This window comes from Bacteroides sp. BFG-606, from assembly GCF_024788145.1.
GTDB classification, from domain to species: domain Bacteria; phylum Bacteroidota; class Bacteroidia; order Bacteroidales; family Bacteroidaceae; genus Bacteroides; species Bacteroides vicugnae.
The window spans coordinates 6,056,459-6,114,129 of the sequence record NZ_JANUIL010000001.1 but is presented as its reverse complement, the minus strand read 5'-3'; the positions used below and the strand labels follow the sequence as shown (position 1 = coordinate 6,114,129).

General features: G+C 42.7%; 47 protein-coding genes, 2 tRNA genes, 3 rRNA genes, 2 pseudogenes and 1 riboswitch (2 of these 55 running past the window's edge). Of the genes and pseudogenes, 33 read left to right on the top strand and 21 right to left on the bottom strand.

The window, feature by feature from the left end:
• Positions 1 to 433, top strand: the end of a protein-coding gene (locus NXV01_RS23560) for a hypothetical protein (RefSeq protein ID WP_195650053.1). The gene continues 488 nt to the left of window position 1, outside the view; only the last 433 of its 921 coding nucleotides appear in the window; its start codon lies beyond the left edge, outside the window; the stop codon is at positions 431 to 433.
• 110 nt (positions 434 to 543) lie between these two features.
• Here the strand turns inward: NXV01_RS23560 and NXV01_RS23555 are convergent, their stop codons facing one another.
• The gene (locus tag NXV01_RS23555) at positions 544 to 1,824 is read right to left on the bottom strand and encodes an O-acetylhomoserine aminocarboxypropyltransferase/cysteine synthase family protein (RefSeq protein WP_004306892.1); all 1,281 of its coding nucleotides are present in this window, start codon (positions 1,822 to 1,824) and stop codon (positions 544 to 546) included.
• A gap of 129 nt (positions 1,825 to 1,953) precedes the next feature.
• Here NXV01_RS23555 and NXV01_RS23550 point away from each other — a divergent pair, with 129 nt between their 5' ends.
• The gene (locus NXV01_RS23550; protein WP_148365034.1) at positions 1,954 to 2,994 is read left to right on the top strand and encodes an N-acetylmuramoyl-L-alanine amidase; all 1,041 of its coding nucleotides are present in this window, start codon (positions 1,954 to 1,956) and stop codon (positions 2,992 to 2,994) included.
• A 611-nt stretch (positions 2,995 to 3,605) separates the two neighbouring features.
• Here the strand turns inward: NXV01_RS23550 and NXV01_RS23545 are convergent.
• From NXV01_RS23545 to accC, 3 genes are read right to left on the bottom strand one after another with little or no spacing between them, the layout of a single operon-like run.
• The gene (locus NXV01_RS23545) at positions 3,606 to 5,141 is read right to left on the bottom strand and encodes an acyl-CoA carboxylase subunit beta (protein ID WP_195650055.1); all 1,536 of its coding nucleotides are present in this window, start codon (positions 5,139 to 5,141) and stop codon (positions 3,606 to 3,608) included.
• A gap of 19 nt (positions 5,142 to 5,160) precedes the next feature.
• The gene (locus tag NXV01_RS23540; protein ID WP_008650400.1) at positions 5,161 to 5,670 is read right to left on the bottom strand and encodes an acetyl-CoA carboxylase biotin carboxyl carrier protein subunit; all 510 of its coding nucleotides are present in this window, start codon (positions 5,668 to 5,670) and stop codon (positions 5,161 to 5,163) included.
• A gap of 22 nt (positions 5,671 to 5,692) precedes the next feature.
• Positions 5,693 to 7,207 (bottom strand): acetyl-CoA carboxylase biotin carboxylase subunit, encoded by a 1,515-nt coding sequence (gene accC, locus NXV01_RS23535; protein ID WP_148365031.1) that lies wholly within the window; start codon positions 7,205 to 7,207, stop codon positions 5,693 to 5,695.
• A gap of 131 nt (positions 7,208 to 7,338) precedes the next feature.
• A riboswitch (cobalamin riboswitch) is annotated at positions 7,339 to 7,543 on the bottom strand.
• 169 nt (positions 7,544 to 7,712) lie between these two features.
• Between accC and NXV01_RS23530 the strand changes: the two genes are divergently transcribed.
• The 3 genes from NXV01_RS23530 to NXV01_RS23520 all read left to right on the top strand — a co-directional run bounded on the left by NXV01_RS23530 (position 7,713) and on the right by NXV01_RS23520 (position 8,926).
• Complete coding sequence (locus tag NXV01_RS23530; RefSeq protein ID WP_148365030.1) at positions 7,713 to 8,036, top strand: co-chaperone YbbN; 324 nt, start codon at positions 7,713 to 7,715, stop codon at positions 8,034 to 8,036.
• 250 nt (positions 8,037 to 8,286) lie between these two features.
• Positions 8,287 to 8,604 (top strand): type II toxin-antitoxin system RelE/ParE family toxin, encoded by a 318-nt coding sequence (locus NXV01_RS23525; RefSeq protein ID WP_007766544.1) that lies wholly within the window; start codon positions 8,287 to 8,289, stop codon positions 8,602 to 8,604.
• A gap of 7 nt (positions 8,605 to 8,611) precedes the next feature.
• Entirely contained in the window at positions 8,612 to 8,926 is a 315-nt protein-coding gene (locus NXV01_RS23520) for a HigA family addiction module antitoxin (protein ID WP_148365029.1), read from the top strand.
• A gap of 1 nt (position 8,927) precedes the next feature.
• Here the strand turns inward: NXV01_RS23520 and pncB are convergent, their stop codons facing one another.
• The 7 genes from pncB to NXV01_RS23485 form a co-directional block, all read right to left on the bottom strand.
• The gene (gene pncB, locus NXV01_RS23515; RefSeq protein WP_259023306.1) at positions 8,928 to 10,094 is read right to left on the bottom strand and encodes a nicotinate phosphoribosyltransferase; all 1,167 of its coding nucleotides are present in this window, start codon (positions 10,092 to 10,094) and stop codon (positions 8,928 to 8,930) included.
• Positions 10,095 to 10,261: 167 nt separating this feature from the next.
• A complete protein-coding gene (locus NXV01_RS23510; protein ID WP_259023305.1) occupies positions 10,262 to 10,792 on the bottom strand; it encodes a hypothetical protein in 531 nt (176 codons plus the stop codon).
• A 44-nt stretch (positions 10,793 to 10,836) separates the two neighbouring features.
• Positions 10,837 to 11,562, bottom strand: a complete 726-nt coding sequence (locus NXV01_RS23505) for a DUF2271 domain-containing protein (RefSeq protein WP_259023304.1) — start codon at positions 11,560 to 11,562, stop codon at positions 10,837 to 10,839.
• Positions 11,563 to 11,566: 4 nt separating this feature from the next.
• A complete protein-coding gene (locus NXV01_RS23500; RefSeq protein ID WP_148365027.1) occupies positions 11,567 to 12,172 on the bottom strand; it encodes a TetR/AcrR family transcriptional regulator in 606 nt (201 codons plus the stop codon).
• Between the two features lie 136 nt (positions 12,173 to 12,308).
• Positions 12,309 to 13,088 carry an SDR family NAD(P)-dependent oxidoreductase gene (locus tag NXV01_RS23495; protein WP_148365026.1) on the bottom strand — a complete coding sequence of 260 codons (780 nt, stop codon included), beginning with the start codon at positions 13,086 to 13,088 and terminating at the stop codon, positions 12,309 to 12,311.
• Positions 13,089 to 13,460: 372 nt separating this feature from the next.
• Positions 13,461 to 14,399 (bottom strand): DUF1848 domain-containing protein, encoded by a 939-nt coding sequence (locus NXV01_RS23490; protein ID WP_074559087.1) that lies wholly within the window; start codon positions 14,397 to 14,399, stop codon positions 13,461 to 13,463.
• A gap of 312 nt (positions 14,400 to 14,711) precedes the next feature.
• Positions 14,712 to 15,038, bottom strand: a complete 327-nt coding sequence (locus NXV01_RS23485) for a cupin domain-containing protein (protein WP_195650060.1) — start codon at positions 15,036 to 15,038, stop codon at positions 14,712 to 14,714.
• A 122-nt stretch (positions 15,039 to 15,160) separates the two neighbouring features.
• Here NXV01_RS23485 and NXV01_RS23480 point away from each other — a divergent pair, with 122 nt between their 5' ends.
• The 3 genes and pseudogenes from NXV01_RS23480 (at position 15,161) to NXV01_RS23470 (ending at position 17,454) form a co-directional block, all read left to right on the top strand.
• Entirely contained in the window at positions 15,161 to 16,030 is an 870-nt protein-coding gene (locus NXV01_RS23480; RefSeq protein ID WP_148365024.1) for a DUF6845 domain-containing protein, read from the top strand.
• Positions 16,031 to 16,183: 153 nt separating this feature from the next.
• Entirely contained in the window at positions 16,184 to 16,987 is an 804-nt protein-coding gene (locus NXV01_RS23475; RefSeq protein ID WP_234133036.1) for a helix-turn-helix domain-containing protein, read from the top strand.
• A 94-nt stretch (positions 16,988 to 17,081) separates the two neighbouring features.
• Positions 17,082 to 17,454: pseudogene (locus NXV01_RS23470) on the top strand (VOC family protein).
• A gap of 64 nt (positions 17,455 to 17,518) precedes the next feature.
• On the opposite strand, the gene NXV01_RS23465 reads toward NXV01_RS23470, so the two are convergent.
• Positions 17,519 to 18,376 carry a GyrI-like domain-containing protein gene (locus NXV01_RS23465; RefSeq protein ID WP_217721636.1) on the bottom strand — a complete coding sequence of 286 codons (858 nt, stop codon included), beginning with the start codon at positions 18,374 to 18,376 and terminating at the stop codon, positions 17,519 to 17,521.
• 300 nt (positions 18,377 to 18,676) lie between these two features.
• Here NXV01_RS23465 and NXV01_RS23460 point away from each other — a divergent pair, with 300 nt between their 5' ends.
• Positions 18,677 to 18,901: a winged helix-turn-helix domain-containing protein gene (locus NXV01_RS23460; RefSeq protein WP_004296847.1), complete on the top strand. Its 225-nt coding sequence runs from the start codon at positions 18,677 to 18,679 to the stop codon at positions 18,899 to 18,901.
• A gap of 261 nt (positions 18,902 to 19,162) precedes the next feature.
• Here the strand turns inward: NXV01_RS23460 and NXV01_RS23455 are convergent, their stop codons facing one another.
• Entirely contained in the window at positions 19,163 to 20,269 is a 1,107-nt protein-coding gene (locus tag NXV01_RS23455; protein ID WP_148365021.1) for an AAA family ATPase, read from the bottom strand.
• Positions 20,270 to 22,048: 1,779 nt separating this feature from the next.
• Here NXV01_RS23455 and NXV01_RS23450 point away from each other — a divergent pair.
• The 11 genes from NXV01_RS23450 (at position 22,049) to leuB (ending at position 34,416) form a co-directional block, all read left to right on the top strand.
• Positions 22,049 to 23,577 (top strand): 16S ribosomal RNA (locus NXV01_RS23450).
• A gap of 279 nt (positions 23,578 to 23,856) precedes the next feature.
• Positions 23,857 to 23,933: transfer RNA gene (locus NXV01_RS23445), tRNA-Ile, on the top strand.
• A 58-nt stretch (positions 23,934 to 23,991) separates the two neighbouring features.
• Positions 23,992 to 24,068 (top strand) — tRNA-Ala (locus NXV01_RS23440).
• Between the two features lie 157 nt (positions 24,069 to 24,225).
• Positions 24,226 to 27,115: ribosomal RNA gene (locus tag NXV01_RS23435) — 23S ribosomal RNA — on the top strand.
• Between the two features lie 77 nt (positions 27,116 to 27,192).
• Positions 27,193 to 27,303, top strand: a 5S ribosomal RNA gene (gene rrf / locus NXV01_RS23430).
• Together the 16S, 23S and 5S rRNA genes with 2 tRNA genes alongside form the textbook arrangement of a ribosomal RNA operon.
• A gap of 121 nt (positions 27,304 to 27,424) precedes the next feature.
• Complete coding sequence (locus NXV01_RS23425; RefSeq protein ID WP_148364591.1) at positions 27,425 to 27,658, top strand: hypothetical protein; 234 nt, start codon at positions 27,425 to 27,427, stop codon at positions 27,656 to 27,658.
• A gap of 402 nt (positions 27,659 to 28,060) precedes the next feature.
• Complete coding sequence (locus NXV01_RS23420) at positions 28,061 to 29,557, top strand: 2-isopropylmalate synthase (protein ID WP_004301125.1); 1,497 nt, start codon at positions 28,061 to 28,063, stop codon at positions 29,555 to 29,557.
• Positions 29,558 to 29,638: 81 nt separating this feature from the next.
• A complete protein-coding gene (gene leuC, locus NXV01_RS23415) occupies positions 29,639 to 31,033 on the top strand; it encodes a 3-isopropylmalate dehydratase large subunit (RefSeq protein ID WP_148364592.1) in 1,395 nt (464 codons plus the stop codon).
• Positions 31,034 to 31,168: 135 nt separating this feature from the next.
• Positions 31,169 to 31,765, top strand: coding sequence for a 3-isopropylmalate dehydratase small subunit (gene leuD / locus NXV01_RS23410; RefSeq protein ID WP_148364593.1), 597 nt, complete (start codon positions 31,169 to 31,171; stop codon positions 31,763 to 31,765).
• Positions 31,747 to 33,294 (top strand): alpha-isopropylmalate synthase regulatory domain-containing protein, encoded by a 1,548-nt coding sequence (locus tag NXV01_RS23405; protein WP_167511741.1) that lies wholly within the window; start codon positions 31,747 to 31,749, stop codon positions 33,292 to 33,294. Before leuD ends, NXV01_RS23405 begins: the two co-directional genes overlap by 19 nt.
• 60 nt (positions 33,295 to 33,354) lie before the next feature.
• On the top strand, positions 33,355 to 34,416 hold the full coding sequence (leuB, locus tag NXV01_RS23400) for a 3-isopropylmalate dehydrogenase (protein ID WP_148364594.1): 1,062 nt from the start codon (positions 33,355 to 33,357) through the stop codon (positions 34,414 to 34,416).
• 85 nt (positions 34,417 to 34,501) lie between these two features.
• Here the strand turns inward: leuB and NXV01_RS23395 are convergent, their stop codons facing one another.
• Positions 34,502 to 35,191 (bottom strand): phosphatase PAP2 family protein, encoded by a 690-nt coding sequence (locus NXV01_RS23395; protein WP_148364595.1) that lies wholly within the window; start codon positions 35,189 to 35,191, stop codon positions 34,502 to 34,504.
• Between the two features lie 51 nt (positions 35,192 to 35,242).
• On the bottom strand, positions 35,243 to 37,078 hold the full coding sequence (locus tag NXV01_RS23390) for an LTA synthase family protein (RefSeq protein WP_234132667.1): 1,836 nt from the start codon (positions 37,076 to 37,078) through the stop codon (positions 35,243 to 35,245).
• A gap of 131 nt (positions 37,079 to 37,209) precedes the next feature.
• Here NXV01_RS23390 and cysK point away from each other — a divergent pair, with 131 nt between their 5' ends.
• Together cysK and NXV01_RS23380 are read left to right on the top strand one after the other, a co-directional pair.
• Positions 37,210 to 38,160, top strand: a complete 951-nt coding sequence (cysK, locus tag NXV01_RS23385; RefSeq protein WP_195650256.1) for a cysteine synthase A — start codon at positions 37,210 to 37,212, stop codon at positions 38,158 to 38,160.
• Positions 38,161 to 38,186: 26 nt separating this feature from the next.
• Positions 38,187 to 39,005, top strand: coding sequence for a lipopolysaccharide assembly protein LapB (locus tag NXV01_RS23380; protein ID WP_148364597.1), 819 nt, complete (start codon positions 38,187 to 38,189; stop codon positions 39,003 to 39,005).
• 206 nt (positions 39,006 to 39,211) lie between these two features.
• Here NXV01_RS23380 and recQ read toward each other — a convergent pair whose 3' ends face one another.
• Positions 39,212 to 41,038 carry a DNA helicase RecQ gene (gene recQ, locus NXV01_RS23375; RefSeq protein ID WP_259023303.1) on the bottom strand — a complete coding sequence of 609 codons (1,827 nt, stop codon included), beginning with the start codon at positions 41,036 to 41,038 and terminating at the stop codon, positions 39,212 to 39,214.
• Between the two features lie 251 nt (positions 41,039 to 41,289).
• Between recQ and NXV01_RS23370 the strand changes: the two genes are divergently transcribed.
• The 8 genes from NXV01_RS23370 to hisS all read left to right on the top strand — a co-directional run bounded on the left by NXV01_RS23370 (position 41,290) and on the right by hisS (position 50,190).
• The gene (locus NXV01_RS23370) at positions 41,290 to 41,754 is read left to right on the top strand and encodes an AraC family transcriptional regulator (RefSeq protein ID WP_004301101.1); all 465 of its coding nucleotides are present in this window, start codon (positions 41,290 to 41,292) and stop codon (positions 41,752 to 41,754) included.
• Between the two features lie 95 nt (positions 41,755 to 41,849).
• A complete protein-coding gene (locus NXV01_RS23365) occupies positions 41,850 to 43,898 on the top strand; it encodes a dipeptidyl-peptidase 3 family protein (protein ID WP_167511743.1) in 2,049 nt (682 codons plus the stop codon).
• 6 nt (positions 43,899 to 43,904) lie between these two features.
• Positions 43,905 to 44,567, top strand: a complete 663-nt coding sequence (locus tag NXV01_RS23360) for a DNA alkylation repair protein (protein WP_004307185.1) — start codon at positions 43,905 to 43,907, stop codon at positions 44,565 to 44,567.
• A gap of 82 nt (positions 44,568 to 44,649) precedes the next feature.
• Positions 44,650 to 45,138, top strand: coding sequence for a Fur family transcriptional regulator (locus NXV01_RS23355; RefSeq protein WP_148364981.1), 489 nt, complete (start codon positions 44,650 to 44,652; stop codon positions 45,136 to 45,138).
• Positions 45,135 to 46,406, top strand: coding sequence for an adenylosuccinate synthase (locus NXV01_RS23350; RefSeq protein ID WP_004301093.1), 1,272 nt, complete (start codon positions 45,135 to 45,137; stop codon positions 46,404 to 46,406). Before NXV01_RS23355 ends, NXV01_RS23350 begins: the two co-directional genes overlap by 4 nt.
• Before the next feature lie 149 nt (positions 46,407 to 46,555).
• Positions 46,556 to 47,860, top strand: coding sequence for an alpha-L-fucosidase (locus tag NXV01_RS23345; RefSeq protein ID WP_148364607.1), 1,305 nt, complete (start codon positions 46,556 to 46,558; stop codon positions 47,858 to 47,860).
• A 119-nt stretch (positions 47,861 to 47,979) separates the two neighbouring features.
• Positions 47,980 to 48,660, top strand: coding sequence for a zinc metallopeptidase (locus NXV01_RS23340; protein ID WP_148364608.1), 681 nt, complete (start codon positions 47,980 to 47,982; stop codon positions 48,658 to 48,660).
• A gap of 165 nt (positions 48,661 to 48,825) precedes the next feature.
• The gene (hisS, locus tag NXV01_RS23335; protein WP_148364982.1) at positions 48,826 to 50,190 is read left to right on the top strand and encodes a histidine--tRNA ligase; all 1,365 of its coding nucleotides are present in this window, start codon (positions 48,826 to 48,828) and stop codon (positions 50,188 to 50,190) included.
• Positions 50,191 to 50,257: 67 nt separating this feature from the next.
• Here hisS and hydF read toward each other — a convergent pair whose 3' ends face one another.
• The 4 genes from hydF to NXV01_RS23315 form a co-directional block, all read right to left on the bottom strand.
• Positions 50,258 to 51,448 (bottom strand): [FeFe] hydrogenase H-cluster maturation GTPase HydF, encoded by a 1,191-nt coding sequence (hydF, locus tag NXV01_RS23330; RefSeq protein WP_259023302.1) that lies wholly within the window; start codon positions 51,446 to 51,448, stop codon positions 50,258 to 50,260.
• 92 nt (positions 51,449 to 51,540) lie between these two features.
• Entirely contained in the window at positions 51,541 to 52,962 is a 1,422-nt protein-coding gene (hydG, locus tag NXV01_RS23325) for a [FeFe] hydrogenase H-cluster radical SAM maturase HydG (RefSeq protein WP_195650261.1), read from the bottom strand.
• Between the two features lie 50 nt (positions 52,963 to 53,012).
• Positions 53,013 to 54,089 (bottom strand): [FeFe] hydrogenase H-cluster radical SAM maturase HydE, encoded by a 1,077-nt coding sequence (hydE, locus tag NXV01_RS23320; RefSeq protein ID WP_259023301.1) that lies wholly within the window; start codon positions 54,087 to 54,089, stop codon positions 53,013 to 53,015.
• Positions 54,070 to 55,539 carry a 4Fe-4S dicluster domain-containing protein gene (locus NXV01_RS23315; RefSeq protein ID WP_148364611.1) on the bottom strand — a complete coding sequence of 490 codons (1,470 nt, stop codon included), beginning with the start codon at positions 55,537 to 55,539 and terminating at the stop codon, positions 54,070 to 54,072. Before NXV01_RS23315 ends, hydE begins: the two co-directional genes overlap by 20 nt.
• Positions 55,540 to 55,679: 140 nt before the next feature.
• On the opposite strand from NXV01_RS23315, the gene NXV01_RS23310 reads away from it, so the two are divergent.
• The 3 genes and pseudogenes from NXV01_RS23310 to NXV01_RS25950 all read left to right on the top strand — a co-directional run bounded on the left by NXV01_RS23310 (position 55,680) and on the right by NXV01_RS25950 (position 57,241).
• Positions 55,680 to 55,853 carry a hypothetical protein gene (locus NXV01_RS23310; RefSeq protein WP_004301069.1) on the top strand — a complete coding sequence of 58 codons (174 nt, stop codon included), beginning with the start codon at positions 55,680 to 55,682 and terminating at the stop codon, positions 55,851 to 55,853.
• Between the two features lie 71 nt (positions 55,854 to 55,924).
• The gene (locus tag NXV01_RS23305; protein WP_148364612.1) at positions 55,925 to 56,473 is read left to right on the top strand and encodes an NUDIX hydrolase; all 549 of its coding nucleotides are present in this window, start codon (positions 55,925 to 55,927) and stop codon (positions 56,471 to 56,473) included.
• Positions 56,474 to 56,532: 59 nt separating this feature from the next.
• Positions 56,533 to 57,241: pseudogene (locus NXV01_RS25950) on the top strand (DUF5039 family protein).
• 400 nt (positions 57,242 to 57,641) lie between these two features.
• Here the strand turns inward: NXV01_RS25950 and NXV01_RS23290 are convergent.
• Positions 57,642 to 57,671: the 3' end of a L,D-transpeptidase gene (locus NXV01_RS23290; protein ID WP_148364614.1), read on the bottom strand. Its footprint extends 1,017 nt past the window's final position; the window shows 30 of its 1,047 coding nt (coding positions 1,018–1,047); its start codon lies beyond the right edge, outside the window — the gene reads right to left on this strand; the stop codon is at positions 57,642 to 57,644.

The window sequence follows — 57,671 nt, the reverse complement described above, 5'->3', positions numbered from 1 at the left end:
GGAGAAGGTGAATGCGGCAATGGTCTTTTATTCTTTTATTAATAAAGGAGATATCTGTGTGTTACGACCGGATGATGTGTATTGTTTGTCTGAAGAAGGAGAAGGAGGGAAATTCACCTATAAAACAAAGGATGAACAGGTGCTTGTTGAAGGGACATATCGGATAGAATGGGCTTCGCTGGCCGGAAAAAAGAAAAAAGCTTTTGTCTTTACATATACAGGTGAAAATGATGTAGAGAAACAACACACCTTCTTTAATTTTAGTCCGTATTTAGGAACTCAAAGTCTTACAAGAGAAAGAGGTCCGATTACTACGGCATGGTTGGAAGATGTATCTGATTCGCCTTATCTCGAAGGTATTTTACCTGCGGATAGAACAGTTGTATACTGGGTGGATACAATGATCTCCAGTTTATCTGCGGAGGAAGTGTAATCCGTATCTCCTAATGATGAGGGTACAAGATTTTCTTTGTGTAAAATAAAAAGGCACAGGAACTTTTCATTCCCGTGCCTTCTTTTATGGGCTATACCTTTACAGCATCCTTATGCGTTCAATGCTTGTTCGATATCAGCAATAATATCATCTGCATTTTCGATACCTACCGATAGACGGATCAGGTCCGGGCGTACACCTGCTTCCATCAGTTGTTCATCCGTCAACTGACGGTGAGTATGGCTTGCCGGATGGAGTACACAGCTACGTGCATCGGCCACGTGAGTAACAATAGCGATGAATTCCAGTGAATCCATAAACTTGATAGATACGTCACGTCCGCCTTTCAGTCCGAAGGAGATGACTCCGCAGGAACCGTTCGGCATATATTTCTGTGCAAGGCTGTAATATTTATTGTCCGGCAGTCCGCAATAGTTTACCCAGGCAACTTTCTCGTTTTTAGAAAGATATTCGGCTACTTTCTGCGCATTACGGCAGTGTTGAGGCATACGCAGGTGCAACGTTTCAAGTCCCAGATTCAATAAGAAAGAATTTTGCGGGCTTTGGATGCTGCCGAGGTCACGCATCAGTTGGGCAGTTGCTTTGGTGATATAAGCACCTTTGCCGAATGCTTTAGTATAAGTCAGTCCGTGGTATGACTCGTCCGGAGTACAAAGTCCCGGGAATTTTTCAGCATGAGCATCCCAGTCAAAATTACCGCTGTCTACGATACAGCCACCTACGCTTGTAGCGTGTCCGTCCATGTATTTGGTAGTAGAATGAACCACGATGTCAGCTCCCCATTCAAATGGGCGGCAGTTGATCGGAGTCGGGAAAGTATTGTCAACAATCAATGGAACCCCGTGACTGTGTGCGATACGTGCGAACTTTTCAATATCCAGTACTTCAAGAGAAGGGTTGGAAATCGTTTCACCGAATAAAGCTTTTGTATTCGGTTTGAAAGCTGCAGAAATTTCTTCTTCGCTGGCATCCGGATTAACGAAAGTCACATCGATGCCTAGCTTCTTCATGGTCACGCCAAACAGGTTGAACGTACCTCCGTAAATAGCGGAGGAGCAAACAAAGTGATCTCCTGCCTGACAGATATTAAAAATGGCATAGAAGTTGGCGGCCTGACCGCTGGAAGTCAGCATAGCGGCTACACCACCTTCAAGAGCGGCAATTTTGGCGGCAACAGCGTCATTCGTTGGATTTTGCAGACGGGTATAAAAGTAGCCACTGTCTTCCAGGTCGAACAGGCGGGCCATCTGCTCGCTGGTATCGTATTTGAAAGTTGTACTTTGATAGATGGGCAATACGCGTGGTTCGCCTTTTTTAGGCGTCCATCCTGCCTGTACACACAGGGTTTCCGGTTTGAATTGTTTTGCCATAATGTTATCGGGTTTTAATGTTTTATTTCAAAAAATGTTTTAATGCTGCAAAAGTAGGGAAAATAATTGTATTTTTGCCCTGTTTATGAGTGAAATGATACTCTTGCGAAGGAGATAGTTAATGTAGTTATGAAAAATAAACTCTATATTCTTTTATTCTTAGCTTTTCTTTTTTCGGGCACAACTCTTTGGGCACAGCAGAAGGCAACTCCGAAAGCGGGTGAAGGCATCTCTTCTTTTCTGTTGAGGCACAACCGCTCTCCGAAGAAGTATTACGACGACTTTATTGAGCTCAATAAACAGAAACTGGGAAAGAACAATGTGCTTAAAGTGGGCGTAACGTATGTTATTCCTCCCATCAAGAAATCAGCTTCCGAAAGTTCCGGAACAAAGCAACAATCTCCGAAAGCTAAATCAACAAAAATAGGAACCACCCTCAATGAGCCTCTGTTTGGAAAGCAACTGGCTGATGTGAAAGTCACTTCCAACCGTCTTGCCGGTGCTTGCTTCTATGTGGTCAGCGGACATGGAGGTCCTGATCCGGGTGCTATCGGAAAAGTTGGTAAATACGAATTGCACGAAGATGAATACGCTTATGATATTGCCCTCCGTCTGGCACGTAACCTGATGCAGGAAGGAGCCGAAGTCCGTATCATCATTCAAGATGCTAAAGATGGTATCCGTGATGATTCGTACCTGTCAAACAGTAAACGGGAGACTTGTATGGGCGATCCAATTCCTTTGAATCAGGTGCAACGCTTACAGCAACGCTGCGATAAAATAAACGCCCTTTACCGGAAAGACCGTAAGAACTATTCTTATTGCAGGGCAATTTTTATTCATATTGATAGCCGTAGTAAGGGAAAACAAACGGATGTCTTTTTCTATTATTCGAATAAAAAGGGAGAAAGCAAACGATTGGCGAATAATATGAAAGATACGTTTGAGTCAAAATATGATAAGCATCAACCCAACCGGGGCTTTTCCGGCACAGTGAGCGGGCGTAACTTATACGTGCTTTCCCATACCACTCCCGCTTCCGTCTTTGTAGAGTTGGGTAATATCCAGAATACGTTCGATCAGCGTCGGCTGGTGATGAATTCCAATCGTCAGGCACTCGCCAAATGGCTGATGGAAGGTTTCCTGAAAGACTACAAGGAGAAAAAATAACATTTTTACTTCTCCTTTCGTGAACAAAATAAAAATCTGAATGTTTTATATATGCAAATCGCCTGATGGCTACTTGTAGGTATGCGAATATATATAGGCTAGTGAATATGCCTCCCCGGCATAACAGGAAGATTGCATAGTAGTTTTGTCGTGTTTTATTTTGTGTTTGTGTTGTGACGGTGCTGCGATGTGAATCGGGGTGCCGTTTTTTTCGTTTCTCTTGAATTCGTTAAAGAGCGCGTTATTTCATTTTCTTATCATATTATTGAATAAAATCTTATCAATCCTGTGAACAAAATCCGGAAATGTATGTTATTTATTGTGCAAATCGCCTGATAAAGCTTCTTATGCGTATGCGAATATAGATAAGTCAAGCAAGATATGCCTCCCCGGCATGACAGGAAGATTGCATAGTAGTTTTGTCGTGTTTTATTTTGTGTTTGTGTTGTGACGGTGCTGCGATGTGAATCGAGGTGCCGTTTTTTTTGTTACATATAAAAGAAACGGCAGGCTTACAAATAAGAAACGAGCTTACAAATCTTCTAAAGCATATCATAGAATCTCTGCAAGCTCGTTTTATGAGTGGTGCTTTTGCGCACCTTATCTAGTTGTTATAAAGGCATATTACCATGCTTCTTGGGCGGGTTTGTCTGCATCTTGTTTTCCGTCATTTCCAGTGCCTGAATCAGACGTTTGCGAGTCTGTCTCGGATAAATGATTTCGTCAATATATCCCAGTTCGGCAGCCTGATACGGAGTAGCAAACTTTTCTTTGTAAGCTTCCAGTTCCTTGGTCTTTGTTGCTTCGTCAGCTTTGCGGAACAGGATATTGATGGCGCCGTCCGCACCCATTACTGCAATTTCTGCACTTGGGTAAGCGAAGTTCACGTCAGCTCCGGTCTGCTTGGAGTTCATTACGATATAAGCACCACCGTAAGCTTTGCGGGTAATCACTGTCAGTTTGGGAACAGTAGCTTCTGCAAACGCATAAACTATTTTTGCACCGTGACGGATGATACCATTGTTTTCCTGTGTATATCCCGGAAGGAATCCCGGAACATCTTCAAAGGTAATCAATGGGATATTGAAACAATCGCAGAAACGGATAAAACGGCTTGCTTTGTCACTGGCATCAATATCGAGAACACCGGCAAGATAAGCCGGCTGGTTCGCTACGATACCTACCGAACGACCTGCCATACGGGCAAAGCCGATAATGATATTCTTTGCAAAGTTCGGCATCACTTCGAAGAAATAACCATTGTCTATAACGCGTTCGATAATGTCTTTCATGTCATACGGTACGTTCGGATCTACCGGAACGATCGTATCCAGAGAAGCATCTTCGCGGTTTGTTTCGTCGGTGCAAGGCTGTTTCTTGGCTTCATCCATATTATTCTGCGGTAAGAAAGAAAGCAGTTCACGGATGCTCATCAGCAATTCTTCTTCGGAATTGCACATAAAATGAGTCACACCACTCTTGCTGCTATGTGTCATTGCGCCACCCAGCTCTTCTTTACTTACTTCCTCATGAATCACCGCTTTTACTACATCCGGACCAGTCACAAACATATGACTCTTATCTTTCACCATAAAGATGAAATCGGTCAGGGCAGGAGAGTAGCAGGCACCTCCGGCGCAAGGACCGAGGATGGCTGAAATCTGTGGAATCACACCGCTGGCCATTGTATTCTGATAAAAAATATCAGCATAACCGGAAAGGCTCTCGATTCCCTCCTGAATACGTGCACCGCCCGAATCATTCAAAGCGATAATCGGGGCACCGTTCTTCAATGCAAGTTGTTGTACTTTCACAATCTTTTTAGCATTGGAAGCTGACAGTGAGCCGCCATATACCGTAAAGTCATAAGCGTAAACAAACACCTGGCGACCGTCTACCTTTCCGTAACCGGACACGATACCATCTCCCGGAATTTTGTTCTTATCCATACCGTAGTTCGTACAACGGTGAACCATCAACTTATCCAGTTCAACGAAAGTACCCTTATCGAGTAACATCTCGATACGTTCGCGGGCAGTCATTTTACCGCTTTCGTGTTGCTTCTCTATTTTATCAACGCCTCCGCCAAGAGAAGCGATGCGGTCACGTTCCTCGAACGTGGCGTATGCTTTATTTATTTCTTCCATAATGCAATCCGTTCTTATATTATGCAATCGGTTCTAATGTTATTAATGTCTGTTCGCCGGTTATGCTATCACCTTCTTGAACCAGAATTTCTTTAATGCGGCAATCCGAAGTCACTTTGTAGTTGCTCTGCATCTTCATTGCTTCGATAACGATGGCAGTATCTCCCGCTTTCATTTCCTGACCGGCTACAACAGGTATTTTCACTACCTTGCCCGGCATCGGAGAAATGATGCAGTCGTTCTGTTCCTCTTCCCCTTTCTTGCGCATCCGCAGATATTTCGCCTGGCTGTCCACAATTTCTACATTGAAACTGCTATAATGCGTATTCACTTTATAGCTTTTCCCGTTATCACGGCGAATCAGTTGTGCGTTCGAACTGCGTCCGTCCATCAAGATGTTGCAAGTGCCGTTTTCCGCCATCACTACATCTGCTTCAAACGGTTTTCCGTCAATGGTGAGTACTACCTTGTTGTCTTCCTTGCTGACCAACTCTACTTCGGCCACACGGTTTCCTATATGAATTTCCATAATTGAATTCTCTTTGTTAAAATTAGATTCTCAACACTCCTTTGTGCAGTCCGAACTCTTTCCATTTGCTGATAGGACGATTGTCGGTAGCCATGCCGCTGTTGTTCTCTTCGAGGTTCATCAGGTAGTCCATATAAGCGGCAATCAGGGCAATATTTTCGGAATGTTCGCTGGTGTGCGTGATGCGTTGTTGCAGATATTCACCGTTCTTGGCGATGAATCCTGTGTCATAGTGACCTTCCACGAAATCGGGAGTGTCCATGATGGCACGCAGATAGCTGATGTTGTTTTTCACACCGGTCAACTTATATTCGTGGAGCACACGGCGCATCCGCTCGATAGCGTATTCGCGGTTGGTAGCCCACACAATCAGTTTACCGATCATCGGGTCGTAGTAGATCGGAATTTCATATCCCTCGTACACATAACTGTCGATACGTACCCCGATACTGTTCGGCTCTGTAATCTGTTTGATGATACCGGGGCTCGGCATAAAATTCATTTCTGTATCTTCGGCACAAATACGGCATTCAATGGCATGTCCGCGTTGCTGGATATTTTCCTGCTTGAGTTGAAGCACTTGTCCGTCGGCAACTTTAATCTGCTCTTTCACCAAATCTACCCCAATCACTTCTTCCGTAATCGGATGCTCCACCTGTAAACGGGTGTTCATCTCAAGGAAATAATAGTTGCGGTGTTTGTCAACAAGAAATTCGATAGTACCCGCACCGATGTAGTTCACCGCTTTAGCCGCAGCTACCGCCTTTTCACCCATATCTTTCCGCAGTTCGGGAGTGACGAAAACCGAAGGAGTCTCCTCTACGATTTTCTGGTTACGGCGTTGCACGGAACATTCGCGTTCGCACAGGTGAATGACGTTTCCATGCTTGTCACCAAGAATCTGGAACTCGATGTGATGAGGCTCTTCAACGAACTTCTCCAGATAAACCGTGTCGTCGCCAAAGGAAGACAACGATTCGCTCTTGGCAGTGGTATAAGCTTCTTCCACTTCTTCGGCACTGTGGATGAGGCGCATACCCTTTCCACCGCCGCCCATAGAAGCTTTCAGCATCACCGGATATCCGATCTTATTGCAAAGCTCTATGGCTTCTTCCACACTTTTCAAATTGTCTTGTGTGCCGGGAACAACGGGTACTCCCGCCTCGATCATTTTGATACGGGCAGCAATTTTATCCCCCATGGCTTCCATTGTTTCCGGATTAGGTCCGATAAAGATGATTCCTTCTTCCTGACATCGACGGGCGAAGGTAGCATTCTCGGACAAGAAGCCGTAACCCGGATGGATGGCGTCCGCATGAGCTGCTTTCGCCACTTCGATGATTTTTTCTATATTCAGATAACTCTCTTTGGATGCTGCCGGCCCTACGCAATAAGCTTCGTCTGCGTAAAGCACGTGCTTCGCGGTCCGGTCTGCTTCGGAAAAGATAGCGATACTCGTTATCTCCATCTCCCGGCAGGAGCGCATCACCCTTACGGCAATTTCACCGCGATTGGCTACTAAGATTTTTTTTATCATACTTTTCTCAATTAAGTACATACTTATTAATGTCTTCCCGTCTAATGGACATACTCCACCCGACGAAAAACAGTATTTTTTTGATTTGGGGCTTAACAAGTGATACTCTTTCTCCTAACCCACGAGGAGGGGAGCGTCTTACACAAAATGGCAGGTCTTCTGACTGACTCTTGTCTTATTTGCCTTCCCGATTAACATCAGTGGCGTTAAATTAGTTCAATTATAAGACATTGAACAGAGCTTCACAGCAGCGGGACTGTCCGGGATTTGCACCCGATTCCCTATTAATCGTCGTCCGTTGGATACGGATTCTGAACCATTTCGGGGGGCAAAGATAAATAAATATTGAATAGGATGTTTCTTTTTTGCACGAAAGTTGCAATTTTGTGCAATGCTTATCTTTAAAACGGATTCTTTAATTAGTGTGTAACCTTGCTATTTTTCTAAACTATATTTCTCCTGATATTGTTAGGGTGATAGTAATTAATTAAAAGGAGATATTCATATGAAAGAAAAGAAAATAGCTCGTGAAGAAAGAAATCAGGAGAAACTGGCTAACGGTGATTGGGTAATGGCAGAGTTTTATGCAACGTGGTGTCCTCATTGCCAACGTATGAAACCGGTTGTTGACGAATTTAAGAAACTGATGGAAGGAACATTGGAAGTGGTATTAGTAGACATCGATCAGGAACCTGCCCTTACAGATTTCTATACAGTTGAGTCGACTCCTACCTTTATTCTTTTTAGAAAAGGAGAACAGCTCTGGAGACAATCCGGTGAATTACCTCTGGAAAGACTGGAAAGAGCAGTGAAAGGATTCAAATCCTAAAAGGTTTTGGGCTGATTGCTATAGCTTTTATTACTATAGTCACAGATAGTATAGAATAAGAACATACCTGCAGCGTTTTTTTTATTAATACTGCTATGAATAGAGTTGTGTTGATTAAGGTGATAGCAAGTTTTATCTACTAGCTTTCGGACTTTGGCCAAGTTTGATAGAATTGCTATCATTATATCCACTTTTTTAGTGTATTCTGAAAAAAAACTGCTATCTTTGTACTGTCGTAATAAGTAGAGAAATGGTTATTGAGTTTGAAAAGGAATATCTTTCAGAACTTTATTATGAAGGTAAATGTAGCGATAAGAAGCATCGTTTTCAACCTCAAGTAATAAGGAATTATGTGAAGCGAATTGTCATTTTGGCTGAAGCGTTGAATGTAGAAGCACTTTATCCTTTGAATTCGTTGAATTATGAAGTCTTGACGGGAGTTAAAAAAGGTATTTCATCTATTCGGATCGATAAACAATATCGACTGGAATTTAAAATATCGACTACGGATTCCGAACCCATCATAACTATTTGTTCTATAATCGACATAACGAATCATTATAAATAAGAATAGTATGTCTAATTTAGGGTATTCTTTTGTTTCAGTACATCCGGGAGAGATTATAAAAGAAGAATTACAATCTCGTGGAATATCGCAGAAACGATTTGCAGAGGTGGTAGGAGTGTCGTATACGATGCTGAATGATATATTGAATGGGCGTCGTCCTGTATCTACTGATTTTGCTTTGTTGATTGAAGCTGCTACCAATATAAATGCGGAGTTGTTGGTGAATATGCAGACAAGATATAATATGCAAATTGCCCGAAAGGATAAGAATGTTATGGCGCATTTGGAGAACTTACGGAAAATATGTGCAACATTGTTATAATTTAGTTGAGTCTCAACTCATACAGGCAAGCCTGTACCTCTTCAAGGCTGCCGGTATGTTTTCCTTCATCATCAGATAGTTTGATACATTCTCTCCATTCCTGATTGACATTCATCTTACATTGTGTCAGTTTCATCACGATGTTCGAAGGCTCGAATCCGGTATCATTGGTAAGGTTGGTACCGATTCCGAAAGAGCAGCGTATTTTGTTCTGGCAGTATTCCTGAATATCCAATGCCTTAGTAAAGTCGAGGGCATTGCTGAAAACGATGGTTTTGGTTGTCGCATCAATTCCCAACTCTTTGTAACGGGCAACCAGTTTGTCGATAAATTCAAACTCATTACCGGAATCGCAACGCACTCCGTCAAAAAGTTTGGCCTGTTTGCGGCTAAGGTTACTAAGGAAGATACCGGAAGTATATGTATCGGAAAGTGCGATACCCAAATCCCCGTCATAAACATTCACCCAGTTTTCGAGTGCCATATAGTTGGCATGTTTATATCCGAACTGCGCTCCATGAAACATAAACCATTCATGTGGATGAGTCCCCATCATTTTCATTCCATATTTCATTGCAAAGTTACAGTTGGAAGTTCCGGTGCAATAATGTGCCGTCTCGTTCAGCTTCTTGATAACCGTTTCCTGCACATCAATGGAGAATCTTCTCCGTGTGCCGAATTCGGAAAAACAGAGCTGATGTTGATTCGACAATTCTATTTTCTCCGATAGCTTGCAAAGAATCTCGTTCATGTCTGCTACATTGCCAAAGAAACGGTTTTTGATTTCGGAGACAATCGCGAGCAAAGGCACTTCATACAACGTCACTTTATAGAGCAAGTCAGTCACCTCCATGTGAAGATGACAGGCTTCATCCAGATGAATATCAATCTTATTAGGGTCGAAACGAAAAGAAGATAACCACTCCCAGTAGACCCTCGGAAGGAATCTGCAGTTTTTTGTCATATATTCCAGCTCCTTTTCCGTAAACCTCAACTGACTAAGATTCTTAATCTCTGTCTTGAGTGCTTTCAGGAAATCTTCGGTATATTGGGTTTCATTCCGGTCGTTGAAACTAAACGTGCCCATTGCATAGGGAAACAGTTTGATATAAGCATACGATGTGGTAAACTTATAAAGATCGGTATCTAGTAATGTCTTAACAATCATTTCGTTCGCTCTTTATATCTTATAACGTCGTAAAGTTAGTATTTGTTGAATGATATAACGACTTAATCATTAATAATTATACCTTTTTTATTCGAGGGGAATAAAGCAGGATCTGAATATATATTCTGTTCGCAATGGCAAATTCCTTATCTCTTATTATAGTTGTATTAATACGTCAAGCCGATTTTCAGCGTAATGGAATGGTGCGACAATTCTTCCTTAAACGTCGTATGGAAATACGGATCTTCCTGTTTCTTTATACGTTCCAGTTTCTGAAGTTCATAACCTGCCATCAAATTCAGTTTTAATTTCCGGTTGACTTTAAATTGTGCACCGATGGAAGGAGAGAGGTAAAAGCCTCCGTTTGCTTCTCTGTCTGTGGCAAAAGACCCACCGATATGACATTCCAGATAAGGAGTCAGTCTCCTGGGCTTCGTTATATAAAATTGCGCACTGGCATAAAGCGGAATAAGCAACTTCTCATAAACAGAAAGTCCGCTACCCGCACCGATGGCAAACCGTTGACTGATGTGGTAATGACTGACGATTTGCCAGTTGAAAGGCGTGTAAGAAGGCTGATTCATAGAAAAACCTGTCCCGATATATGTAGTGTAAGAGAGACGTCTGCTGTCTGTTTGTCCGTCGGCACATACAGTGATGAAAGATAGCAGTGCAAAGATGAATATAAATTTCTTCATAATGATGCAAGGATAGAGTCTGATAATACGATGGTTAGCTGCTGCTATTGCACATACACGGTTATGCTTTTAACGATATGCAATGCAGTTGTGAGTGAAGAAGTATCTCTGGTAAGATCTCCATTACTTCCATCCGGGCTGCTGTGTCCGATCAGTTTGGCTGTAAATTCTTTCTTGCCGGAAGTCAAATCCACTTCTGCTGCGTAGACAAGGGCAGGCTGTCCGCTCCCTTCTTTTCCACCGGAGTAATTGGCGTCTCCTTCTTTGGCCGATTTCGGATATGCATCATTGAAATCTGTAGAATGATTGATCTCAATTTTGACTATAAACTTCTTCTCTTTTCCGGTTGGCGACATCTTTACATTAAAACTACCTTTCGGAGTAGCTCCGCTGATACCGTCCGTCAACGGTTCTTTTTTAGTCGGGAGATATACCCCGTCTTCATATTGGATTCCCCGCTGATAACACCAATGCGGCAGCGCTTCCTTTCGGCGGTTACCACGGGAGGCTTGCCAGGATTGAGTGGCTATTTTGTGTGTCACATACACGGTGGACAGATAATTTCCTTCCATGTCTTCAGTCCAGATCGCAATCTGGGGCGGATTTTTGATGTTGATGCCTAGAAACAAAGGAAAATTATGCAACCACTCTTCCCCTTTTTCAATAGATATTTTAAGATCGTTACTGTCGTATTCTACTAACCCCCGGTTGCATCCACTATTTATCAATAGAGAAAGAACCCATATTCCCATTATTGTCATTTTATTCATTTGATTAGAGTTGTTTTTGTAACCAGAGGTCTACTAATAGATTGATGCCTTCTTCCAATTCCTCCCAGCCGCTTTCCTGCTGAATTTTGAGGCCGTTGTAGACCGGGCAGTTTTCTTCGAGCAATGCCAGATAACTGATGGCTGCGGTGATGATGGAAGCCATAGCGGCAATCTCTTTTTTCGGATGTTTTGAAAGTTTGCTGACTGCCTCTACCAGCCAGATACCTTTCTCTTCCCGTTTGTTGCGCAACTCTTTCACAAACTTATTGTCCGTTGTCAGTTCCCAGCGATACAGGCGTTTCAATGTATAATTCTCCCGTAACCACATGATTTGTCTTTTGAATATCTGCTTGATAAATGCGGCTAAATGAGTCTGATCCGGTAACTTTTCATCGAAATTAATCCAATAGTCGTTCTGTTGAATGTAGGCTGCTATCAGTCCATCCAGCGAATTGAAATAACGGTAGATAAGCATTTTTGAAACTTTGGCCTTGGCTGCTACCGCATTGATCCCCAACCCTTCGAAACCGCTTTCTTCGATGATATCGTTGACGGCTTTAATCAGGGTCATTTCCGTAGCCTGTCTGTTTTTAGTAATCTCTTTTTCCATACTTTGATACTTTTGTTACTGACTGGTCACAAAGATATGTTTCCTATCGGTAACATCAAGGAAAAAGAGATTATTTTTGTAATGGTTGCCGGTTAATAACGTATCATCTTTACCGATAATACGTTATCCGGTCGTTTTATGATAACGCTACTGTCGGATTATGAACGGTCAGTCCGCCATCCACCACAATTGTTTGTCCGGTGATGTATCTGGCATCGTTCGAAGCCAGAAAAGCGATGGTAGCTGCAACATCCTCCGGTTCTCCCAGATAAGGAGTGGCACATTGACCGAGGAAGATATTACGTACATCCTCATTCAGGTTGTCCAATGCAGCGGGAGTAAGTACCAGTCCCGGAGCTACGGCGTTGCAACGGATGTTTTTCTTTCCCATTTGAGTAGCGATATATTTCGTCAGGTTGATGACACCCGCTTTGCTGGCGCCGTATAAAGTGCCGTTGGCATCAGCCGTAAGTCCGCTTATGGAAGCTACGTTGACAATGTTTCCGCCGCCATTGGCAGTCATGATAGGAATGACCTGTTGGGAAAGGTACATCGTGCAGCAGAGATTCAGATGGAATGCTTCATCAAAGTAGTTGATGTCCAGCTTTTCGATGCTAAGGTCACGTTTGGGATCAGTTCCTCCTACATTATTAATCAGTACATCTATTCTTTGATATTCATTCATGGAAAAATCAATCAACTCTTTGCAACTCTGGAGTTCGGTGGCGGAGAAATAGACATGGCGCACGTCAGCCCCTGCGTGCATGAGTTCGTTGGCAAGCTGTTCCGCTCTTTTCTCGGAATGGTCAGCGATGACTACTTTGCCTCCTTCGGAGACAATGCGGCGTGTGGTTGCTTCGCCTATGCCACTGGCAGCACCGGTGATGACAACTACTTTATTTTCGAATCTGTTCATATAATGGGAATTTGATGGTTACCTTCTATTAGAAACAGCTGGCAGAGGAATTTGTTAGCCCGCATAAACTCTCTTTAATAAGATAAGGTATTCGATTCGAAAACTTTTGCATCTCTTCCAGTTTTACGCCTTGATTCTTTAAGAAAACTGTTAAATGTTAATGGCCGGCCACTCATTTGTTAATGCGGTTCTGATTCTATTAAACCATGTTATAAGATACGTTGCTTTGACCTCAAAATTTGGAGATAACCGAAAAGTCCGTATCTTTGTACTGTGTTTTTCATAGTATTAGATTTAAGGTTAACAAAAGATTGGCTGTCTGGGATAGATAGCCTTTTTTTATGCCTGTAAGCCAACTGTAGACCGAAGAGATTAAAACAACGAATATTGGTTATCCCGCAGGCTTTTCATCTCCCGTTCCTTTACGATATCCTCTTCGGATAAATGACCGATAAGTAGCGGTGAGTTTTTATCATGTTTCCTCCTATTATATACTGCCGTGTTATAATTGCCTTTGATGGCATAACAATAAATACATCCGTTCAGACAACTTTCATAAGTTCCGATATCAATGCTTTCAATGCAGTTGCAGATGTTACGCTGGTTTTTATCCTTTTGGGCGAGGATGGAATAACCGATGATCTTTTCTATCAGATTCTTATCGATACACAGGCCGCTCGGAATACCCAAATGTCTTAAATCCACCTTCACAGTACAAGTATCCAACTGTATGTCGGGATAAGCGTCTATTGTTTTTTTAAAAGAGACAGCCATTTCTTCTATTTCCTCTTGAGTCAGCGGATAGATGTTGAATGACCGTACAGAGTTCCGGATATGCTGGTAATGATCTATGAATCCTAGCATACATTTGGCAGTGTGGTCTTTGAGTCCGTCGGCAATCCGGGCAAATGCTTCCTGATGGAAAGAAACATTGTATTCCTCGTTCGTCAGTATCGGATCGTATCTCCAGATCACCCTTTCCCTGCCGATTTTATCAGCCAGCTTTTTAAAGGTATCCATTCGTTTATCGATGGAGGGCAAATGATTTTCCAGCTTTTCTCCGTAAGGGTTAAGTGTAAATTGGAAGTAATAGTTGTAATCCTGCAATTTCTCCAGTTGGTTGAGCATAGGTGCCGGGTTCTTGGTCCAGAAAACAAAACAATCTACTACAGCAGGAGATAAAGAGATCTTGCTAATCATTTTCGGATGATATGGATTGGGCACTAATACATATCTTTCTTTAATCCGGTTAAAAAACCACTGGGAATAGAATGCCGGAATATCTGTCCGGCGGCTGGCACTGATTATCATAGTTCAAAGTTACAAAAAAAAAAGCCGATGTTGTTTCAATGATGTCCCTTTTTTGTATTCTTACTTACCCAAGAAGTAACTTGTGTGAATGAATATGTTAAATGTTAACGTGTAAAGTCTGAAATGTTAATACGCTTCCCAGAGTATTAAACCCTGTTATAATATGGGCTGTTTAGGCTCTAAAATTTGCTATTTACCTGAAATATGGTACCTTTGTACAGTGTTTTTTTCATAAGTATTAGATTTAAGGTTAACAAAAGATTGGTTGCTCGTGATGAGTAGCCATTTTTTGTTTTTATACACTATGGTTGTTTATTCCTTAATCATAGTCAACAGCATCTTAAATCTCTCCACTGCTGTAAGGGCATGCGGCGCATTCGCCGGAAATACGATACTTTCTCCTGCTTTTACGGTGAACAGATTTCCGTTTACAGTAATATTCGCTACCCCTTCCAATACCTGCACGAGCGCATCAAACGGAGCACGATGTTCGCTTAACCCTTCTCCTTTGTCGAAAGAAAATAAAGTGATATTTCCTGCCGGACTTTTGATTAACTGTTTGCTGATGACGCCTCCTTCAGTATATTCAATGAGGGAAGCCAAATGGAGCACAACTCCTTTTTGAAATGATTGTTCCATATTTGTTTTATTTTTAAGTTAATATCATGTATAGAACACTTATCAAATATGCATTGTTTGTCTATAACAAAAAACGATTTTTATTGTTATAGTACGAAAGTCTCAATAAACTAACCATTATTATGAAGAAGAATATCTTATTGTTTGGAGCACTGATAGGTGCTTTCTTATTGGTTTCCTGTTCGGGAGGAAACAAGAAACAGGCTGCGTCCTCCGTCACTCCGGAGGAATTGGATAATGCCAGTAAAGTGATAAACTATTATCATACATCGCTCATCGTGTTGAGGCATGTAGCTAATGCAAAAGACGTAAATGCGGTCTTGGGATATATGGAACAGACAGGAAAAGTTCCTGAAGTATCTCCGATAGCACCGCCTGAAGTATCTGCCAGAGACACTGCGGAATTGATGGATCCGGGAGATTACTTTAATATAGAAGTCCGTCAGAATCTGAAGCAGAGTTATAGAGGACTTTTTAGTGCACGGACGCAATTCTATGATAATTTTAATAAGTTTCTCTCTTACAAGCAGGCCAAAGAGACAGCCAAGGCTGGCAAGCTCTTGGATGAAAACTACCGGCTAAGTGTAGAAATGTCCGAATATAAACAAGTGATTTTTGATATTCTAAGCCCGCTCACGGAACAGGCTGAAAAAGAACTTCTTGCCGACGAACCGTTGAAAGATCAGATCATGGCTATGCGTAAGATGTCCGGCACTGTGCAAAGCATCATGAATCTTTATTCCCGCAAACATGCGCTGGACGGTATGCGTATTGACATGAAGATGGCGGAACTGAAGAAGGAACTCGAAGCTGCAAAGAAGCTTCCTGCTGTGACAGGCTATGATGAAGAACAGAAAAACTATTCTAGTTTCCTGTCTTCTGTAGAATCGTTTATGAAAGATATGCAGAAAGCAAGGGATAAAGGCGCATATTCCGACGCAGATTACAATGCGATGTCGGAAGCCTACGAATATGGACTTTCCGTTATCTAAAGAATTCTTCCTCTGTTTGGATGTGAGCTGTAATCATGCTTCTTCAAGCAGAGGATGCTTTTTTAATTAAGTAAAGAAGTCCTTTTTTTACTATCCCCTTTTAAACAGGAGTTTTACTTTTGCATTTGGATTAAGAAATAATATCTTTGTTATATGCAATCATTTCAATTGATAAAACCCTGTTTTGCACTGGCTCCCTACATACGGCATTACTGGATATTGCAAGACGACTCAATAGCCCCTGTTTCCGAACGGACTCTGCCTATTGGCTGCATGCAACTGGTATTCCATAAAGGGAAACAACTTCTTTTGTCGGGCGAGTCGGAGCTGCAACCCCAATCCTTTATTTCCGGACAATCGGTCGGTTTCTCGGATGTGATGTCTACAGGCAGGATAGAGATGATTACTGTTGTTTTCCAACCTTATGCGGTAAAAGCATTGTTTCACATACCCAGTCATTTGTTCCGCGGACAGAATGTAGACACCGGTGCGATGGAAGATGCAGAACTGTCGGACTTAGTAAAACAGGTCACGGATACTTCTCGTAATGCAGTTTGTATTCGGTTGATAGAGCAGTTTTTTCTTCGTCGTTTATACACTCTTCCCGAGTATAATCTCAAGCGCATGTCTGCTGTTTTCCATGAAATAAATCTCCGGCCGCAAATCAACATTTCTCATTTGTCGGAGACAGCCTGTTTGAGCAGCAAGCAATTCGGGCGTATCTTCACCGATTATGTCGGTACTACTCCCAAAGAATTTATTCGTATTATCCGTATGCAACGGGCGTTATTCATGCTGCAACAGGATGCTACTGTTCCTTTTGTACAAGTGGCTTATGAATGTGGCTTTTCCGATCAGTCTCACATGATAAAGGAATTCAAACTCTTTTCCGGTTATACCCCTGCGGAGTATCTTTCTGTATGTGCCCCTTATTCCGATTATTTCTCTGAACTCTAAAGATGTCTCTTTTTTCCTATTGGGCTTCCTCGGGTTACCCTACTTTTGCAATGTCTTTGCAAAGGCTTAGTAGTAACCATAAAAAAGAAACGAAATGAAAAAATTAATTGCATTTTTTGAGATTCCTGCTACCGATTTCCGTCGGGCTGTCGATTTTTACGAAACGGTGTTGGGTGTGCAACTTCCGACTTTTGAATGTGAAACAGAGAAAATGGCTTGTTTCACGGAAGAAGGTGAAACCGTCGGTGCAATATCTTATGCTTCAAACTTCGACTTTCTTCCTTCAACGCATGGCGTACTTATCCATTTCAACTGTGAGGATATCGAACAGACGTTGGAAAAAAGTGCTTCTGAAAGGAGGGAAAGTGGTCATTCCCAAAACAAAGATTGAGGCAGACGATAAAGGATGGTTTGCCGTATTCACGGATAGTGAAGGAAACAGGATTGGCGTCTATGCTGAAAAATAGGAGGTAGGGAAGAGGGAACAGCCTGTCTGGAAGTGACTGCTGTTCCTTCGTCCTCTTATCCGGATTATTCTACCGGAATATAGATCTCCGTCAACAACTCTTCGGGAGGAGTGTCACATGGATTGTTCAGATAGCGTTCGGCACTAGCTTCATCACGTATCGTACATTCCATTTCGGGCAGATACTTTCCGTAAATCGTATCGTACACAGCTTGCAGATTGTCATACGGTCCTTTGTAAAGGAAGATGGCATAACGTCCGGCTGGGATAACCTTGAATCCCACATCACTTTTGGGAGCAACTTTTACAGGCATCACCATGCATACGTCTGTACGCAGTTTCTCGGCTGGCGTCACTTTCGGATCATCGTGGTAAATGCAAAGCGGACTGAAATCTCCCATCGGCAGTTTTTGTTCTTTGATGAATTGGAATAAACGTCCCCAAGTGCCGCCGTAATCATTCAGTTTGTAGTCTCCTGTAAGGCGGATATAAATCACATTCCGTTCGGAGACATTTCTGATCTCTTTTTTTAGTTCCAGGTCTGGCCTGATAATCGCTGGTTTCATAATTACAAAGTTTTTATTGTTTCTATATTCTAAAGGTGAAATGCCATAAAATTGCTTGAACACTTTCGACAACGAAGAAGGAGATGAGTAGCCAATCCGGTAGGCGATGTCGGCAATCGGAATATCCGAGTAGCGGAGTAGGCGTGCGGCAGCTTCTGTCCGCGTCCGGACAATAAACGTACCAATCGGTTCACCGAGAAAAGCTTTCATGATCCGGTGAAAGTAAAAAGGAGAAAAGTTTGAAATTCTGGCCAGAGATTTTAAATCAATATCTTCTCCTAAATGTTGGATGATGTATTCCACTACCACATTTACGCACTTTTGATATTCTTCTTTCGTTGTTTTTTTCTGTTGCATAACTAATTTTGGTATTTCACTTCGCAAAGGTATTGGTAAAAAAGCGAAATGACTTGTCCGATATTGCGGAAATGTCAACTTTCTATGGTTTCCCTATACCTGTTTTGAGAATTTATTTTGATATATAATGTGCCTTCCAGTAGTGTTATGGTATGAACTATGACCGAGTTTTTAACCGTTAATTGCGAAATTGATTTTCTTGTTTTAAATAATGTCAAAAACTAAAATAAAAAATCTGGTTTTGTTGTAAACTATTGTTGAAATGACTATATTGTAACCGAATTATTAATAAAAATAGCCATGGATAAAACGATTGTAGGGAACAATGCCGGAAAGGTCTGGTATGCCCTGAAAGAAATTGGTGAAATTTCAATACCTGAATTGGCGAGAAGATTAAACCTAAGCGTAGAAAGTACAGCATTGGCCGCCGGTTGGTTGGCACGGGAGAACAAAATTTGTATCCAACGGAAAAATGGATTAATTGCTTTATCTGATGAAAGCGCTTTTCCCTTCAGTTTTGGATAATAGCAGGTTTTGTGAGTGAATATCTTAGAAGTTCCGTTAACTTATAAGTAAGAATATGTCCGTATAAGGTATCACAAGTTTAGTTTGAACTTAAGAAGTTTTATATTTAAAAGAGTTGCCCTATTATTGGGCAACTCTTTTAAATATAATAAACGTATAAAAATGTCGAATCGTGTCCGGCTGCAGATAAAATTTATATACTTATATTTCATAATAATAATTGCCTGTTTTTTCTCTGGCAATTCTATTCCGGAGAATATTTTAGAATCCTACCCGTTTTCTTCCCAAGGAGAAATCCATTCCTTCGTAATTATAGATTTCAGCCAGTGTCATGGGATGTGTTTGTTCGGGAATATCCAGACTTTCTTCCTTAATCAGTTGGTTAACCTTATCAGTGGTCAGGTCTTTAAATTCATATCGGGCAGCCAAGCGTCCCTTTCTAAGCAATGCTTCGTCGATATCTTTTAGTGGAGCATTAAAGGTGCAGATAAATTTGATACACAATTCATCGCTCAACAGTCCGTCGCTGATATTCAGTATGTTGACTAATCCGGCATTCATACGGTTGCCTCCGTTGCGGCTTGATAATAGTTCTTCGCAATCTTCTACGATGAAGATAGAGTTCTTTTGTTGGCGGATAAAAGTGATAAAGCTCGGATCCGAAAGTTTATCTACCAGATCCCCACTCATATAAATCATTCTTTTTTTACCAAGATTAATGAGATGGCGGATATAAGTAGTTTTTCCAGTACCTTGTTTCCCATGCAAAATGATTAATCCGCTTTTGTTGTCCTCTAGCAGGAAGTGTTCGATTTCGGCAGCTACGGGAACAAAATCATCGTTATAGTGACGATCAATCTGAATAGCAGGTTCATTGACTTGCGATTGTTTCAGGCTGAAGTAGTTATGAGAGTATGTTACTATAAATAGATTGTTAAGTTTCTCATTTTCCTTCTTGTGATTTTCGCAAATCTGATTGAGATGATTGATTTCCTCTTCGTCGATATTGGAATAGACAATCTTTACGCAATTATCAAAATAGCCGATCATTAAATTCTTTTTGCAGATAACGATACAGTCGTATAACTCTTTTGTACCTGTATTGTCTTCTTCTTCCTCCTCTTCTTCTTTTTCATTTTCAAAATGATTGCAGTACACATGCTCGAATATATCGAACGCGTCATCTTGCTGATAAAGTTCCTTGATTTCTTTCAGAAAATCCTGGTTTACTTTATATTTCACCATTTTCATGGAAGGGAATCGTTTGAATATCTGATAGAATAGACTACAAATGCTACTGTCGCTGAACCATCCTGTGGAGTAATCAAAAATATCTGTGAAATCTGCGAGTGTGTATTCTTTACTCATTTTTTCTTTTTATATAAATCGAGTGGCAAAGGTACGAAATAAATCCATGATATGAACTGATCCGATTTATCATTTTCTCGAAAAACATAGGTGTGGATAGTTTCCTGTATTTATATCAAAGAGAAATCCAGCCTTCTGCAAATGATTTTTCATATTCATTTCTCATGTTCTCATAGGTGATATGATAACGGCTTGTAAATCAATAATATAATGCTATGAGAAATAAAAGATAAAGTGGTATTTCTCATAGTATTTCCCTCATTTCTCCTTAAAAATGATGCATTTCTCATAGGTTTCCAATCATTTCTCCTCTTATTCTCATACTGCTTTTATCTGTTTAGCTCATTTCTCATGCATGATGGCTGTGGCTTTTTCCGGACTCTCTCCGGATTTATGATTATTCCTTTCCTTATGCCGTTTATTAATCAACTTCCTATTGTTTACTGCTTTTCTGTGTATCATTCACCTTGTATCTTCATGTTTTTCCTTAATCATAGCCGTTTTTTCCTGCTACTATCTGTATCGTTGCACTCCAGTGAACAAATCATTCCACTCTAGTGAACGGTTCTTTCCACTTTAGTGCACAGACCTGTTCACTGGAGTGCAACAATACAGATGCCGGTAGGAAAATATGCTAATGTCTGCTCTATATACTTCCAACAAGCACTGATAATATATTGTAAAGCGGTGTGTAGTCTGGTATTCAACTTGATCTTTAGCCCGGAATCCAGCTTGAGAATTTATAGGATAAATAGTCAAAATACTATGAGAAATGCCTTGATAAGTTATGAGAAACAGGTTGTTTTATGTACAAAATGCGTGTCATACTATGAGAAATGCCGTTTTGTATTTTATTTCTCATAGTATTATATTCTTGATTTACAAAAGATTATTGTGCATGTTATGAGAATATGAGAAATGAAAAAGAAAAATCCTTTTTCAGTAAGATCGAAGATTCTACGCATCATTCTCATACAAGTATCATATTAATGAATCAAACTTAGAAACGGAACTCGCTATAAAACCACTATCTCTTATATCTATCTTTCTTTCCTCTTATATTTATGACCTGATTCTTTAATTGCCCCCTAACGCAAATTGATCCCCGGTGCACTTACGCGCCCGCGTGTGATATAACAATGTGTAGCTCTCCGGTTGTTTCCGCACACACCCCACCCATATTTAAAAAATATGTTCTACAACATCGTTCTGCTTCAGCACTTTAGCAAATGTATTCAAAAATAATTAGAAAAAATAGTTTGATATATTTGGATTGTATACCAAAAGAGGCTACTTTTGCACCCGCTTTCCAAGAGAAGAAAGCCTTGAAAAAATGACTTAGTGAAAAAGCGGAATCCCACTTAAAGAAAAGAACAAAAAAACTTCCGAAAAAGTTTGGATTATACTGAATAAAGTTCTTATCTTTGCAGTCCGATTCGCAAAGAAAATCGGCGAGTTCTTCTTTCATACATTCTTTCCCTTTCGCATAGAGAGCCAGAGAAAATAAAGTAAAAAGAAAAACTGAAAAAAAACTTCCGAAAAAGTTTGGTGGTTAAAAATAAAGCCCTTACCTTTGCACCCGCTTTTAAAACGAAAGCAACAAGTTCTTTGAAATATTGATAAACAATACAAGTAGTACAAGTAAAAATAGAACCGTCAATGCTTGTCTTATGAAGTAGCGATACAATTAAGACTAACAGGTAATTGAATAAGGTCAATAAAATTACGGCGTCCTGAACAGAGCAAATAATCATCTTAACTGGTGATAAAAATACTTTTACAATGAAGAGTTTGATCCTGGCTCAGGATGAACGCTAGCTACAGGCTTAACACATGCAAGTCGAGGGGCAGCATTTCATTTTGCTTGCAAAGTGAAGATGGCGACCGGCGCACGGGTGAGTAACACGTATCCAACCTGCCGATAACTCGGGGATAGCCTTTCGAAAGAAAGATTAATATCCGATAGCATATCAATCCCGCATGAGATTGATATTAAAGAATTTCGGTTATCGATGGGGATGCGTTCCATTAGTTTGTTGGCGGGGTAACGGCCCACCAAGACTACGATGGATAGGGGTTCTGAGAGGAAGGTCCCCCACATTGGAACTGAGACACGGTCCAAACTCCTACGGGAGGCAGCAGTGAGGAATATTGGTCAATGGACGTAAGTCTGAACCAGCCAAGTAGCGTGAAGGATGACTGCCCTATGGGTTGTAAACTTCTTTTATATGGGAATAAAGTATTCCACGTGTGGAATTTTGTATGTACCATATGAATAAGGATCGGCTAACTCCGTGCCAGCAGCCGCGGTAATACGGAGGATCCGAGCGTTATCCGGATTTATTGGGTTTAAAGGGAGCGTAGGTGGATTGTTAAGTCAGTTGTGAAAGTTTGCGGCTCAACCGTAAAATTGCAGTTGAAACTGGCAGTCTTGAGTACAGTAGAGGTGGGCGGAATTCGTGGTGTAGCGGTGAAATGCTTAGATATCACGAAGAACTCCGATTGCGAAGGCAGCTCACTAGACTGTCACTGACACTGATGCTCGAAAGTGTGGGTATCAAACAGGATTAGATACCCTGGTAGTCCACACAGTAAACGATGAATACTCGCTGTTTGCGATATACAGTAAGCGGCCAAGCGAAAGCATTAAGTATTCCACCTGGGGAGTACGCCGGCAACGGTGAAACTCAAAGGAATTGACGGGGGCCCGCACAAGCGGAGGAACATGTGGTTTAATTCGATGATACGCGAGGAACCTTACCCGGGCTTAAATTGCATTTGAATATGTAGGAAACTATATAGCCGCAAGGCAAATGTGAAGGTGCTGCATGGTTGTCGTCAGCTCGTGCCGTGAGGTGTCGGCTTAAGTGCCATAACGAGCGCAACCCTTATCTTCAGTTACTAACAGGTCATGCTGAGGACTCTGGAGAGACTGCCGTCGTAAGATGTGAGGAAGGTGGGGATGACGTCAAATCAGCACGGCCCTTACGTCCGGGGCTACACACGTGTTACAATGGGGGGTACAGAAGGCAGCTACCTGGTGACAGGATGCTAATCCCAAAAACCTCTCTCAGTTCGGATCGAAGTCTGCAACCCGACTTCGTGAAGCTGGATTCGCTAGTAATCGCGCATCAGCCATGGCGCGGTGAATACGTTCCCGGGCCTTGTACACACCGCCCGTCAAGCCATGAAAGCCGGGGGTACCTGAAGTACGTAACCGCAAGGAGCGTCCTAGGGTAAAACTGGTAATTGGGGCTAAGTCGTAACAAGGTAGCCGTACCGGAAGGTGCGGCTGGAACACCTCCTTTCTGGAGTGATGCCGTAAACGATGTAATTCTGCATGAATAATGTAAAATACAACATCGTAAAAAAAAGTGACTTTAAAGGTTCTGTTTTTTGTACTACTGGTACTTGTTTATTTATAATATATAGATCAACCATCTATAGAAGTATAGATAGAGATAAACAAGAGAAAAAAGAAGCCGAGTCTAACATACAGGTAGACAAGGTTGAATTATCGAGCAAGAGAGAGCAGAAGCGATGCTTGCATCGATTATGCCGAAAGCAGCCGATAATGCGTAGAACATAGTCCTATAGCTCAGTTGGTTAGAGCGCTACACTGATAATGTAGAGGTCGGCAGTTCAACTCTGCCTGGGACTACCAAGCTCAAGAACGAAGGAATGCCGCATAAGCGGAATGCAGCAATTCTTGATAACCTCTTGGGGGATTAGCTCAGCTGGCTAGAGCATCTGCCTTGCACGCAGAGGGTCAACGGTTCGAATCCGTTATTCTCCACCATCTCTGAAAAAGAGAAACGATCTTTGACATGATGTACAAAAAGTAAAATTTTAGTAAGAGCTAAAAGTATATATCAAACCGTACGTGTTCGAGTACGCAATATTGATAAAAGGAAGCAATTCCCATACCAATACCAGTACGAGAATAAAACGTTTGAAAGAAAGTAAGCAAGGGCGCATGGCGGATGCCTTGGCTCTCGGAGGCGATGAAGGACGTGATAAGCTGCGATAAGCTTCGGGCAGGTGCAAATAACCTTTGATCCGAAGATTTCCGAATGGGACAACCCGGCATTCTGAAGGAATGTCATCCAACCTAGTTGGAAGCTAACGCAGGGAACTGAAACATCTTAGTACCTGTAGGAAAAGAAAATAATAATGATTCCCCTAGTAGTGGCGAGCGAACGGGGATTAGCCCAAACCAATGTTGTTACGGCAATATTGGGGTTGTAGGACCACGACATCGCAAGACATTTCATGAGTAGAACCCTTTGGAAAATGGGACCATAGACGGTGATAGTCCGGTATACGAAGTGAAACGAAGCGTAGTGGTATCCTGAGTAGCGCGGGACACGAGAAATCTTGCGTGAATCTGCCGGGACCATCCGGTAAGGCTAAATACTCCCGAGAGACCGATAGCGAACCAGTACTGTGAAGGAAAGGTGAAAAGCACTTCGAATAGAAGAGTGAAATAGTCCCTGAAACCGTGCGCCTACAAGCGGTCGGAGCTGCGTAAGCAGTGACGGCGTGCCTTTTGCATAATGAACCTACGAGTTACTTTTTCCGGCAAGGTTAAGTGTCTCAAGACATGAAGCCGAAGCGAAAGCGAGTCTGAACAGGGCGATTAGTCGGAAGGAGTAGACGCGAAACCAAGTGATCTACCCTTGGTCAGGTTGAAGGTTAGGTAACACTAACTGGAGGACCGAACCGATAAGCGTTGAAAAGCTTCCGGATGAACTGAGGGTGGGGGTGAAAGGCTAATCAAACTTGGAGATAGCTCGTACTCCCCGAAATGCATTTAGGTGCAGCCTTGGGAATTACTACTGTGAGGTAGAGCGACTGATAAGATGCGAGGGCTTCACCGCCTATCAAGTCTTGATAAACTCCGAATGCGCAGTAGTTCGATCCCAGGAGTGAGGGCATGGGTGCTAAGGTCCATGTCCTAAAGGAGAAGAATCCAGACCATCAGCTAAGGTCCCGAAATAATTGCTAAGTTGAACTAACGAAGTCAGATTGCTAAGACAGCTAGGATGTTGGCTTGGAAGCAGCCATTCATTTAAAGAGTGCGTAACAGCTCACTAGTCGAGGAGTTTGGCGTGGATAATAATCGGGCATTAAGCAATTTACCGAAGCTATGGGATGTTAACTAAACACTAACATCGGTAGGGGAGCATTCCACTCCGCGTCGAAGGTGAAGCGTGAGCTTTGCTGGAGCGTGTGGAAAAGCAAATGTAGGTATAAGTAACGATAAAGGGGGTGAGAAACCCCCTCGCCGAAAGACTAAGGTTTCCTGATCAACGCTAATCGGATCAGGGTTAGTCGGGTCCTAAGGCTCAGCCGAACGGTGAGGCCGATGGCAGAACAGGTTAATATTCCTGTACTACCTTAAAGAGTGACGTGGAGACGGAGGAGTGACAGCGCCGCGGACTGACGGAATAGTCCGTTGAAGGGTGTAGATGTTGATTGCGGCAGGCAAATCCACCGCAAGAGTCGAACCTGATAGTATACCGAATTCTTCGGAATGAGGTAATAGTGCGTGTAAACATACTCCCAAGAAAATCCGCTAAACTTAATCTTTAAGGTACCCGTACCGCAAACGGACACACGTAGTCGGGTTGAATATACTAAGGCGCTTGAGTGATTCACGGTTAAGGAACTAGGCAAATTGACCCTGTAACTTCGGGATAAAGGGTCCCAACGAGAGTTGGGCGCAGAGAATAGGTCCAGGCAACTGTTTAACAAAAACACAGGGCTGTGCCAAATTGAAAGATAACGTATACAGCCTGACACCTGCCCGGTGCTGGAAGGTTAAGAGGAGATGTCATCGCAAGAGAAGCATTGAATTGAAGCCCCAGTAAACGGCGGCCGTAACTATAACGGTCCTAAGGTAGCGAAATTCCTTGTCGGGTAAGTTCCGACCTGCACGAATGGTGTAATGATCTGGACACTGTCTCAACCGTGAGCTCAGTGAAATTGTAGTATCGGTGAAGATGCCGATTACCCGCGATGGGACGAAAAGACCCCGTGAACCTTTACTATAGCTTAACATTGAATTTGGGTAATTGATGTGTAGGATAGGCCGGAGACTTTGAAGCAGGTACGCCAGTATTTGTGGAGTCGCTGTTGAAATACGGCCCTTTGATTATTTGAGTTCTAACTCGCTGCTGCGAGGACACTGTTTGGTGGGTAGTTTGACTGGGGTGGTCGCCTCCAAAAGTGTAACGGAGGCTTCTAAAAGGTGCCCTCAGGACGATTGGTAACCGTCCGTAGAGTGTAATGGCATAAGGGCGCTTGACTGGGAGACAGACAAGTCGATCAGGTAGGAAACTAGAGCATAGTGATCCGGTGTTTCCGTATGGAAGGGACATCGCTCAAAGGATAAAAGGTACTCCGGGGATAACAGGCTGATCCCTCCCAAGAGCTCATATCGACGGAGGGGTTTGGCACCTCGATGTCGGCTCGTCACATCCTGGGGCTGGAGAAGGTCCCAAGGGTTGGGCTGTTCGCCCATTAAAGTGGCACGCGAGCTGGGTTCAGAACGTCGTGAGACAGTTCGGTCTCTATCTATCGTGGGCGTATGAAATTTGCGTGGCTCTGACACTAGTACGAGAGGACCGTGTTGGACTGACCGCTGGTTTACCAGTTGTGCCGCCAGGTGCATTGCTGGGTATCTAAGTCGGGATTGGATAAGTGCTGAAAGCATCTAAGTACGAAGCCAGCCACAAGATTAGATTTCTTAGGGTCGTCAAAGACGATGACGTTGATAGGATGCAGGTGTAAAGGTGGTAACATCAAAGCCGAGCATTACTAATTGCCCGTTCACTTTCTTTCAAACATGTACCGGTTGGGTATATACGTTTAGCTTACTAGACACTAGGATTTTACTTTTCATCATGTCATAACCTTATTCAGGTGGTTATAGCACGAGGGTTCCACCTCTTCCCATTCCGAACAGAGAAGTTAAGCCTCGTCACGCCGATGGTACTGCGTAACAGTGGGAGAGTAGGTAGCCGCCGTTTTAAAGAAGCCCCTTGATTCATTTTGAGTCAAGGGGCTTTCTGTTTTGGTACTTTGCGAAAAAAGTGCTATATTTGCGACTGACAATTATTTTATTAAACGTTTAAAGCAAATTTAAAAGGTATGAAAACTAAATTATTTTTGGCTGCTGTAGCAGTAACATTTTCTTTTGCAATGATGTCTTGTACTGGTAACAAAACTACTAACGCTGCTTCTGAAGGTGAAGAAACAACTGTAGAAACAGTGGAAGCTGTTGTTGAATCTGATTCTTGCTGCCAGGCTAAGGACTCTTGTGCTACTGCTTGCGATAAAAAAGCTGATTGCGCAGAAAAGAAAGAATGTTGCGATAAGAAGTAATCTATTGATTTAGAACAATAAAGAAGGAGAGGGAGAGAATGATTCAAACATTCTACTCCCTCTTTTCGTTTAATGAATATATCGCTTTATTCGTGATATATTTTTGCTAATAATCGGCTTTAACTTATGAAATGATATTTTTTTCGATAAAAAAGTAACGTATTATTTGGTGGTAAAGAAATAATCCATACCTTTGCACCGTCAAACTAATAAAAGAGACAAGAAATGAATCAGATGTTTATACATATTCTACTATGCGGTATTATTATTCTACTATCAAAGGTTAGTGGAAGTGAGTGCTGCGCGTAAATGTGTATAAATGAAAATATACGAAAGCCTTTCTCACTTCCAAGTGTGAAAGGCTTTTTTTAATGCTAATAATTATATAATATACATAAGAATATGGACAATAGGTTATTTATTTTTGATACCACTCTTAGAGATGGTGAACAGGTTCCGGGATGCCAGTTGAATACAGTAGAAAAGATTCAGGTAGCAAAGGCATTGGAAGCGTTGGGAGTAGACGTGATTGAAGCCGGATTCCCCATTTCGAGCCCGGGAGATTTTAATTCAGTAATTGAGATTTCAAAAGCGGTGACTTGGCCTACTATCTGTGCTTTGACTCGCGCAGTTCAAAAAGATATTGATGTAGCCGTAGATGCACTGAAATTTGCTAAACATAAACGTATTCACACTGGTATCGGTACTTCTGATTCGCACATTAAATATAAATTCAATTCGAATCGTGAAGAGATTATCGAACGTGCAGTAGCTGCTGTGAAATATGCCCGCCGTTTTGTAGACGATGTGGAATTTTATGCAGAAGACGCAGGCCGTACGGATAACGAATATCTGGCACGTGTGGTGGAAGCTGTCATCAAGGCTGGAGCTACCGTAGTGAATATCCCTGATACAACAGGTTACTGCTTGCCTTCAGAATATGGCGCCAAGATAAAATACCTGGTTGACCATGTAGACGGCATTGATAATGCCATACTTTCTACTCACTGTCACAATGACTTGGGTATGGCTACTGCCAATACGATAGCTGGTGTCTTGAACGGTGCGCGTCAGGTGGAAGTTACCATCAACGGTATTGGCGAACGTGCAGGAAATACTGCTCTCGAAGAAATCGCCATGATTATCAAGAGCCATCACGAAATTGATATCCAGACCAATATCAATACGCAGAAGATTTATCCGACCAGCCGTATGGTATCCAGCCTGATGAATATGCCGGTACAGCCTAATAAAGCAATCGTTGGACGTAACGCTTTCGCACACTCTTCAGGTATCCATCAGGATGGCGTATTGAAAAATGTACAGACATATGAGATTATCGATCCGCATGATGTGGGTATTGATGACAACTCTATTGTATTGACTGCCCGCAGCGGACGTGCAGCATTGAAAAATCGTCTTTCTATATTGGGAGTGAATTTGGATCAGGAAAAACTGGATAAGGTATATGATGAGTTCCTGAAGTTGGCTGATAAGAAGAAAGATATTAATGATGATGATATTTTAGTATTGGCAGGTGCAGACCGTAGCCAGAACCATCGTATCAAACTGGATTACTTGCAGGTGACGAGTGGTGTCGGTGTTCGTTCGGTAGCCAGTTTGGGATTGAATATTGCCGGTGAGAAGTTTGAAGCTTGTGCCAGTGGTAATGGTCCGGTAGATGCTGCCATCAAAGCATTGAAAAAGATTGTAGAACGCCACATGACTCTGAAAGAGTTTACTATTCAGGCTATCAGTAAGGGAAGTGATGATGTAGGTAAAGTGCACATGCAGGTAGAATATGATAACCAGATTTATTATGGTTTTGGTGCCAACACAGATATTATTGCTGCTTCGGTAGAAGCCTACATCGACTGTATCAACAAATTCAAATCGTAAAAAAGAGATTGACAGTCGGTTTGGTATTACAGAGATTGATTGAAAGAGTAAATAGTAATTAGTAAAATAGTAAATAAACAGATGAATACATTATTTGATAAGATATGGGATGCCCACGTGGTGACTACTGTGGAAGATGGCCCTACACAGCTTTATATTGATCGGTTATATTGTCACGAAGTGACTAGTCCGCAGGCTTTTGCGGGATTGCGTGAACGTGGAATCGGAGTGTTGCGTCCGGAAAAGGTGTTTTGTATGCCTGACCATAATACACCGACACACGATCAGGATAAGGAGATTGAAGATCCGGTCTCTAAAACGCAGGTGGATACTTTGACAAAAAACGCGAAGGATTTCGGTCTGACGCACTACGGCATGATGCATCCGAAGAATGGTATTATCCATGTGGTAGGCCCCGAACGTGGTTTGACCTTGCCGGGAATGACGATTGTTTGCGGTGACTCTCACACTTCTACTCATGGTGCAATGGGAGCGATTGCTTTCGGTATCGGAACGAGTGAGGTGGAAATGGTGCTGGCTTCACAATGTATTCTCCAGTCGAGACCGAAAACAATGCGTATCACTGTAGACGGTGAACTGGGAAAAGGGGTGACTGCAAAGGATGTGGCTCTGTATATGATGTCTAAGATGACTACCAGTGGTGCTACAGGTTACTTCGTGGAATATGCAGGTTCGGCTATCCGCAATCTGACAATGGAGGGACGTCTTACCCTTTGCAACCTTTCGATTGAAATGGGTGCACGTGGTGGGATGGTTGCTCCGGATGAAGTGACTTTTGAATATATCAAAGGACGTGAAAATGCTCCGCAAGGCGAAGCATGGGACAAGGCTTTGGCTTATTGGAAGACATTGAAGAGTGATGATGATGCCGTGTTTGATAAAGAAGTCCGTTTCGAAGCGGCTGATATTGAACCGATGATTACTTATGGAACGAATCCGGGTATGGGTATGGGAATCACACAACACATTCCTACCATGGAAGGAATGAGTGAAGCTGCACAGGTTTCGTTCAAGAAATCAATGGAGTATATGGGATTCCAACCGGGTGAATCTTTGTTGGGTAAGAAGATTGATTATGTATTCCTTGGGGCTTGTACAAACGGTCGTATTGAGGATTTCCGTGCATTTGCTTCCATCGTGAAAGGTCGTAAGAAAGCGGAGAATGTTATTGCATGGCTGGTTCCGGGTTCATGGATGGTAGACGCACAGATCCGTAAGGAAGGAATCGACAAGATATTGACGGAAGCCGGATTTGCTATCCGTCAGCCGGGATGTTCTGCTTGTCTGGCAATGAACGATGATAAGATTCCTGCCGGAAAGTATTCGGTATCTACCAGTAACCGTAATTTTGAAGGACGTCAGGGACCCGGTGCACGCACTTTGCTGGCTAGTCCGCTGGTAGCTGCCGCTGCTGCGGTGACAGGTGTGATTACCGATCCGAGAAAACTGATTTGATTTTACGATTAGACAATTTACGATTTACGATTGAAAAATGGTCGTGAATCAGATTGTCTGTCGTAAGAGAATGAGTCAATAGTAATTTCAATCGTTAAATAGTAAATAGTAAATCGTTAAATCGTAAATAAAAAGATGGCTAAGACAAAATTTAATATAATAACAAGTACTTGTGTACCTCTTCCTTTAGAAAACGTAGATACTGACCAGATTATTCCGGCACGTTTCCTGAAAGCAACTACTCGTGAAGAAAAATTCTTTGGTGATAATCTTTTCCGTGACTGGCGTTATAATGCTGACGGTTCCCTGAACAAGGATTTTGTGTTAAACAATCCTACTTATAGCGGACAGGTATTAGTGGCAGGAAAAAACTTCGGTTCGGGTTCCAGCCGTGAACACGCTGCCTGGGCCATTGCAGGATATGGTTTCCGCGTGGTGGTATCCAGTTTCTTTGCCGATATTCATAAGAATAATGAGTTGAACAACTTTGTGCTGCCGGTGGTTGTTACCGAGGAGTTTCTGCAGGAGTTGTTCGATTCGATAGAAGCGGACCCGAAGATGGAAGTGGAAGTGAACCTTCCCGAACAGACCATCACCAACAAGGCGACAGGTAAAAGTGAACATTTCGAAATCAATGCTTATAAGAAACTTTGTTTGATGAACGGATTGGACGATATCGATTTCTTGTTGAGCAATAAAGATAAAATAGAAGAATGGGAAAAGAAGGCGTGAAAATAGAAATCATGGACACAACGCTCCGTGATGGTGAACAAACCAGCGGAGTGTCTTTCGTGCCTCATGAGAAACTAATGATCGCCCGTTTACTGTTAGAAGATTTAAAGGTAGACCGGGTGGAGGTTGCTTCGGCGCGTGTGTCGGACGGTGAGTTTGAAGCCGTGAAGATGATTTGCGACTGGGCTGCCCGTCGTAATCTGCTCCATAAAGTGGAAGTGCTCGGCTTTGTCGACGGGCATACTTCTGTCGATTGGATTCAGCGTACCGGTTGCCGTGTGATTAATCTTCTTTGTAAAGGTTCATTGAAGCATTGTACGCAACAACTGAAAAAGACACCGGAAGAACATCTGGCGGATATCATAAGTGTGGTGCATTATGCCGACGAACAGGATATAACCGTCAATGTTTATCTGGAAGATTGGAGCAACGGTATCAAGGATTCTCCCGAATACGTGTTTCAGTTGATGGATGGATTGAAAGAAACGAGCGTCAAGCGTTTTATGTTGCCTGATACGTTGGGTATCTTGAATCCTTTGCAAGTGATAGAGTATATGCGGAAGATGAAGAAACGTTATCCGAATACTCATCTCGATTTCCATGCGCACAATGATTATGATTTGGCTGTGAGTAATGTCCTTGCCGCGGTATTAAGCGGTGTCAAAGGATTGCATACAACCATCAACGGACTGGGCGAACGGGCAGGAAATGCTCCTCTCGCAAGTGTGCAGGCTATCCTGAAAGACCATTTCAATGCGGTGACCAATATCGACGAAAGCCGTTTGAATGATGTCAGCCGGGTAGTGGAATCTTATTCGGGAATTGTGATACCTGCCAATAAACCGATTGTAGGTGAGAATGTCTTTACGCAAGTGGCAGGGGTGCATGCTGACGGGGATAACAAGAATAATCTCTACTGTAATGATTTGCTTCCCGAACGTTTTGGCCGTAAGCGGGAATATGCATTGGGTAAGACAAGCGGTAAAGCGAATATCCGTAAGAACCTCGAAGATCTTGGACTGGAGCTGGACGAAGATGCTATGCGCAAGGTAACGGAACGCATCATCGAGTTGGGCGACAAGAAAGAGCTGGTCACACAGGAAGATTTGCCGTACATTGTTTCGGATGTGTTGAAACACGGAGCAGTGGGTGAGAAGGTTAAACTGAAGAGCTATTTTGTGAATCTGGCTCATGGGCTGAAACCGATGGCAACGTTGAAGATAGAAATCAACGGAAAAGAGTACGAAGAGAGTTCAGGCGGCGATGGTCAGTATGATGCTTTTGTTCGTGCGTTGCGTAAGATATATAAGGTGACATTAGGACGTAAATTCCCGATGTTGACCAATTATGCGGTAACCATCCCTCCCGGTGGACGTACGGATGCATTTGTGCAGACAGTTATCACGTGGAGTTATGATGAGCAGGTGTTCCGTACCCGCGGGCTCGATGCCGACCAGACAGAGGCTGCCATCAAGGCTACTATGAAGATGTTGAACCTCATCGAAGATGAATACGAGAAGAGCAAGTGAGAAACAACTTGCCCGAAGAATGTTTTTTATACGAATATATAAATAGAAGAATAAACGATTATGGATTTTAAAATTGCTGTATTAGCAGGCGACGGCATCGGACCGGAGATCTCTGTGCAAGGTGTAGATGTGATGAGTGCCGTTTGCGAGAAGTTTGGTCACAAAGTAAGTTACGAATATGCAATCTGTGGAGCTGATGCGATTGATAAAGTAGGCGATCCGTTTCCGGAAGCAACTTATCAGGTTTGTAAAGAGGCGGACGCTGTTTTGTTCTCTGCCGTAGGTGATCCGAAATTTGACAATGATCCTACTGCCAAGGTACGTCCGGAACAAGGCTTGCTGGCTATGCGTAAGAAACTGGGTCTTTTTGCTAATATCCGTCCGGTACAGACATTCAAATGCCTGATCCACAAATCTCCGTTGCGTGCGGAACTGGTAGAGAATGCCGATTTTATCTGTATCCGTGAGCTGACTGGAGGTATGTATTTCGGTGAAAAGTATCAGGATAATGACAAGGCGTATGATACAAACTATTATACTCGTCCGGAAATCGAACGTATTTTGAAGGTGGCTTTCGAATATGCGATGAAGCGCAGAAAACATCTGACTGTGGTAGATAAGGCAAATGTGTTGGCTTCTTCCCGTCTGTGGCGTCAGATCGCACAGGAAATGGCTCCGAACTATCCGGAAGTGACAACTGATTATATGTTTGTGGATAATGCTGCAATGAAGATGATTCAGGAACCTGCTTTCTTCGATGTGATGGTAACGGAAAATACATTCGGTGACATCCTGACTGACGAAGGTTCTGTAATCAGTGGTTCTATGGGCTTGCTTCCTTCTGCTTCTACAGGTGAAAGTACTCCGGTATTTGAACCGATTCACGGTTCATGGCCGCAGGCTAAGGGATTGAATATTGCTAATCCATTGGCACAGATTCTTTCTGTAGCTATGTTGTTCGAGTATTTCGACCTTAAAGAAGAGGGTGCATTGATTCGTAAAGCCGTAGATGCTTCTTTAGATGAGAATGTACGCACACCGGAAATACAAGTGGCTGAAGGTGCTAAGTACGGAACAAAAGAAGTAGGACAGTGGATTGTTGATTATATCAAGAAAGCTTGATAAACCCGGATAAAAAAGTAAAAGCCTGGCATCGGATAACGGTGTCAGGCTTTTACTTTTTAGTTCGAAATAGTGTTGTTGTGTTCTACCAACTTTTAATAGTGGAATATAGAACGATACCGAGCACGGTCAGTAATCCTACATAAATAGTGACTGACCATTGTTTTATTTCTTTTCTCTTCGTGCGGGTGGAAGGTTCCAGATAGATGGCTGCTTTGTGGGCGATGGTGCAGAACAACCAACCGCCGAATCCTCCGATAATACCTCCTACGAGTAAATCACCGGGGTAATGTACACCCAGATATATACGTGTGTAGCAGTTGAGTATTGCCCAGGTCAGGATGAAAATGCTTAGCCAACGTTTACGGAACAGGAATATGACAAACATGGCAAGACCTAATGAATTGGCTGCATGGCACGATGGGAAACCGTAGCTTCCCCCGCGGTAACCATTTACGATATATACCAGATCTACAATCGGGTTCTCCGGATTGGCGGGACGCAGACGTGCTACTACCGGACGAATGATGCTGCTGCACATTTGGTCGGCAAAGGTGATAGTCAGTGCAATGGCAGCCACGTAACACAGTACTACTTTCCAGTGGAAGTTTTTTAATAAAATATACAATATAGTGGCATACATGGGAATCCAGATGAATTTACCCGTGAAAGAACTCATGAAATAATCCCAGAAAGGGGAATGTATTCCATTGAAAGACAAGAAGATATTTGTATCTATCTCCGAAAGATATTGGACAATTCCGGTGTGTATCATCAGGCTTTATTGTTCTATATTACTTTATAAATATTCAATATAATTCATTTCCTAGCGTTTTGCCAGGTCATCGTAGAGCTTCTGCAGGAATGCTTTTCCCTTTTCCAGATTGGCTCCTTTGGCGGTACCTTCGTCCAGTTGCACAGTATTTGCGTCCAGATTGTACACTAATTGGTTATCGGCGGTAATCATTCCGAAATAGTTCGGTCGGGTGAAGTATGCGAAATGAGGAGAGGCCGGATTCATGATATTCTTGCTGAAAGTAAATTCATCATGCGGCAATCCTAATTGGGCAAGCAAGGTGGCGGCAATGTCAATTTGTGAAGCATAAGTATCTACCACAAGAGGTTGTTTGATTGCACCTCCGATTAAAATCAGCGGAATGGTTTGGCCGTCCAGCGGATTTTCTATGGGATATGGGTATGCACCCTGATGATCGGGAACGAGTACAAACAGTGTGTTTTTCCATAGCGGTGTCTCTTGATACTGTTTCACGAAATCTCCTACACAACTATCGGCATACGCAAAGGAGTTGAGGATTTTATCATCCAGCCTGTGGAACGGGACTTCGAACGGTTCGTGGCTGCTTGATGTCTGAACAAGTTTCAGGAACGGTTCTTTTTGTTTTTCTTCTTTCAGGTCTTTCATCAGGCGTTGGAATAAGACGTGATCCTGTGCTCCCCATTTTCCTGTACGTTCGGACAGAGGAAAATCTTTATCGGAAATAATCTTCTCGATGCCGGAAGATACTAGATAAGAGCGCATATTTGTGAAATCTGCATCTCCGCCATAGTAATATTCCAGGTTGTATCCGGCATTTTTCAGGCTGCGCGGGATAGAAGGAAGTTTGTCCGTCTTTTCGGGATATTTCATGATGCTGGTGCTTGGCTGGCCGGGATATCCGCTGATGATGGATGCCAGTCCGCGGTCTGTGCGGAAACTGCTGCCGTAGAAGTTGCTGAATAATACGCCTTCTTTAGCGAATTTATCCATATTGACAGCCACATTGGGTTGTCCTCCGAAAGTTTCCATCAAGTGTGTGGAGAAACTCTCAAGGATAATAAAAATAATGTTCGGACGTTGTGTATTCAATAATTGGGGGATGCTGTCTGTTGCTGAGACAGGTTTGTCTACCATCTCTGCAAATAATTCGTCGGCTATTTTCGGGTCCATGAAGCGATATTGCTTATCGAAATTATTCTGGTGGGTGGCGGAATACATGAAACTGAATGCCGGGTTGATGGCTGCATGATTCATGCGTTGGTCCTGGCTGAAATATACCTTGCTCAAATTCATGGTGGATACGCTGAATCCGCCCCGGATGGGGATGAAGAGTGCCGCTGTCAGCAAAAGGAGCGCAAGCGAGACATTCTGACGTCGATAAGGTATTTTCAGGGGCTTTTTCTCCCGGATAAGGACGTAATAGAAAATAAAGTATAAAATTGCTGCATAGATCAGCATAGATAAGATTCCCAATAATACAAACCAAAAGCTGACACTTGCCATAGCATCTTTGGGGGAAGAGAAGAAATAGAAAACGGGGGTGGCATCCAGACGGAATCCCCAAAAGCCGTATAATCCCAGGTCGATGATAAAAATGCAGGCCATGACAAAGGCGATTGCTCCGAAATAGCCTTGCCGGATGCGGCGGAGTATGGATGAACTCGTCCAGGCGGAGGCGATGAGCAGTAAGCCTGGGATGGCGGTCAGGTAACCTGCAAGAGATAAATCCAGAGGCAATCCGTGCCACATGATGCGGAAGTAGTCACCTAAAGATGCGTCGGTATATAAATCATGGTAGTAAACCATGAAGATTGGTTTCTGAAGAACGAATAAAAGAACAAATAAAAAATAGGTCGTGAGAAATTGTATGATTCTCTTTTTCATATCTGTAAACTTAAAAAGATTGAACGGATACAAAGTTACTATACTTTTCCTTATCTTTCTCATGAAGTGATATAAAACATACCTTTTTTTCCATATCTTTGTCGTGTCTGTGACAAAAATAAAGTAATAAGATGGCAAAGATTGCAAGGAAACTAACAGATTTAGTGGGGAATACCCCTTTGATGGAACTTTCCGGTTATAGTGGAAAGTACGGTCTGGAACAAAATATTATTGCCAAACTGGAGGCTTTTAATCCGGCGGGAAGTGTAAAAGACAGAGTGGCTCTTTCGATGATTGAAGATGCGGAAGCTCGTGGAGCACTGAAACCCGGTGCAACGATTATTGAGCCGACAAGTGGAAATACAGGTGTCGGGTTGGCAATGGTAGCCACTATTAAAGGGTATCATTTGATATTGACCATGCCCGAAACAATGAGCCTGGAACGGCGGAACCTGTTGAAAGCATTGGGTGCGCAGATTGTATTGACGGACGGGTTAGGAGGAATGGCAGCTTCTATTGCCAAGGCGCAGGAGTTGCGTGATAGTATTCCCGGTTCGGTGATCTTGCAACAATTTGAGAATCCGGCTAATGCGGCTGTTCATGAACGGACGACAGGTGAAGAGATCTGGCGCGATACCGATGGTGAAGTGGCTGTTTTTGTAGCCGGAGTGGGTACTGGAGGAACAGTGTGCGGTGTAGCCCGTGCTTTAAAGAAACATAATCCGGATATTTATATTGTGGCGGTGGAACCGTCGTCGTCTCCTGTATTGGCGGGAAGAGAGGCAGCTCCGCATCGTATTCAGGGTATCGGAGCGAATTTTATTCCCAAGCTTTATGACGCTTCTGTGGTAGATGAGGTGATGGGTGTGCCCGATGACGAAGCGATTCGTGCGGGACGTGAGTTAGCGGCAACAGAAGGTCTGCTGGCGGGAATTTCTTCGGGAGCAGCCGTGTATGCTGCCCGTCAACTGTCACTGCGTCCGGAATTTAAGAACAAAAAAATAGTAGCGTTGTTACCTGATACGGGAGAGCGTTATTTGTCGACCGAACTGTTTGCTTTTGACGCATATCCATTGGATTAATTTATTCACTAAAAAAGACCTGAACCATGGTAAGAATAATGATAGCTTTGTTTTTTTGTTTTCCGGCTGTTGCCTTTGCGCAAACTTATCAGCAATTGTCCGAAAGAGCCATTGAATGTATCGAGAAAGACAGCCTTCCCAAAGCAGAGGAACTTTTGCTTCAGGCTTTGAAGCTGGAACCGAAGAACGCTAAGAATGCGTTGCTTTTTTCTAACTTGGGATTGGTGCAGCGTCGTTTGGGTGAGTTTGACAAAGCGCTGGAGTCTTATTCTTTTGCACTGAATTTTGCTCCTTTGGCAGTTCCTATTTTACTCGACCGTGCCGCCATTTATATGGAAATGGGAAAAACAGACCGTGCTTATACCGATTATTGTCAGGTGCTTGATGAGGATAAGCAGAACAAGGAAGCTTTGTTGATGCGTGCCTATATTTATGTGCTCCGCCGGGATTATCCGGCTGCGAGAATCGATTATAATCGTTTGCTGGAACTGGACCCGCAGAGTTATAGCGGTCGTCTGGGATTGGCTACTCTGGAGCAGAAAGAAGGAAAATTCCGGGAATCTCTTGAAATTCTGAATAAGATGATTACGGCCACTCCTGACGATGCGACGCTTTATATTGCCCGTGCCGACGTGGAACGCGAGATGAAGCATGAAGATCTGGCATTGGTTGATTTGGAGGAAGCGATCCGGTTGGATGCTGCCTCGGCTGATGCTTATCTGCTGCGTGGAAATATCTATCTGGCACAGAAAAAGAAAGGACTTGCCAAAGCTGACTTTGAGAAAGCCATTTCATTGGGAGTGCCTCCGGCTGATCTGCACGAACAATTGCGGCAATGCAAATGAAGTTATCAATAAGGCAACTATATCTTTCCGGTTTACATAAGTTAGAGCTTTTGGTTATAGGCATTAGTTCGTTCCACATAGGTTTCCCTTTCGTTCCACATAGGTAGAACTAAAGGAAAACCTATGTGGAACGAAAGGAAAACAGTTGTGGAACGAATAATAATTAGTCAGATGGCTCGTTAATATATACTATTAAAGAATTTCTTTTATTCTACGAACTGTCTAATCAGATTTACGAAATCCTTTCCATATTTCTTTTTCTTGTATTCTCCGATACCGCTGATTTCACCAAATTCTTCAATAGTAGTAGGGCGGGAAATACTAAGCAGGTGTAATACTTTGTCTGACAAGACGATGTAGGCGGGTAGTGCCTCCTGATCAGCCAGTTGTTTCCTCAATCCGCGTAAGGCTTCGAATAAATCCTCGTTTTCTCCCCCTTCCAGGCCGAAAGGAAGTACCTTTGCAACCACCACTTTCTTCTTTTTTCCTTTTTGAGTGGCGACTTCTTCGTGCCGGATGACTGCTAATGTCGCCTTGGCTCTTCCGAAGAGAATATCACTTCCGCTTGCCGTAATTTTAAGATGATTGTTTTCATTATAGGCTATTTCAAAGTAGCCGAGTTGCAACATTTGAAGCAAATAGTCTTGCCAGTCACGAGGAGGAATGTCGCGTCCGGCACCAAATGTTTTAAGTTCCTGATAACCTTTTCCGGTTACTTCCGCAGAATAGCTTCCACGAAGAATATCGATCAACAAGCCTGTACTGATTTGTTGTTCTGTGCGGGCGATGGCACTTAATGCCTTTTGCACAATGACTGTACCGTCAAATCGTCGAGGGGGATTTTTACAAACATCACAGTTACCGCAATCCTCTGTGGTTGTTTCTCCGAAATAGCTTAACAGAATCCTTCTCCGGCAAATATCGGATTCAGCATATTGTTGCATCCGTTGTAGTTTTTCCAGATTGATGTTCTGCTGATTGCTTTCCGAAGCAAATTTAGTGAGTAATATGAGATCTCCGAGTGAATAAAACAGGACAGTACTGCTGGGGAGGCCGTCACGTCCGGCACGGCCTATTTCCTGATAAAAACTTTCTATACTTTTGGGAAGATTATAATGTATGACCCAGCGGACATTTGATTTATCGATCCCCATTCCGAATGCAATGGTGGCACATACCACCTGTATGCGGTCGTTGATAAAGTCATCCTGTGTTTCGTCCCGGTGTTGGGCGGATAATCCGGCATGATAGACACCGCAGCGGATACCCTGCTTTTGCAACATCTGTGCAACGGTTTCTGTCTTACTCCGGCTCATACAGTAAATAATCCCACTTTCTTTCCCGTGACGGTGAATAAATTCTAAGATAGCCTTGTTCTTTTCCTTCGCTTGAAACCCACGTTTCACAGTCAGACTGATGTTGGGGCGGTCGAAGGATGAGATGAAGACACGTGGATGGTTGAGGTGTAATTGCCGTGCGATGTCTTCGCGCGTGATTTTATCCGCAGTGGCAGTTAGGGCGACAATCGGTATTTGCGGAAATTGTTGGTGGAGCACTCCCATTTGTGTGTATTCCGGACGGAAGTCATGTCCCCATTGTGAAATGCAATGCGCTTCATCAATAGCAAACAGAGAGATGTTCATATCCCGCAATAAATAATCCTTTTCTGCTAAAAGTTTTTCCGGTGAAATGTAAAGCAGCTTCAGTCGCCCCTCAATGCAGGTACGTCGCAGATGAACGTTTTCCGTTTCGTTATTACTGCTGTTCAGTGCCCCGGCTGCGATGCCGTTTGCCAGCAATGCTTCTACCTGATCTTTCATCAATGAGATGAGTGGAGAAACGACAACAGCGGTACCTTCGCAAAGCAGTGCGGGAAGTTGGTAGCAGATCGATTTCCCCCCGCCAGTAGGCATTAATACCAGTGCATCCTGCTTATTCAGGACATGGCGGATGATTTCTTCTTGCAGCGGACGGAAACTATCGTATCCGAAATATGTCTTTAGAGTTTCTCTTATTGATGCTAATTTATCCATGCCGCAAAGGTACATTTTTCTTCGGCAATTTTCATCATGTGTAGATTTCTGTTTCTGATATGAATTATAAATAAGTTAAAGTTTCTTATTATTCGAGGCTATTCCTTCTTTTTCAAGGTTTTTGATTGTTTATTTAGAAAAAAAATGCACAAAATAATTGTGTGTTTAAAAAAAAAGTAAGACATTTGTAACATGTTATGTTGCAAATGAGCAATTATTAACAAATGAACAAACCCTAACCAGTTAATTCAATGAGTGATTTAGAGAACAAAAAAACGGAAGAAACTCCGAAAAAACGTCCCTACAATTTGAGGGAAAAGAAAGAAAAGAAGGCTGCATACAGGTCTTTAATTAGACCGGAATTGGCAGACGAGTTGTATGACAAAATCTTGAATATCATCGTTGTACAGAAGAAGTACAAGGATCCTGATTATTCAGCTAAGGACTTGGCGAAAGAATTGAAGACGAATACTCGTTACCTTTCTGCAGTAGTGAACTCACGCTTTGGTATGAACTATTCTTGCCTGTTGAATGAATACAGAGTAAAAGATGCTTTGCATTTATTGACGGACAAACGTTATGCCGACAAAAATGTGGAAGAAATTAGTGCTATGGTTGGCTTTGCAAATCGTCAATCTTTTTACGCTGCATTTTACAAAAACGTAGGTGAAACTCCTAACGGATATCGCAAAAAACATTTGGAAAATAAGAAATAATTGCGCGTTCCGAAACTGATCAAAAGGAATTACCTCTGAAAGATAAATTTTGGGGATAATTCCTTTTCTCATTTTAATTAATCAATGCTAGCATTATGAGAAAACATCTGATTTTAATGACAGTGGCCGCCACGCTTTTAACGTCGTGCGGAGGAAGTAAAACAACAACTGCTGAAGCAGGAAAATTTGATTATACAGTGGAACAATTTGCTGATTTACAGATATTGCGTTATAAGGTTCCCGGATTTGAGGAACTGACGCTGAAACAGAAGGAACTGATTTATTACCTGACAGAGGCTGCTCTGGAAGGAAGGGATATTCTGTTTGACCAGAATGGAAAATATAATTTGAGAATCCGTAGGATGCTCGAAGCAGTATATACAAACTATCAGGGAGATAAAACGACGCCTGATTTTAAAAACATGGAGGTGTATCTGAAAAGGGTATGGTTCTCCAATGGTATTCATCACCACTATGGTATGGAGAAATTTGTGCCGAACTTCTCACAGGAATTTTTGAAACAGGCCGTGCTCGGTCTGGATGCCAAGTTGCTTCCATTGGAGAAAGGGCAGACTGCCGAACAGCTTTGTGCCGAACTGTTTCCGGTGATTTTCGATCCGACGGTTATGCCGAAACGGGTAAACCAAGCGGATGGCGAAGATCTTGTGTTGACCTCTGCTTGTAATTATTATGATGGAGTGACGCAGAAAGAGGCGGAAAGTTTCTATAGCGTGCTGAAAGATCCGAAAGATGAAACACCGGTTTCTTATGGACTGAATAGTCGTTTGGTAAAAGAAAACGGGAAGTTGACAGAGAAGGTTTGGAAAGTAGGCGGGCTTTATACACAGGCAATTGAGAAGATTGTTTATTGGCTGAAGAAAGCGGAAGGTGTGGCAGAGAATGAGGCACAAAAAGCTGTTATCACCAAGCTGATCCAATTTTATGAAACCGGTGATTTGAAAGATTTTGATGAATATGCGATTCTTTGGGTGAAAGACCTTGACTCACGGATCGATTTTGTGAACGGATTTACCGAAAGTTACGGCGATCCTTTGGGGATGAAAGCGAGCTGGGAATCTTTGGTGAACTTCAAAGATCTGGAATCGACACACCGTACGGAGATTATCAGCAGTAACGCGCAATGGTTTGAAGATCATTCTCCGGTTGATAAGTCTTTTAAGAAAGAAAAGGTGAAAGGCGTATCGGCTAAAGTAATCACTGCCGCTATTCTTGCGGGTGATCTTTATCCGGCAACTGCTATTGGTATCAATCTGCCGAATGCCAACTGGATTCGTGCCCATCATGGCTCCAAATCGGTGACTATCGGAAACATAACGGATGCTTATAATAAAGCTGCTCATGGAAACGGATTCAACGAAGAATTTGTTTATAGTGATGCGGAATTACAGCTGATCGATGCTTATTCTGACTTGACGGATGAGCTTCATACAGACTTGCATGAATGTCTGGGACACGGTTCCGGCAAGTTGCTTCCGGGGGTAGATCCTGATGCATTGAAGGCTTATGGTTCTACTATCGAAGAGGCACGGGCCGATTTATTCGGATTGTATTATGTAGCCGATCCGAAGCTGGTGGAATTGGGGCTGCTCTCTTCTCCCGATGCTTATAAGGCTCAATACTATACTTATCTGATGAATGGGTTGATGACACAACTGGTACGTATTGAACCGGGAAATAGTGTTGAAGAAGCTCACATGCGCAATCGCCAGCTGATAGCCCGTTGGGTATTTGAAAAGGGGGCTGCCGATAAAGCGGTGGAACTGGTGAAAAAAGACGGAAAGACTTATGTGGTTATCAATGACTATCAGAAGGTACGTCAACTTTTCGGTGAATTATTAGCTGAAATCCAGCGCATCAAGTCGACTGGTGATTTTGAAGGTGCCCGTACATTGGTAGAAAACTATGCGGTAAAAGTGGATCCGGCTCTGCATGCAGAAGTTCTGGAACGTTATAAGAAGCTGAATCTGGCTCCTTACAAAGGCTTTGTGAATCCGAAATACGAACTGGTGACAGATGAAAACGGAACTGTTACAGATGTCACAGTTTCCTATGATGAGGGTTATGTAGAACAAATGTTGCGTTACAGCACTGATTATTCTCCGTTGCCTTCAATAAACAACTGATTTGAAATGGATATTAAAGAACAATTGAAAGATATCAAGACACAGCTCCGTCTCTCTATGAACGGGGCTGTGTCCCAAAGTATGCGTGAGAAAGGGTTGGTTTATAAACTCAATTTCGGAGTAGAACTGCCCCGCATCAAGATGATTGCCGAAAGTTATGAGAAGAATCATGACCTGGCACAGGCTCTGTGGAAAGAGGACATTCGCGAATGTAAAATTCTGGCGGGAATGCTTCAGCCGATTGAAACATTTTATCCCGAGATAGCCGACATTTGGGTAGAAAATATCCGGAATATCGAGATAGCCGAGCTGACTTGCATGAATCTCTTCCAGCATTTACCGTATGCTCCGGCCAAATCTTTTCACTGGATTGCTGACGAGCAGGAGTATATACAGACTTGTGGTTTTCTGACGGCCGCCCGTCTTCTGATGAAGAAAGGCGATATGACTGAACGCGCTTCCGGTGAATTACTCGATCAGGCGATCTGTGCCGTACATTCCGACAGTTATCACGTTCGTAACGCTGCTTTACTGGTTATCCGCAAATATATGCAGCATAGTGAAGAACATGCTTTTCAAGTATGCCGTCTGGTGGAGGGAATGGCTGATTCTACCTTGGAAGGGGAGCAGATGCTCTACAACATGGTGAAAGAAGAGACTGAAGAATAATTAACCCATTACTTATTTCTAAGAATTTCTTTTGCTTTCCGCAAAAAAGGCTTAACTTTGTTCGCGCTAATTTTGGCTGATGATGGAAACTCAAAACGTGAAAGATACAGTAAGGCAGATATTCACGGAATATCTCACGGCGAACGGGCATCGTAAGACTCCTGAACGTTACGCCATACTCGATACTATTTATTCTATCGACGGTCACTTCGATATTGACATGCTTTATTTACGGATGATGGACCAGGAGAATTTCCGGGTGAGCCGTGCAACTCTCTACAACACTATTATCCTCCTTATTAATGCACGATTGGTCATTAAGCATCAGTTCGGCACTTCTTCCCAATACGAAAAATCATATAATCGCGAGACACATCATCATCAGATATGTACTCAATGTGGTAGAGTGACCGAGTTTCAGAACGAGGAATTGCAGCATGCCATTGAAAATACGAAATTGAGCCGCTTCCAGCTTTCACATTACTCCTTATATATATATGGAGTATGTAGTAAGTGCGACAGAGCTAACAAACGGAAAAAAGTAAATAACAACAATAAAAAAGAAAAATGAAAGTAGATGTTCTATTAGGATTACAATGGGGCGACGAAGGTAAAGGAAAAGTAGTCGACGTTTTAACACCTAAGTATGATGTGGTTGCTCGTTTTCAGGGCGGCCCGAATGCCGGTCACACGCTTGAGTTCGAAGGACAGAAATATGTGCTCCGCTCTATTCCTTCCGGTATTTTTCAGGGAAACAAGGTAAACATCATCGGTAACGGTGTGGTACTTGATCCCGCATTGTTTAAGGCAGAGGCAGAAGCACTTGAGGCATCAGGTCATCCGCTGAAAGAACGTTTGCACATTTCAAAGAAAGCTCATCTGATTCTTCCGACACACCGTATTCTGGATGCTGCTTATGAAGCAGCCAAAGGAGATGCCAAAGTTGGAACTACCGGCAAAGGGATCGGTCCTACTTATACGGATAAAGTAAGCCGTAACGGTGTTCGTGTAGGTGACATTCTTCATAACTTCGATCAGAAGTATGCTGCTGCGAAGGCTCGTCACGAGCAAATCCTGAAGAGTCTGAATTATGAATATGACCTGACAGAATTGGAAAAAGCATGGTTGGAAGGTATCGAATACCTGAAACAATTCCATTTTGTAGATAGCGAACATGAAGTGAATAATCTGTTGAAAGATGGTAAGAGTGTTCTTTGTGAAGGAGCTCAGGGTACTATGCTTGATATTGATTTCGGTTCATATCCGTTTGTGACTTCTTCCAATACCGTATGTGCGGGAGCCTGCACCGGACTGGGAGTGGCGCCTAATCGTATAGGTGAAGTATATGGTATTTTCAAAGCATACTGTACTCGTGTAGGAGCAGGTCCGTTCCCATCAGAACTATTTGATGAAACAGGTGACAAGATGTGTACTTTGGGACATGAATTCGGTTCTGTTACCGGACGTAAACGTCGTTGCGGATGGATCGACCTGGTAGCGCTGAAGTATTCCGTTATGATAAACGGGGTTACCAAATTGATTATGATGAAGAGCGATGTACTCGATACTTTCGAAACAATCAAAGCTTGTGTTGCTTACAAAGTGAACGGTGAAGAAATCGATTATTTCCCGTATGACATCACAGAAGGCGTAGAACCAGTGTATGCGGAACTTCCCGGCTGGCAGACGGATATGACTAAGATGCAGAGCGAAGATGAATTCCCGGAAGAATTCAACGCTTATCTGACTTTCCTGGAAGAGCAGCTTGGTGTAGAAATCAAGATTGTTTCCGTAGGACCGGACAGAGCACAGACGATCGAACGTTATACTGAAGAATAACAATTGATTAGGCACGGATTACACGGATTTCACGGTATTAATTAAAAAGAAACCGTGAAATCCGTGTAATCCGTGCCTAAAATATTTCTTCTCTGCGATAGCGCATTTACCGATTTAACCTTTTTCAAGCCTATAATAATGTACGCCTTATGAAAACACGTTTTATAACTTTCCTTTTGTTGTTAGTCATGAACTTGGGAGCATTTGCACAATCTCCCTATCAACCTGCTGAAGAGAATCTGAAAGCACGACAGGAATTTCAAGACAATAAGTTTGGCATTTTTCTTCACTGGGGGCTATATGCTATGCTCGCTTCCGGTGAGTGGACTATGTCAAATAATAATCTGAATTATAAAGAGTATGCCAAACTGGCAGGTGGATTCTATCCTTCCAAGTTTGATGCGGATAAATGGGTGGCTGCTATTAAAGCTTCGGGAGCTAAATATATCTGTTTCACTACCCGTCATCACGAAGGTTTTTCTATGTTTGATACCAAGTATTCGGATTATAACGTAGTCAAAGCCACCCCTTTTAAAAGAGATATCGTGAAAGAACTGGCAGCAGCCTGTGCCAAGCAGGGTATCAAGCTTCATTTTTATTACTCACATCTTGACTGGGCGCGTGAGGACTATCCTTGGGGACGTACAGGGCAGGGGACAGGACGTGCGAACTCGAAAGGGGATTGGAAAAGTTATTATCAATTCATGAATAATCAGTTGACGGAGTTGCTGACGAATTATGGTCCCATAGGTGCTATCTGGTTTGACGGATGGTGGGATCAGGACCAGAATGAAAAATTCGATTGGGAATTACCGGAGCAATATAGGCTGATTCATAGACTCCAGCCGGGATGTCTTATCGGTAACAATCATCACCAGACACCTTTTGAAGGTGAAGATATTCAGATTTTTGAACGTGATCTGCCCGGTGAAAATTCTGCCGGACTTTCCGGGCAAGATGTAAGCCATCTGCCGTTAGAAACTTGTGAAACAATGAATGGCATGTGGGGATATAAGATTACCGACCAGAATTATAAATCTACGAAGACATTGATTCATTATCTGGTGAAAGCAGCCGGTAAGAATGCCAATCTTTTGATGAATATCGGTCCTCAACCCGATGGGGAACTTCCTGCGGTAGCTGTGCAACGCTTGGCAGAGATGGGAGAGTGGATGAAACAATATGGCGAAACGATCTATGGAACACGAAGTGGTGTAGTTGCTCCGCATGATTGGGGAGTGACAACACAAAAAGGAAATAAGCTCTATGTGCATATCCTTGACCTGAAAGACAGGGCTTTATTCCTGCCGTTGACAGACAAGAAAATTAAGAAAGCAGTCTTGTTTAAAGATCAGTCTCCGGTTCGTTTCACAAAGACGAAAGCAGGTGTTTTGCTTGAGTTTGCAGAGGTTCCGAAAGATATTGACTATGTAGTAGAACTGACAATTGACTAATTTTTAGCTAATTCTTCATAAAAGCGAGGGGAAACTATTCTGACATTGGTAGTTTCCCCTTATTTTTGGCAAACAATTTGTTTCAGAGATATAGAGTAATAATTAAAATTGAAAAGTATATGATGTCTTATTGGGTATTATTTATAGGAATCGCTGTTGTCAGTTGGCTGGTGCAGATGAATTTGCAAAACAAATTCAAGAAGTACTCTAAGATTCCTACAGGAAACGGAATGACAGGACGCGATGTTGCTTTGAAGATGTTGCATGACAATGGAATTTATGATGTACAGGTTACACATACGCCGGGACGATTGACCGACCACTACAATCCTACTAACAAAACCGTGAATTTGAGTGAAGGAGTGTATGAAAGTAACAGCATTATGGCGGCTGCCGTAGCGGCTCATGAATGTGGACACGCTGTGCAGCATGCACGTATGTACGCTCCGTTGAAAATGCGTAGTGCATTGGTTCCGGTTGTGAACTTTGCTTCTTCCATTATGACGTGGGTATTGTTGGGTGGTATCTTGCTGGTAAACTCTTTCCCGCAGTTATTGCTGGCAGGTATTATCCTGTTCGCCATGACTACCCTGTTCAGCTTTATCACGCTGCCGGTGGAAATCAATGCAAGTAAACGTGCATTGGTATGGTTGAGCTCATCCGGCATTACTAATTCGTATAATCATGCACAGGCTGAAGATGCTCTTCGTTCTGCTGCTTATACGTATGTAGTTGCTGCATTAGGTTCACTGGCTACATTGGTTTACTACATCATGATCTTCATGGGTAGAAGAGACTAAGAAATGAAAGAGGGAAAAGGCAGGTTTGCCAGCTTCCTTCTATAAAATAAAAAGAGATCCTCCGCAGTCTTTCCGAAGACTATGGAGGATTTTTTTTAGTATATGTAAGCATTGCTCGGAAATTTGCAGTAAATTTGCACAATTAAAATTATAAACAGTAATATGATGGCAGCAAAACCAAGTATTCCTAAAGGAACTCGTGACTTTTCGCCGGTAGAAATGGCGAAGCGTAATTATATATTCAATACGATTCGTGACGTATATCATTTGTATGGATTTCAGCAGATAGAGACTCCTTCGATGGAGATGCTTTCTACACTGATGGGAAAGTACGGCGATGAAGGGGATAAACTACTCTTTAAGATTCAGAATTCAGGAGATTATTTTTCCGGGATTACTGACGAAGAATTGTTAAGCCGTAATGCTGCCAAACTGGCAAGCAAATTCTGTGAGAAAGGTTTGCGTTATGATTTGACAGTACCTTTTGCCCGCTACGTGGTGATGCATCGTGATGAAATCACTTTCCCGTTCAAACGTTATCAGATTCAACCGGTATGGCGTGCCGACCGTCCGCAGAAGGGACGCTATCGTGAATTTTATCAATGCGATGCTGATGTTGTAGGAAGTGATTCATTACTGAATGAAGTGGAATTGATGCAGATTGTCGATACTGTTTTCAGTCGTTTCAATATTCGTGTATGTATTAAGATTAACAACCGTAAGATTCTTTCCGGTATCGCTGAAATTATAGGTGAATCAGATAAGATTGTCGATATTACCGTAGCGATTGATAAACTGGATAAAATCGGTTTGGATAATGTAAATGCCGAACTGAAAGAGAAGGGGATCAGTGATGAGGCTATTGCCAAGTTGCAGCCGATTATTCTTCTTAGCGGTACGAATGCGGAAAAGTTGGCAACATTGAAAAATGTATTATCAGCCAGTGAAGTAGGATTGAAGGGAGTGGAAGAAAGCGAATTTATCCTGAATACATTGGAAGCAATGGGCTTGAAGAATGAAATCGAACTTGACCTGACACTAGCTCGCGGACTGAACTATTATACAGGTGCTATCTTTGAAGTGAAAGCATTGGATGTGCAGATTGGCAGTATCACAGGAGGTGGCCGTTATGATAATCTGACCGGAGTATTCGGTATGGCAGGAGTGTCGGGAGTAGGTATCTCTTTTGGTGCAGACCGTATCTTCGACGTATTGAACCAACTCGATCTTTATCCGAAAGAAGCTGTAAATGGAACAGAAATTCTGTTTATCAACTTCGGTGAAAAGGAGGCAGCTTTCTCTATGGCAATTCTGGCTAAAGTGCGTGCTGCAGGTATTCGTGCAGAGATTTTCCCGGATGCATCCAAGATGAAGAAACAGATGAGTTATGCCAATGCAAAGAATATTCCGTTTGTAGCTATTGTCGGTGAGAATGAAATGAACGAAGGCAAAGCAATGCTGAAGAATATGGAGACAGGAGAACAGAATCTTGTTTCAGCAGAGGAGCTGATTGCTGTTGTGAAGAAATAAGCAGTTAATAATTTACTATATATTGTGAGAGTTCGGTATTACACCGGACTCTTTTTTTGACTGGGATTTAATACTTTATTTGATCTAGTATGCCATTGAGGAAAGCAATTGCCACTCCATAATTCGTCATAGGAATATGTTGCTCCCGCGCGCGTTCAATACGGCTAAGTACGTATTTACGATTGAACATACATGCTCCGCAATGGATAACGAGAGAGTAAGGAGTCAGGTCCTGTGGAAAGTCGGTTCCGGCTACCATATCAATTTGCAGATTCTCTCCAATTCGTTTCCGTAACAAACGGGGAAGTTTCACTCTTCCTATATCTTCTGAAAGGGGAGCGTGTGTACAAGCTTCCGCTATCAGTACACGTGACGATTCCGTTAGTCCTTCAATGGCAGTTGCACTTTCTACATAATAATGAATATCACCTTTATATCCAGCGAAAAGCACAGAGAAAGAGGTTAGTTCACTTTCCTTTGGCTTCTGTTCATAAATAGTCTTGAAGACCTGTGAATCGGTGACGATTAATTTCGGGGGACGGGCAAGAGCTTGCAGGGTTGCCGAAAATTTGTCAGTGGTACAAGTCACTACGAGACATTTCTTATCCAACAATTCGCGGATAGTCTGCACTTGGGGCAGAATCAGTCTGCCTTTAGGAGCCTGAATATCCTGCGGCATGACCAGAAGTACAAGGTCGTTTTCTGTAACAAGCTCCCCGGTGATACTCTGTTGACCGAAATCTGAAGGTAGTTTTTCGAGAATGGCTTGCCGGATCTGTTCAATTCCTGTCTTTTCTTTGGCACTGATAAGTAATGGGCGTATTTTACATTCTTTCTCAATATACGTAGCTAAGCTATCGCTATTTTCTCGTATATCTATTTTATTCAATATCGGAATGACAGGGATATTTTTCTCTTTCAATAATGCCAGCATCTCCTTTTCATGAGAAAAAGTAGTGTCTCCACATAGTAGCAATGCAATATCCGTTTTCTCGATAGCCTTTAAAGTCCGGCTGATACGCAGCTCCCCCAGTTCTCCCTCATCATCGAACCCCGGAGTATCTATAAACAAACACGGACCAATACCTTGAATTTCCATAGCTTTGGATATAAGGTCGGTAGTCGTTCCCGGAGTATTTGAAACGAGGGCGGTGTCCTGTCCTGTCAATGCATTGATAAGAGAAGATTTACCACAGTTTCGTCTACCGAAAAGGGCTATATGAAGTCTGTTTGCATTTGGAGTATCTGTTAAGTTCATAATTAATAATTTTTTAATGTGCAAATGTGCCAATTGGCTGCGCATGAATGAACTAATTGACATATTAGCACATTGACACATTGGCGTATTATTTAAAATCTAAAATCTCTTTGCCCTGCGGCTATGGCTTTGAGGTTTCGGATAGCTATTTCCCTGATTTTGGGGTTGGGGATCCGGTCTGTTTCTTTTAGAATCAATTCTAATCCTTTCTGGCGGGTATCTTCGGAAGCATAATCTTCCAGATACTCTTTCAGGGTCATCAGTGCATTGGGGCCGCAACAGTTGGCTATCTGGCCGGATTTTACTAATGACATGAAACGGTCGCCTGTCCGTCCTTCCCGGTAACAGGCAGTACAGAAACTGGGGATATATCCGAGTTCGAGCAACCAGTTGACCACTTCGTCCAATGTCCGGGTATCGCTTACGTCAAATTGCGCGGAATTATGGTCGGGTAATTCTGTTTCAGCATATCCGCCTACACTGGTGCGTGAACCGCCGCTGATTTGTGAGATACCCAATTCGAGCACCTTTTTACGTGATTCTTGTGATTCACGTGTGGAAATAATCATTCCCGTATAAGGAACGGCCATGCGGATAACAGCTACAATTTTACTGAATATCTCATCGGAGATTGCATTCGGAAAATCTCCCGCATCAATGTCGTCCGCCGAACAGATACGCGGCACGCTGATTGTATGAGGACCTACACCAAATTTGGCTTCCAGATGTTCGGCATGCATTAACAATCCGATAAAATCATACCGATAAGTATTCAAACCGAAAAGCACACCAATACCTACATCATCGATTCCCCCTTCCATGGCACGGTCCATCGCTTCGGTGTGATAGGCGTAATTACTCTTGGGGCCGGTGGGATGAAGTGCTTCGTAGTTGTCCTTGTGATAAGTCTCCTGGAATAAGATATACGTACCGATACCTGCCTCTTTTAATCGGCGATAATTTTCTACTGTAGTGGCTGCGATATTTACGTTTACGCGGCGGATAGCTCCGTTTTTATGTTTGATACTGTAAATCGTTTGAATAGATTCCAGAATATATTCTATCGGATTTAGTGACGGATGTTCACCCGCTTCAAGAGCGAGCCGCTTATGTCCCATATCCTGCAAGGCAATCACTTCCCGGCGAATTTCCTCCTGCGTCAGCTTCTTGCGTGCAATCGTTTTGTTTTTAGCATGATACGGACAATATACGCAACCGTTTACGCAATAGTTTGATAAATAAAGTGGTGCGAACATGACAATGCGGTTGCCGTAAAACTTCTGTTTGATTTCTTTGGCGAGATGAAAGATACGTTCTATCAGGTCAGGTTGGTTACATTCCAGCAGAACGGCTGCTTCCCGGTGCGTCAGTCCTTTGCACAGAGCAGCTTTTTCAATCAGTTGTTCAATCAGGACACGGTTATCCTTATTCTTCTGCGCATATTCCAGCGTATCCAGAATCTCTTCATGATGGATAAACTCTTCTGCTTTTGATGAATCTTTTTGGTATATCATATATTTTCTGTTTTTTCACCATGAGTTGCCCGAATATCACAGATTAAGATTTAATCCGAAATAAATCTTTGTGAATCTGTGCAGTCCGTGGTGCACTTAAAGTCGCCTCTTTCGGTAGAAATCTCGTAACCGATGGCATTCAACTGCTTTTGTAAGGCAGCCAGCCCTTCGGCAGATTCCGCTCCGAGTGAAGCTTTGTCATTGTATAATTCGTATTTTCTTCGCTCCTCCCGGGGAGACAGGTTGGGCATAACCACATTGGCACCTGCTAAAATACCCCGTTCCCTGCCATCAGGAATGAGAGTGGCAAGAGCTGTTGTTGCCGGAATCAATGCGGACGGATGCATCAGGCGGAAGATGGATAATAGAAGAATCGTCTGTTCCACCGTTCCGCTGGGATGTTCTGCAAAAGGCGTGTCATGATGCGGCAGGAAAGGTCCGATGCCAATCATTTCCGGGCGGAGCTTTTTTATAAACAATAGATCCTCAATGATATGCTCTACTGTTTGTCCCGGACTGCCGACCATAATTCCGGTTCCTGTCTGATAACCGATCTCTTTCAAATCCGCTAAACATTGCAGACGTTGTTTGCCGGACATTTCCGCCGGATGCAGTTGCCGGTAATGCAACTCATTATAAGTTTCGTGACGTAACAGATAACGGTTGGCTCCGGCACGGAAGAAACGTTCGTATGCCTCACGTGATTTTTCACCGAGCGACAGCGTAATGGCACAATCCGGATACTCCTGTCTGATACGGGCGACGGTCATTTCTATCTGATCGTCTGTCAGTGCAGGATCCTCTCCTCCTTGTAATACAAAGGTGCGGAATCCCAGTTCATAGCCCTGTTTGCAACAGTCCAGTATACTCTCCCGGCTTAACCGGTAACGTTCGATATTCGGATTTCCTTTTCGAATACCACAGTAATAACAGTTATTCCGGCAGCAGTTGCTGATTTCAATCAGTCCGCGGATATAAATTTTGTTTCCGAAGTGGAGGAGTGTGACTTCCTGCGCCTGTTTATTGATGTAACGCAGAGTTTCTGCGTCACATCCGGTCAACAGTTGCCGGAATTCTTCCGGTGTCAGTGTTCTTTCCTGTCGTAGTTTATCGATCCATTGTTTCATAGCTCTCTTTCCGTTTGAGCAGCTCTTGTGCCAGTTGGCGACGTCCCGAAACAATGTCGTTATGCGTACTCGGTCCGGTGATACATCCTCCTTCGCATGCCATCACTTCAATAAACTGTCCGGCAGCCTTTCCCGTCTTGGCACAGGCACGCAGCAGAGCGATATTCTTTTTATTGATGTCCGACACTTGTATCGCATTGATTTTCTCCGCTTCTTCTTTCAGATAAGCTTTGACAGCTCCCATCACACCACCTGCCTGTGCAAATCCGTGTGCTTCGCGAACGGAAGTATGTAATACGGAGAACTCCTGCATTTGTTCCAGCTGAATGTCCAGCCCGTCGAGAATCGAACCGATTTCTTCGAACGTCAGGATATAATCCACAGCTTCATCGCGGCGTACTTCTTTTCGTTTTGCTACGCAAGGACCGACAAATACAATCTTAGCATCCGGATGCTTTTCTTTGGCAATCCGTGCGGTATAGTACATCGGTGATCCGGTGGTAGAAACATAAGGTTTCATATCCGGAATATGTTTCTCTACCAGTTCGATATAAGAAGGACAACAGGAAGTTGTCATAAACTTCTGACCCTCTTCCAACTTCTCCAACAACTCGTGAGCTTCATTGCTAGTGGTTGACATGGCGCCTTCGGCCACTTCGATCACATCGGTAAATCCTATTTCTTTGAAAGCACCGTATACTTGTCCGATGGAAGTCTTGAACTGTCCCAAAATAGATGGAGCAATGATGGCAACCATCTTTTCTCCTTTCCGGATCCGTTGCAATACATCGAACGTTTGCGAGATTTCGAAGATAGCACCGAACGGACAAGCATTCATGCATTTTCCGCAATAGATACATTTGCTTTCATCAATATATTCTATACCATGTTCATCTTTACTGATAGCCTTTACCGGACAAGATTCTTCACAAGGTACGGGAATATATACAATAGCGTGATAAGGACAACTTTTGTGACAAATACCGCAACTGACACACGTGTCATGGTCAATCATTGCCTGACCGTTTTTCTTGAAACGTATCGCATCCTTGGGGCAGTTCATATAACAGCTACGTGCCACACATCCGCGGCAAAGGTTGGTTATTTCATAATTGATTTGTATGCAGGAAGAACAGGCCTCATCGATGACGCACATGATATTCTCCTTTTCCGGTTCGGGGCGGCTCAATGCCAGTCGTGCATATTCGGAAAGCGGGGTAACTTCGTCGTGTTCGTCTGTCATATCCAGACCCATCAAGGGAAAAGTCTTGTATCTCCACACCGCACGTTCTTTGTGTATACAACAACGTCCTACAGGTTTTGATTTTCGTGGACTCAACTCAATCGGGAGCCGGTCTATCTTTTCCACTAATTCATCGTTTTTCCAGAGTCTGACAAGGTCCGCCAGCAATTTATGCCGGACAATCATAATATTATTCGTAAATGCCATATTGTAATAAAAGGTTGTTAGTTGGTGCAAAGATACGAACACTATTTCAATATTTAAGTTTTTTGAAACATTCTTGTAACTTTTTTGTAGCCTTCGCGTGCTATCTTTGTGGTGGACAAAAAATAAGAGGAGGCAGAGTTATGAATAGCAGTATTTTTGAACAGCGCAGTCGTTTTGCCATGATTGGTGCATTGATGGTTATTATCAGCCTGATGTTTTTATTCTACATGGGAAGTTCTTTGGTAAGCTCTACCAAAAAATATCTGGAGCAGATACATGAGATAGAGATCACTTGTATCGACACGGACGAATAAAAACAAGCAACCGGAAGGATAGGATAATCCGGAGGAAATTTGTATTTTTGCCGGAAGAAAAAACAGACCTTATGGAAGAAAAGAATAAAGCTTGGAAAACGGTGAGTAGCAAATATTTATTTCGCCGTCCATGGCTGACTGTGCGTTGCGAAGATATGCTACTTCCCAATGGTAACCATATCCCCGAATATTATATCCTTGAGTATCCCGACTGGGTAAATACCATTGCCATTACCAAAGACGGTAAATTCGTTTTTGTCCGCCAGTACCGTCCGGGAATCGAACGAACTTGTTATGAACTGTGTGCCGGTGTCTGCGAGAAGGAAGATGCTTCGCCATTGGTGTCCGCCCAGCGTGAATTGTGGGAAGAAACGGGCTATGGAAAAGGAAACTGGCAAGAGTATATGGTGATTTCCGCTAATCCGAGCACTCATACCAATCTGACCTACTGCTTTCTTGCCACAGACGTAGAACTGATAGATCATCAACATCTTGAAGATACTGAAGATATCACTGTACATCTGCTCACATTGGAAGAAGTGAGAAGCCTGCTAGATAAGAACGAAATTATGCAAGCACTGAATGCTGCTCCATTATGGAAATATATCGCAAATCTGTAATTGTGTTTGGAATTCTGTAGAGAAATAATAACTTTGGAGAAAAATTAAATCATTTTATTATGAAAACAGTTTTATGGAGTATTTTTTGTTTGTTTCTCTCCGGATGGGGAAGTATGCAAACGGCATCAGTGCAGGACTTGAAAGAGATGGAAAAGAACTTGTCTGCCATCAACGAGGAATTGAGTCAAAAGACAAAAGAATATAGTTGGCAGCTTGCAGCGGCTTACGCGGATTACTGTGAAGCAAACAATAAATATATAAGTTGGAACGATTTGCCTTATCTGCAACAGGTTGTCGAATATGAGCGTCCTGCTTCTTTGGAAACTTTCCGGTTGGAGCATAAGGCTGCAAAAGACGAGTTGGATAAGTTTTTAAATACATATAAGGAATATAGGGATCTCAAGAAGAAACAGACTGAAGCAGTGACCAAGGAGCAGAAAGATGCTGTATCTGCAGCCTTTGCTGCTTTTTGGAAAAAAGTTGAGAAGCGAAGAAAATTCTTATAAAGATTTATATTACGCCGAACGAAAAGCGATCTGCAAATATAGATCGGAGGCCTTGCGGCATGTAATTGCCCATTATAAGGAAGAAAAACAGGAAGTTCCTACTTCTTTTATAAAATATTCAGAACGGTCTTATTTATTGCAGAAAGGTTCTGCTTTGGAGTTGATGCAGAAAGAAATAAGTGCATTGGAAAGTGTGCAGAGAGAACTTGTACGGAATATAACGAGAGCAAAGTATGGCTTGAATGAGACTGAAGAGAAATAAAAGAGAATTTTACACACGCTTGATAAGATAATACGGGATAATCCCTTTTTATGCTGGAGGTCTGGACTGAAAAGTTCAGGCCTCTTTATCTTTCCCCTCAAGTATATATAGAAAAGTTTCTTTTCTCCCTATGCAAACTTCCTTTGCATGGGAAGTAAACTTATTAAGGTTATAGGGTAATCTATAAACGCAACTTTTGTTTATAAAATTGCAACTTGCATTTATATAAATGAAACTTCCGTTTTTATAAACGCAACTTGCGTTTATAGATTGAAGTAAAGGGGAAGTAACTTTGCCCGGTAGGGAAAGCAAGTTCTCTCCTTATCGAAAAGAAGTTTTCTAATAATACTTTGAACGATAGATAGTGAGGATTCGGACAGGGATGTATGTTTGTTCAGCGCTATTCCAATACAAAAATAATAGTCTCATT

What these genes read in the sequence shown, in the direction of transcription:
- NXV01_RS23460 (WP_004296847.1), top strand. Translation starts at nt 18,677, where the DNA reads ATGGATAAAACGATTGTAGGGAACAATGCCGGAAAGGTCTGGTATGCC.
- NXV01_RS23455 (WP_148365021.1), bottom strand. Translation starts at nt 20,269, where the DNA reads ATGAGTAAAGAATACACACTCGCAGATTTCACAGATATTTTTGATTAC.
- NXV01_RS23500 (WP_148365027.1), bottom strand. Translation starts at nt 12,172, where the DNA reads ATGGAAAAAGAGATTACTAAAAACAGACAGGCTACGGAAATGACCCTG.
- NXV01_RS23520 (WP_148365029.1), top strand. Translation starts at nt 8,612, where the DNA reads ATGTCTAATTTAGGGTATTCTTTTGTTTCAGTACATCCGGGAGAGATT.
- NXV01_RS23370 (WP_004301101.1), top strand. Translation starts at nt 41,290, where the DNA reads ATGAGTGATTTAGAGAACAAAAAAACGGAAGAAACTCCGAAAAAACGT.
- NXV01_RS23555 (WP_004306892.1), bottom strand. Translation starts at nt 1,824, where the DNA reads ATGGCAAAACAATTCAAACCGGAAACCCTGTGTGTACAGGCAGGATGG.
- pncB (WP_259023306.1), bottom strand. Translation starts at nt 10,094, where the DNA reads ATGATTGTTAAGACATTACTAGATACCGATCTTTATAAGTTTACCACA.
- NXV01_RS23530 (WP_148365030.1), top strand. Translation starts at nt 7,713, where the DNA reads ATGAAAGAAAAGAAAATAGCTCGTGAAGAAAGAAATCAGGAGAAACTG.
- cysK (WP_195650256.1), top strand. Translation starts at nt 37,210, where the DNA reads ATGGCAAAGATTGCAAGGAAACTAACAGATTTAGTGGGGAATACCCCT.
- NXV01_RS23420 (WP_004301125.1), top strand. Translation starts at nt 28,061, where the DNA reads ATGGACAATAGGTTATTTATTTTTGATACCACTCTTAGAGATGGTGAA.
- NXV01_RS23525 (WP_007766544.1), top strand. Translation starts at nt 8,287, where the DNA reads ATGGTTATTGAGTTTGAAAAGGAATATCTTTCAGAACTTTATTATGAA.
- NXV01_RS23380 (WP_148364597.1), top strand. Translation starts at nt 38,187, where the DNA reads ATGGTAAGAATAATGATAGCTTTGTTTTTTTGTTTTCCGGCTGTTGCC.
- NXV01_RS23340 (WP_148364608.1), top strand. Translation starts at nt 47,980, where the DNA reads ATGATGTCTTATTGGGTATTATTTATAGGAATCGCTGTTGTCAGTTGG.
- NXV01_RS23425 (WP_148364591.1), top strand. Translation starts at nt 27,425, where the DNA reads ATGAAAACTAAATTATTTTTGGCTGCTGTAGCAGTAACATTTTCTTTT.
- hisS (WP_148364982.1), top strand. Translation starts at nt 48,826, where the DNA reads ATGGCAGCAAAACCAAGTATTCCTAAAGGAACTCGTGACTTTTCGCCG.
- NXV01_RS23305 (WP_148364612.1), top strand. Translation starts at nt 55,925, where the DNA reads ATGGAAGAAAAGAATAAAGCTTGGAAAACGGTGAGTAGCAAATATTTA.
- NXV01_RS23545 (WP_195650055.1), bottom strand. Translation starts at nt 5,141, where the DNA reads ATGGAAGAAATAAATAAAGCATACGCCACGTTCGAGGAACGTGACCGC.
- hydG (WP_195650261.1), bottom strand. Translation starts at nt 52,962, where the DNA reads ATGATATACCAAAAAGATTCATCAAAAGCAGAAGAGTTTATCCATCAT.
- NXV01_RS23480 (WP_148365024.1), top strand. Translation starts at nt 15,161, where the DNA reads ATGAAGAAGAATATCTTATTGTTTGGAGCACTGATAGGTGCTTTCTTA.
- NXV01_RS23345 (WP_148364607.1), top strand. Translation starts at nt 46,556, where the DNA reads ATGAAAACACGTTTTATAACTTTCCTTTTGTTGTTAGTCATGAACTTG.
- accC (WP_148365031.1), bottom strand. Translation starts at nt 7,207, where the DNA reads ATGATAAAAAAAATCTTAGTAGCCAATCGCGGTGAAATTGCCGTAAGG.
- hydE (WP_259023301.1), bottom strand. Translation starts at nt 54,089, where the DNA reads ATGAAACAATGGATCGATAAACTACGACAGGAAAGAACACTGACACCG.
- NXV01_RS23365 (WP_167511743.1), top strand. Translation starts at nt 41,850, where the DNA reads ATGAGAAAACATCTGATTTTAATGACAGTGGCCGCCACGCTTTTAACG.
- NXV01_RS23495 (WP_148365026.1), bottom strand. Translation starts at nt 13,088, where the DNA reads ATGAACAGATTCGAAAATAAAGTAGTTGTCATCACCGGTGCTGCCAGT.
- leuD (WP_148364593.1), top strand. Translation starts at nt 31,169, where the DNA reads ATGGCTAAGACAAAATTTAATATAATAACAAGTACTTGTGTACCTCTT.
- NXV01_RS23485 (WP_195650060.1), bottom strand. Translation starts at nt 15,038, where the DNA reads ATGGAACAATCATTTCAAAAAGGAGTTGTGCTCCATTTGGCTTCCCTC.
- NXV01_RS23550 (WP_148365034.1), top strand. Translation starts at nt 1,954, where the DNA reads ATGAAAAATAAACTCTATATTCTTTTATTCTTAGCTTTTCTTTTTTCG.
- NXV01_RS23350 (WP_004301093.1), top strand. Translation starts at nt 45,135, where the DNA reads ATGAAAGTAGATGTTCTATTAGGATTACAATGGGGCGACGAAGGTAAA.
- hydF (WP_259023302.1), bottom strand. Translation starts at nt 51,448, where the DNA reads ATGAACTTAACAGATACTCCAAATGCAAACAGACTTCATATAGCCCTT.
- NXV01_RS23475 (WP_234133036.1), top strand. Translation starts at nt 16,184, where the DNA reads ATGCAATCATTTCAATTGATAAAACCCTGTTTTGCACTGGCTCCCTAC.
- leuC (WP_148364592.1), top strand. Translation starts at nt 29,639, where the DNA reads ATGAATACATTATTTGATAAGATATGGGATGCCCACGTGGTGACTACT.
- NXV01_RS23465 (WP_217721636.1), bottom strand. Translation starts at nt 18,376, where the DNA reads ATGCAACAGAAAAAAACAACGAAAGAAGAATATCAAAAGTGCGTAAAT.
- NXV01_RS23540 (WP_008650400.1), bottom strand. Translation starts at nt 5,670, where the DNA reads ATGGAAATTCATATAGGAAACCGTGTGGCCGAAGTAGAGTTGGTCAGC.
- NXV01_RS23505 (WP_259023304.1), bottom strand. Translation starts at nt 11,562, where the DNA reads ATGAATAAAATGACAATAATGGGAATATGGGTTCTTTCTCTATTGATA.
- NXV01_RS23510 (WP_259023305.1), bottom strand. Translation starts at nt 10,792, where the DNA reads ATGAAGAAATTTATATTCATCTTTGCACTGCTATCTTTCATCACTGTA.
- NXV01_RS23395 (WP_148364595.1), bottom strand. Translation starts at nt 35,191, where the DNA reads ATGATACACACCGGAATTGTCCAATATCTTTCGGAGATAGATACAAAT.
- NXV01_RS23360 (WP_004307185.1), top strand. Translation starts at nt 43,905, where the DNA reads ATGGATATTAAAGAACAATTGAAAGATATCAAGACACAGCTCCGTCTC.
- leuB (WP_148364594.1), top strand. Translation starts at nt 33,355, where the DNA reads ATGGATTTTAAAATTGCTGTATTAGCAGGCGACGGCATCGGACCGGAG.
- NXV01_RS23490 (WP_074559087.1), bottom strand. Translation starts at nt 14,399, where the DNA reads ATGATAATCAGTGCCAGCCGCCGGACAGATATTCCGGCATTCTATTCC.
- recQ (WP_259023303.1), bottom strand. Translation starts at nt 41,038, where the DNA reads ATGGATAAATTAGCATCAATAAGAGAAACTCTAAAGACATATTTCGGA.
- NXV01_RS23405 (WP_167511741.1), top strand. Translation starts at nt 31,747, where the DNA reads ATGGGAAAAGAAGGCGTGAAAATAGAAATCATGGACACAACGCTCCGT.
- NXV01_RS23390 (WP_234132667.1), bottom strand. Translation starts at nt 37,078, where the DNA reads ATGAAAAAGAGAATCATACAATTTCTCACGACCTATTTTTTATTTGTT.
- NXV01_RS23355 (WP_148364981.1), top strand. Translation starts at nt 44,650, where the DNA reads ATGGAAACTCAAAACGTGAAAGATACAGTAAGGCAGATATTCACGGAA.
- NXV01_RS23310 (WP_004301069.1), top strand. Translation starts at nt 55,680, where the DNA reads ATGAATAGCAGTATTTTTGAACAGCGCAGTCGTTTTGCCATGATTGGT.
- NXV01_RS23315 (WP_148364611.1), bottom strand. Translation starts at nt 55,539, where the DNA reads ATGGCATTTACGAATAATATTATGATTGTCCGGCATAAATTGCTGGCG.